Consider the following 48,999-nt stretch of genomic DNA (forward strand, 5'->3'; position numbering starts at 1 on the left):
CCCAAGAAGCTGGCGTGGATGCCATTGTTGCCGAAGGTTTTGAGGCCGGTGGGCATAACGGTCGGGACGAAACGACTACGCTAACGTTAATCCCGATGGTCAAAGAGCAGATTAAGATTCCTTTAATTGCGGCGGGAGGCATTGCAACCGGGCGCGCCATGTTGGCCTGTATGGTTTTAGGAGCAGATGGTGTTCAGATTGGAAGTCGATTTGCCGCCAGTGAAGAAAGTTCGGCGCATGAAGCCTTTAAAAAAGCCATAGTTGATGCCAAGGAAGGGCATACCCAATTGACTTTAAAGGAACTCGCACCTGTGCGATTGATTAAAAATAAGTTTTATCAGGATGTCCAGGAACTGTACAAAAAAAGCCCAAGTGTTGAAGCGTTGAGGGGGCTCCTTGGAAGGGGCCGTGCCAAAAAAGGCATGTTTGAAGGGGATTTGGAGGAAGGCGAATTGGAGATTGGGCAAATATCAGGGATGATACATGATATAAAACCTGTTGAAACTATTATTCGGAATATTTTGAGCGAATTTGAGGAGGCAAGAACTAATCCGGAGCATTTTAAATTTTAAAATAAAAAAGGGAAAATTTAAATTTTCCCTTTTCAAATATCGAAACTCGAGCTCTTATTTTTTAAATCCCTTTTAAAATGAAAGCCAGTAGTTCCTTTATGCTATTAGTTTCTTTGAGACGTTTATTACTAGGGCAAAGGTAATAAAACAAAGGCTTTGTGTGCGACTTTTTAACTAAAATTATTAACATATGTTAATAAGTGTAAATTTCAAAAATGCGCACTACCTAATTCGGTAAAGCCACCCTTAAACTTTATTTTTGCCGAATGCAATTGCAACAGTATACCAAAGAATTCAAATATAACTGGCAACTGGCATCCCCTGTGATGCTTGGTATGCTCGGGCATACCTTTGTTAGTTTTATGGATAATATCATGGTTGGGCAGTTGGGTACAGCCGAATTGGCGGCCGTTTCTTTGGGCAATAGTTTCATGTTCATTGCGATGTCCTTAGGTATAGGGTTTTCAACGGCGATTACTCCTTTAATTGCCGAGGCTGATGCTGAAAACCATTTCGAAAATGGAAAATCATATTTTAAGCACGGTCTTTTTTTATGTACGGTGTTGGGGGTATTACTGTTTCTTATGGTTTTTTTCGCTAAGCCTTTGATGTATTTCATGAAGCAACCGGATGAGGTAGTCGCCCTCGCAATTCCTTATTTAGATTTGGTGGCGTTTTCTTTAATTCCGCTCATTATGTTTCAGGGGTTAAAGCAATTTAGCGATGGGCTCTCCATGACGAAACATCCGATGTACGCCACATTATTGGCCAATATCATCAACATCATTTTGAACTATATTTTGATTTTCGGGAAGTTAGGGATGCCCCAAATGGGTATTGTCGGTGCTGCCTATGGCACGTTGATATCACGTTTTGTGATGGTGGCCTATCTCTGGTTTTTGTTACAGCAAAAGGAGAAATCGAAATATTATGTTTCCAACATAAAGTTTTTGATTTTAGATAAATCCATGGTGAAAAAAATCGTCAACCTCGGCATGCCAAGTGCGATGCAGATGTTTTTTGAGGTGGCTATTTTTACTGCTGCCATCTGGTTAAGTGGCCTTTTGGGAAAGAACCCTCAAGCGGCCAATCAAATTGCACTTAACCTATCATCGATGACTTTTATGGTAGCCATGGGATTGGGTGTGGCCGCCATGATTCGTGTTGGAAATCAAAAAGGTTTAAAGAACTATTTCGAATTACGCCGAATAGCATTTTCTATCCTTTTTTTCGGAATTATTTTGGCCTCGGGGTTTGCTATTTTGTTTTTTGCCTTTCATGGACAATTGCCTAAATTGTATTTGGATTATAACGATGTGGAAAATGCCTTGGACAATAAAGAGGTTATGGAAATCGCATCTAAATTATTATTGGTAGCTGCAGTTTTTCAGATTAGCGATAGTATTCAAGTGATGGTGTTGGGAGCATTGAGAGGGTTGCAGGATGTTAAAATCCCGATGATACTCGTGTTCATTGCCTACTGGGTAGTCGGGTTTCCTATTTGCTGGTTTTTAGGGAAGGCCGAGGCTTTGGGAAGCATGGGGATTTGGATTGGCCTTTTGGCCGGATTGACCGTTGCTGCGATTTTATTGTATCTTCGATTTAATTATTTGACGAAAAAACTAATTTTGTCTAAAGACTAAAGACTAAAGACTAAAGACTAAAGACTATTTAGAAATGACCCTTCCAAAATTCATACTAGGCGATAATTCGGATTATCCTAATGCGATATTCGTTATCCACACCGAATTCCCAAGATTTATCATCAATTTGGAAAATGACGAGGTGGAGTGGTTTGAGGAATTTGATGCCGAAGACCAAAAGGAACTGGAATCCGAAACCGAAAATGCCATCAAACTCGCTAGCGAGTTTTACGATGCCGAAATCGCTAAATACGAAGATTAATCCATAATGATTGACCAGCTAATAGACTACGATAAAGAACTATTCCTATACCTTAATAACCTTGGTTCCGAAACTTGGGATACACTTTGGTTGGTGATCACTAATAAATTGACGTTTATTCCGCTGTATGCCATTCTTTTGTTTTTACTGTACAAAAAGTTTGGGGCAAAGCCCTTGTTGGTCTTTGTGATTGTGGTGGCTTTGATGATTACTTTTACGGATCAAATTACCAATGTATTTAAGCGAGGTTTTGAGCGCCCCAGGCCATGTGGAGCCGAAGGTGTTAAGGATTTGGCGCGAATGGTCGCAGGCTATTGCGGTAAATATGGGTTCTTTTCTGGGCATTCCTCAAACTCGATGGCAGCTGCAGTTTTTGCTGGTCTGGCTTTGCGTTCCCATTATAAAAACCTCATTTTTATTTTATTGTTTTGGAGTGCTATTGTAGCCTATAGTAGGATTTACGTTGGTGTGCATTATCCTTTGGATATCGTTTGTGGGATGACCTTTGGGGCAATATCAGGTTTTTTGTTTTATAAGTTGTCGCAAATACTTTTGAGGCGATTTGAATTGGCATAAATAGGGGGGCTTTGGTTCTGCACCTCCCTTATCCCGATAGCTATCGGGACCTCATTGGTAGTAGGGAAACTGCTGCGTATGAGTGTCCCCTCTAAGTAGAGGGGAGTCAGGGGTGTGTGAAAGAAAGGTGTTGCCTCTTAATTCAATTTCGTTGATAAACCCAAAAGAATAGAGGAAATCATTTTATAAACTTTATACTATGCGCCTCAGCGACTTTGCGCGAAAAATTCCAAAACAACTTCCGCCGCGACAAATGGCGTAGTCTCATTGTTTTCGACTAATATTAGTTGTTCTTTTAAGGCTTTTTTGATTTTGGGTTGATTGAAAAAATCGGATTTTAAGCGCTCCTCTATGGTTTGGATGAGCCAAAATTTGTTTTGTTCGTTGCGTTTGGTGTTGAAATAGCCGTTATTTTGAGTGAGTTCGAAGTACTCGGAAATCAATTTCCAGATATCGGCAATGCCCTCATTATGCAAAGCACTACATAAGGTGACTTTTGGCGTCCAGTTGGATGCTTTTTTAGGATACAGATGTAAAGCCCTGTTAAACTCTACTTTTGCCAATTTCGCCCGTTTTTGGTTGTCCCCATCAGCTTTATTGATGGCAATGGTATCGGCCATTTCGATGATGCCGCGTTTTATGCCTTGCAATTCGTCTCCGGCACCTGCTAATTTCAACAATAAAAAGAAATCTACCATGCTATGCACGGCAGTTTCACTTTGGCCCACACCGACCGTTTCAATTATGATTACATCAAACCCTGCAGCTTCACATAGGATTATGGTTTCACGCGTTTTTCTGGCCACCCCACCCAATGAATTTCCTGAGGCCGATGGACGGATGTATGCATTTCTGTCCTTTACCAATGTTTCCATTCGGGTTTTATCGCCTAAAATACTGCCTTTAGTGAGTGTACTACTGGGGTCAATCACCAAAACGGCTACCCGTTTTCCTAATTTAGTGAGATGCGTCCCAAAGGTTTCGATAAATGTGCTTTTGCCCACACCCGGTACTCCGGTAATGCCGATGCGGACGGAATTGTTGGCCTGGGGAAGGCATTGTTTTATGATGGCATTGGCCTGTTTGGTGTGCTTTTGATTGGCGCTTTCAACAAGCGTAATGGCGCGACTTAAGTCGCTGATATTTTGATTTAAAATACCTTTTACAAGTTTATCTGAATCCAGATTTTTAAGTCGTTTGGATTTGAAATCGGAAATGGAGGCGGTGTTGATGATTTTTGGTTCAGAAACACCTTCTTGTTCTTGTAATGCTGATTTCTTTTTTTTGGACACGGTAAAAGGGATGTGATACCAAGATAATATTTTAATCGATATGCTGTTATCGCAAAGGCACTTTTATCCGAACGTCGTCCCAAGCTAAAGTCATAAAAAGCCTATCGGTTGAATTGTCGAATGCGATGGTGAATTGCTCCACTGTCGTATCTAATGTTTCTACTGGAACTTTATAATTGATAATGTCAAATTGTGCTTCTCGGAGGGGTTTTAAGGTTTGGTGGTCAACACCCCATGGGTATTGTTTGCTATTGAAAATCACTTCCCAAAGGGTATCGTTTGGGATGGTCCAAAGGGTGTATTTGCCTTTGGGCAGGGAATCGTTTCCGATTTTTAGGGCTTGATTGGTTTCAAAGGTGGTGGCTTCGTTAGCTCCGGTGCGCCATACTTCGCCGAAAGGCACCAGGGCTCCAAATACTTCTCGCCCCCGTTTTGACGGCCGATTGTAGAATACTTTTAAGCTTAAATCATCTACTTTGAAGGCTACGGTTTTCTTCGGGCTTTTGCGTTTTTGGAGGCCGTCGTTCATGTAGGAATACACAAAAACGAAGCCGGCGGCCAGTATTAAAATAAAAATAACACGCTTTAAAAAAGTGTTCATGTGAGAGCAATTTTTGGAGCACTAAATATACTCGATAAACGATGATTTATAAAATGGAAACGCTATTTTATTTAGCTTTGTTGTGTATCTGGATTGGTCACGTCCCGATAGCTGGTTGGATCAGGGATTTTGACGGATTTGTTGTACGGGTTTTGGCAAACGCGAAATGTAGTTTGGGTTAGGCAAATGGCTTTGGCGGGTTGGCCCGCGTTAGGGATAGAAGCGGCATCCTTTTTTGCTTTTCGAATTGCCTTTCGACTGCGCTCAAGGTGACATGCAAAAAAAGATATAGCGGATAGCCCGACCCGAAGCGATCCTGCAAGGTTTTACTTGCACTGAGCGGAGTCGAAGTGAAAAACCTTGTAGGTATGAGCGAAGGGTAACGCCCAACTTCTCGATACGATTCCGATTTCCAAAAATCGAAATCACTCGAAGTGACACTAATTTTCAAGAAAAGTAAAGTTTTTTGCAACACTCAACTTTTTCTGTCGTCTTTAGAAATGAACAACTAACTGAGTCCAAAAGCACACCGCATGTTTCAAGTTGACATTATTGAACAATGTAAACAGAACGATCGTAAGGCACAATTGCAGTTGTACAACCAGTACTGCAATGGGATGTACATTGTGGCGAAACGGTTTTTGAAGGATGCGCACGAGGCCGAGGATGTGGTGCAGGAAGCGTTTATAAAGGCGTTTTCGAAACTGCATCAGTACAAAGCTGAGGTGACTTTTGGGGCTTGGTTGAAACGTATTGTCATTAATAAAAGTATCGACGTTCTGAAATCAAAAAAACAACAGTTAGTAGAATTGGACGAGGTGCACCTTAAAGTTGTGGATACGGATGACAAATGGTTAGTAGACGATGCAATTACGGTAAACCATGTGAAGCGGGCGATCAATCAACTGCCCGATAAATATCAATATGTGTTGATGCTGTATTTGATTGAGGGGTACGATCATCAAGAGATTTCGGAGATTTTGAATATCTCGCAGGTGGCGTCCCGCACGCAATTATCCAGAGGCAAAGTGAAATTACAGGAACTTTTAACAACAGAAAAAAATGGCACGGGATATTAGAGATTTATTTAAGGAAGACAACGTTGCACGCGAGACGATGCCCGAAAGCCACGAGGCGCGTTTTTTGGAAAAGCTGGACGTGGCGTTTCCGGAAGATAAGCGGGCTACAAAAACCCATTGGTGGTTTATGGCGGCGAGTGTTGTGGTGCTCATTGGCTTGGGTATTAGGGCTTTGAATTATTTTCAGGCCGAAAAACCGGGGAAGGTTGAATTGGCCGGAGTGAAGACCAAAACCTTGGGGGATGTGTCCCCAGGACTGAAAAAGGTTGAGGATTACTATTTGGCGAGTATCAATTTGGAGCTGTCCAAGATGAAACCTACCCCCGAAACCAAAGCCATTTTTGATGGGTATTTGGAGCAGTTGGAAACCTTAAATCAGGAATATGAGCGTTTATCTGCGGAGTTGACCGAAAACGGACCGACAGAGTTAACGGTAAATGCGCTTATTGATAATTTGAAATTTCGTTTGCACTTGTTGTATCGCTTAAAAGAACAATTGAACACTTTGGATGTTTCGGACGACCTGGTTGAAGAGACATCCCAAACGACTTAAAAATCAAAAAATGAATAGAATAATCATAAGATTACAAATACTGGTGCTGGGACTTTGCTTTGCATCGACGCTTAGCGCACAGGATAAAATGACCAAGGTGTCGCAGTCCATTAATGTGGACAAGGATGTAACCATAGATTTGAATACGAGCTATTGTAATATCGTTATCGACACTTGGAACAAAAACGAGGTGGCCATTGAAGCCTATATTGAAGCTGAAGACCTTTCCAAGGAAGTGATGGAGCAGGCCCTAAAGGGTTGGGCGTTGGATGTTGATGGGTCACAGAATTTGGTGACTATCAACTCCAATAAAGGTGGAAGGCACAATGTTTGGGTGTACAACCACGACGGTCATGACGTTGATGTAAGGGTGATAATGGATGAGCTAAAGCACGATCTGGCTGATATGCCTGAGATTCCTGAAATACCAGAGTTGCCTGAAATGCCCGAAATGGCACCGTTGCCACCGTTACCAGAATTGCCGCCATTGCCTGAGGGTATCCATAAGCTTCAATTTGACTATAAGGCGTACCAAAAGGATGGCGATAAATATTTAGAGGAATGGTCTAAGGAGATTGAGTCGCAGTATGGCGAGGACTATGCCAAGAAAATGGAAGCTTGGGGCGATAAATTCGGAAAGGAATGGGGCGAAAAGTTTGGAAAGCAGATGGAAGAATGGGGCAAGAAGTTTGGTAATGAATGGGAAGCTAAATTTGAAGTGGAGATGGAAGAGTGGGGCGAGGCCTATGCCGAAAAAATGGAAAAACGTGCCGAGCGCATGGAAGACATTCAGGAAAAACGAGCTTTGGTCATGGAGGAAAGAGCCAAGGCCATGGAAAACAGAGCCCAGGCCATGGAAAAACGACATAAAGAGCGTGAGAAGCATGCCGAGAAACGTAGAAAACTTTCTGAGGAACGTCGCGTTTTGGTTGAAGAACTGTTGAATAAAGGCAGTCATTCCAATGTAAAGAAAACCATCATTATAAGAATGCCGAAAAAGGCAAAATTGAAGGTGAACGTAAGGCATGGTGAACTGGAATTTGCTTCGGTGGTGGACGATGTTCAGGCGGATTTGAACTATACCAAGTTTAAAGCACTAGGCATTAATGGAAGCAAAACTTCCATTAGTGCCTCTTATGCCCCGGTGTATGTTTCCGATTGGAATTTAGGCGAGCTTAATTTAAACCATGTGCGGGATGCGCAATTAAAGACCGTAAAGCATGTGGTGCTTAATGCCAATTCCTCCAATGTAAAAATCAATAATGTGGTCAACAGTGCCATTGTGGATAGCAATATTGGCGACGTTAAAATTCTAAACGTCAATGATACCTTTTCCAATTTGAACTTTATTTTGCAGAATAACAAGGCTTATGTGGTATTGCCAAAAGTGAACTATAACTTAAACTACAAGGGAAAAAACGCCGTGGTGATTCACCCTGATAATACCAATGGGAAAAACGCATCTTCATTTTCCATTAGCCACCCCGATAGTAACAAAACTGTTGTTGTAAATGCAAAATACAGCAGGGTGATTCTAGAGTAGATTTCTTAGATTTGGGGAAATCGATCTGGTATGACCCCAAACGAATTTCAAACCTTTCTTAAAAGCATTTGCCCCAAACCGCTTCATGTTTTAGATGTTTCTATTCCCAAGTCGAAATATGTGCATTTGGACCTTTCCGAAAGCAACCTTGAACTCCAAAACGTCAACACTGCTTCTTCTGCAGATTTTTCAAAATATATTGATTCCTGTTTAAAACGACATAACGCTCTTGTGGCCTATGGTGGTTATAATGAGGTGAGAACCATTTATAATCGGAGCCATCATTTTAATACAGGTGAATCCGAAAGGCGAAGTATCCATTTGGGTTTGGATTTATGGTGCGACGCCGGTACTTCAATTTATGCGCCTTTGGATGGGGAAGTGCACAGTTTTAAAAATAACGACAATTTTGGGGATTATGGCCCCACTATCATTTTAGAGCACAGCATTTTTGGCACTCGTTTTTATACGCTTTATGGGCATTTAAGCTTGGAATCCATTGCTGATTTAAGTGCAGGGCAGGTTTTAAAAAAAGGGGAGGTGTTTGCTTCTTTAGGTGATGTCTCCATAAACGGGGATTATCCTCCTCATCTGCATTTTCAAATTATTAGGGATTTGCAGGGGTATTTTGGGGATTACCCCGGGGTGTGTTGTAAAGCGGATTTGGCGTTTTACTTGGGGAATTGCCCTGATCCGGGGTTGGTTTTGGGGTTTTGAGATTAGCCAGTGTTTATATACTTCTTAAGTGGCTTTTATCTCAGTTCTTTGTTGGCAAATCATTTTTTTATTCAACTAATTTGGATTCCTATATTTTCAAACATCTCTTTAGTTTTTATAATATCCGATTCATTTTTCATTTCCATTAAATCTCGAAACTTTCCGTTTTTCAATTTCAGACTGAACCTTTTTCGACCAAAGACTTGCTTTTCGGTAAGCGAGCTGATTTCGGATATATTCAATTTTTCAGATGCTGTTTTTTTAAGAATTTGATATGTAAACAAAACGATTGAAAAATTACCAAGAATTATCCAAATAAAACCCATCCATTCCATTTGTTTTTCGTCCAACACAAATAGAGGAAAAAGAACAGAATTAATAAGCGTAAAAATCAGCGATACATTCATTAATAAATATTGCTTTTTTAATCCGTCTTTTATTTCAATCGTCTTTTCGATTTCATTAAATTTAATTTTCATCGTAATGTTTTTTCAAATGTTTGACAACTTATTTATATGCAGAATTTTCTTCCTTTTGTACGGCTATTTTGCCTGGCTTTGGAGAACTTTAGTTTAAGTTACTTCTTCCGCCTTTGATACCGTCGCTTTTCAATATTCTTAATATAAATATGTTTATATCTGGGGTTGTTGGGCGCATTGCGCTCTTCAATCTCAAATTTTCCAGTGGATTTTATCAAAGGTGTCAGCTTTTGGAAGCCGTAGTTTCTGGAATCAAAATTGGGGCGTTTTTTCTGTATCAAACTTCCCACATCCCCAAGGAATGCCCAACCGTCCTCATCCGAAAGATCGGCAATGGATGAGCGTATCAAATTGATTTCTTTATGGGTAATTTTGTCAACTGAGGGTTTCGATTCCTTTTTGTCATCGCCATTCTCAGCATCCTCTTTTTCTTCGGTTCTGCTTCCTAAAATTTCAATGTAAATGAATTTGTCGCAAGCTACTATAAATGGATTAGGTGTTTTTCGTTCGCCAATGCCAATCACCTGCATACGGGCCTCTCGAAGCCTTAGGGCAAGCCGCGTGAAGTCGCTATCACTAGACACGATACAAAACCCATCTACTTTGCCTGAATATAGAATATCCATCGCATCGATAATCATGGCGGAGTCGGTTGCATTCTTCCCAATGGTGTAGCTGTATTGTTGTACCGGAGTAATGGCATTTTCTAGGAGTACGTTTTTCCATTTGTTTAAATGGGGTTTGGTCCAATCGCCATAAATACGTTTAATGGAAGGGTTGCCGTACTTTGCGATTTCTTCCATCATTTCCTTTACATGGCCAGCTGGTATATTGTCGCCATCAATTAAAACGGCAAGATTGATGTTCATAGTTAAGTTTTAAAATGAGTTGGTAAGTTAAGGTTTCCTTTTTCGTATCACAAACCTAAAACTGTTTTCTTCTAAATTCTGAATATGTTAAAATATTCAATGAAATACGAGATTGTGTTTTAATATTTTCATTCATAAGCTGTTACAGTTAAAAATATGACAATTATCATAGTAATTTACGATAGATTGAAGTAGCTTTAATGTAATAATTTGAACGTTCCAGATGGTAGATTTTGATAACCATTCTGTTGAGGTGTTAACCATTAAAATTAAAAGCATGATACCTAAAAAGAACCCAGAATTAGAGGTAGGCCGGAATAGCAGCCTCTATTTTGCCATAGGACTCAATGTTATGCTGTTTTTATCATGGCAGGCATTGGAGTATAAGACCTATGAACAGGAAGAGATTGTAACGGATATTGTCCAAATGGATGTAGAAATTGAAGAGGAAATTCCTCTGGTTACTATGGACACACCACCACCTCCGCCACCTCCACCAGCGGTAACACAGGAGTCGGTAACCATTGTGGAGGACACCGAGGAAGTGGAGGAAACCGTTTTTGAAAGCACTGAGACCAGTCAGGAGGAAGTAATTCGGGACGTAGTTAGGGTTGAAGATGTGCATGTGGAAGCTGTTGAGGAGTACGTTGAAGTACCTTTTGCCATTATTGAGGATGCTCCGATTTTTCCGGGATGCGAGAATGTTGCGAAACCGGAACGTAAAAACTGCTTTCAGGAAATGATAAATGCCCATGTCTCGAATAATTTTAACTACCCAGAAGTAGCTCTGGAAATGGGTATTAGCGGACGGGTATATGTCATTTTTGTGATTGCGCCCGATGGTAGCATTACCAAAGTAAGAACCCGCGGACCAGATAAAATGCTTGAGAATGAGGCTAAGCGCATCATCAGTAAATTGCCAAAAATGATTCCAGGTAAACAGCGAGGCAAACCTGTGAGCGTACCTTTTAGTCTACCTATCAATTTTGTGATGGCCGAATAATAAAATACATAACTGACTTTTTTGGGTTTAAGCGGTTATTGTGCTTTAAAGGCTGAAGATGTCTTAATTTAAGATATTTTCGGCCTTTTCTTTTTCTTCATTTGATATAAAAACCTACTTAATTACAATTCAGTATGGGTATTTAACAATTCGGTAAGGATAGTTTTAATAACTTCGATTTTGCACTGATATTTGTTTCATCATTAAAAACTATTACAATAATGAACCGCATTTTTAAGACTATTTGTTGCTTAGTTGTTTTCACTTCTTATGCTAGCTCCCAAAACGACATTACCGTTGTTGTTTCAAATTTAGAAAGCAACGCTGGAAAAGTATTTGTCGGGCTCTACAATACCGAGGAAAGTTTCTTGGGAAAGGGCTTTAAGCATGTAAATTCAAAAATTGAAGATAATAGTTGTACGGTTGTGTTTAAAAATGTCCCTAACGGTATTTATGCCATTTCTTTATTTCACGATGAAAACGGAAATGACAAAATGGATACGGGTATGTTTGGCATTCCAAAAGAAGCATACGGATGTTCCAATAATGCCACAGGATTTATGGGGCCTCCAAAATGGGAGGATGCCAAGTTCGAAGTAAAGAATAAATCAGTAACGCAAAATATTAATCTTTAAAATCAATCAGAATGAAACAGTTAATCATCATTGCAACACTTTTAATTTCAACAGTAACCATTGCGCAAAGCAACTATGAAAAAGGTATGAATAAAGCCTTTGAATTGTGGGGCAATGGCAAACCTAGCGAAGCTGTAAACCTCTTTGAACGTATAGCCTCGGCAGAACCCGATAATTGGTTGCCATCCTATTGGGCGGCCCAAATCAATATTGTCACCAGTTTTGGAGAAAAGGACAAAGACAAACTCGCCGCGCAATTGAAAAAAGCACAAGATTTGTTGAACGATGCAACGGCAATTTCCAAAAACAACCCTGAAATTATGGTAATGCAGGCCATGCTGCACACAGCTTGGATTGCATCGGATGGGGCTACTTATGGCATGACATTGTCACCAAAAGTGGTAGAATTATATGCCAAGGCAGAGGCCATAGCTCCGGAAAATCCGAGGGTAGTAGCCTCGAATGCGGAATGGAATATTGGAAGTGCCCAATATTTTGGACAGGATACCACGCCGTTTTGCAAGGATTTGGAAAGAGCAAAGGAACTTTTTGCTAATTTTAAACCAGAGTCGCCATTTCACCCTAATTGGGGTAAGGACCGTGTTGAAATGCTTTTGAAATCTTGCGAAAAATAAGATTTAAGTACCGAATACATTATGAAAGCTTCGATTAAAAAAATCATTATCACCTTTATTATTGGGTGCGTTGTTTATCTCATAGCACAGTTTCTATACGATGGATTTGATTATAAGGATGCCAATGAGTTTTTTATCGAGTTTTCGTTCTACCAGTTATACGCCTTCGTCTTGGGATACTCCAACATGTATTTCTTTGATTACATGGAGCGTTTCAATTGGAACAAAAATAACCCGCTTAAGCGAATTATAGCAGGGGTAATTGGATCGACAGTTCTTACACTTGCTGGATTGTTTTTGCTGAGGGCAGGAACGTATGTGTTTTATCTCGGTTACACCTTTGATGAATTTTTGTCCAACGAAAAGTTTGGTTACTATAAATTTGGAATGTGGATTACCTTGGCTATTGTTGGTGTGTTTCACGTCATTTATTTCTACAATAGGTTCCAACAAAATCGCATTAAGGAACAAAAGGTCATTGCCGGTACGGCCAGCGCAAAGTTCGATGCTCTCAAAAATCAGTTGGATCCCCATTTTCTATTTAATAGTTTGAATGTGCTGACCAGTTTGATTGAGGAAAACCCAAATCAAGCGCAAAAGTTTACCACCTCGCTTTCTAAAGTGTATCGTTATGTTTTGGAACAAAAGAATAAGGAATTGGTAACGGTGGACGAGGAATTGCAATTTGCCAGAACCTACATGTCCCTGCTTAAAATGCGATTTGAGGATAGTATTGTGTTTACCCTACCGGACAGGGCCCAAAATCCTGAAAGTAAGGTGGTGCCATTGTCTTTGCAACTGCTATTGGAAAATGCGGTAAAGCACAATATGGTGATGTCCAGTAAACCGCTTCATATTAAAATTTATGAAGAAGATGGATTTTTGGTAGTTGAAAACAATTTGCAACCCAAACAAATCGTAAAAAAGAGTAGTGGCGTGGGCTTAAGCAACATTATGCAACGTTACAGTTTATTAACACAAAGAAAAATCAATATCGACAAAGGAGCAAATCAGTTTGCCGTAGCCATCCCGATGCTCACCAAACAAATATCGGTTATGAGACCACAATCATCAAATCAATTGGACGACGGTTATCTACGCGCTAAAAAGCATGTAGAGGAGCTTAAAGGGTTTTATTTCAGTTTAATATCCTATGTGTTGGTGATTCCTTTCCTCATCTTTATCAATTACAAAACGTACTGGAATTTCCAATGGTTTTGGTTTCCTGTATTTGGTTGGGGTCTAGGTTTGGCCATTCAGGCTTTTAAGGTTTTTGTAAGTGATAAGGCCATGGGGGGCAATTGGGAGCGTCGCAAAATAGAACAGTTTATGCGAGAGGAGGAACAGGAAAACGGCAGATGGAATTAAATGTATTATTATGAAAAAATTATCAATCGAAAAACAGAATGACAGATTTACACGAGCAAGACTTCGTGTTAAAGAGCTAAAAGGTTTCTACTGCAATATTTTTGCATATTGCCTTGTGATTCCCTTCCTGGCTTTTATCAATTATAAAACCTTTTGGGAAATTAAATGGTTCTTGTTTTCGGCTATAGGATGGGGTATCGGAATTGCATTTCACGCTTACCGTGTATATGCCCGAAACCCAATCTTTGGTCATAAATGGGAACAACGAAAAATAGAACAATTTATACGTGAAGAACGAGAGAATGGATGGAATTAAATTTAACAACAATGGAAAATTACGACATAAAGCCATATGGCGAAAAGAATTATAGTAATGAAGAGGCCTACCTAAGGGCAGAAAAGCGCTTAAAGGAATTGAAGGGGTTTTACTGGCACGCCTTCTGGTACGTGGCGGTTAACATCTTCATCGTTGGAATGATAATTTATAACGGAGGTAGTTTTTTCCATTTTGGCACATGGGCCACCCCTGTGTTTTGGGGCATCGGCCTGGGATTTCACGCCATTGGTGTATTTGGTAGGCGTTTCGCATTTGGCAAAAAATGGGAAGAACGAAAAATCCGTGAGTTTATGGAAAAGGAAGAGCAGGATAGACGTCAATTTGAGTGAAAAATGGGAAACCGAAAAAGCAAAGGAATTTTTGAAAGAAGTTAAAAACTCAGCCACTTTGTGGAAGTAATTCTATTTGGGCGTTACCCACTCCCGATAGCTATCGGGAGGGTCGGGCTTTCTCCCCACCTAACCTCCCCAAAGGGGAGAGACTGACATGCGCCATGTAATTGCGTTTCGGTTACCTCCCCTTTGGGGAGGCTAGGAGGGGATCCCTAACGCAGCGCAGAACGTTAAACAAAATATCGATATATAAATTAGAAGTCTAAGAAACAATCAAGAGTTTTAAAAATGAACGTAATAATTATTGAGGACGAAAAACCATCAGCCAGGCGATTACAACGGATGCTCCAGAGTTTAGATTTAAATGCAGAAGTGCTGTTGCATTCCGTCGAGGAATCGATCAAATGGTTTAAAAACAGCACCCATCCCGATTTAATCTTTTTGGATATTCAGCTAAGCGACGGCTTGTCGTTTGAAATTTTTGAAGCTATAGATATTAAATCTGCCGTTATTTTTACCACGGCATACGACGAATATGCGCTGCAGGCTTTTAAATTAAACAGCATTGACTATTTGTTAAAGCCCATCGATGAAGATGAATTAACAACTGCCGTAAAAAAATACCAAGAACGTCTGCCTAAAAAACAGGCCGTTACTTTGGACTTCAACGATATCAAAAAATTGTTGGTCAACCCAATTGACCGAGAATACAAAAAGCGCTTTTCCGTTAAGGTAGGGCAACATCTAAAGTTGATAAACATTGACGAAATCGAATGCTTTTACAGCGAAAACAAAGGAACTTATTTACATACTGTGGATGGCAGAAATTATTTGATGGACACCACTTTGGAACACCTTCAGGATGAATTGGAACCGCAAACGTTTTTCCGGATCAATCGTAAATTTTTTGTAAATATCAATGCCATCAAGGATATGGTAAGTTATACCAATTCGCGCTTGCAAATAAAGTTAAACTCCTATAACGAACAGCAGGTTATCGTCGCCAGAGAGCGGGTTAAGGACTTCAGGGCTTGGTTGGAGTAAAAATCCTTAATATCGGATATATTTATTTTTAGGTTTAAACGATATTTTGTAACTTTGGGGTGTGTGGGAGGTTGATACAACATATCGGGAAGAGCTGGGTACTACTTTTGAGCGTTTATTTGATAAAACAAGCACTTTAGTAGAGGCAAGGCCTTTGCCCAATATTGCCCTTCAAAAAATTAAGGAAGCTCTGTCTATCGAATGGACTTATAATTCCAACAGTATAGAGGGCAACACTTTAAGTTTGCGGGAAACGCAAATGGTGCTTCAAGAAGGCGTAACGATAAAGGGTAAATCCCTAAGGGAGCATTTCGAGGCTAAAAACCATGAAACGGCCATTGAGTATTTATACACTCTGGTGGATAAAAATCAGATGTTTTCTGCTAAGGACATTTTGTCTTTGCATGGCTTAGTACTTCGTTCTATTGAAGATGATTTTGCCGGTAGGCTGAGAAATGCTGGGGTGCGTATTTCGGGTGCTAATTTTGTGCCTCCAAATGCTAGAAAGGTTTCCGGGTTGTTGGACGACTTGGTTCAATTTGTCGTTGATAATCCTTTGGGGTTGAATGTAATTGAATTGGCTACAGTGTTTCATCATAAATTCGTTTGGATTCATCCGTTTTTTGATGGAAATGGGCGTACGGTGCGTTTGGCCATGAACCTTATTTTGATGAAAGCGGGTTTTCCTCCGGCTATTATCTTAAAAAATGATCGAAAAAAATACTACGATGCCTTAAACCAGGCCAATAACGGCAATTATTCCAAGTTGATGTTGTTAATGTGCCAGTCGCTTGAGCGTACTTTAAATATTTACATCAGTGCTTTGCCCGACAGTACCGATGAGTATCAAATCATTTCAGATATTGTGAAGGAGCCCGATGTGCACTACGGTCAAGAATATATAAGTTTATTGGCTCGACAGGGGAAAATTGATGCCCACAAAGAAGGCAGAAACTGGTACACCACAAAAGAGGCTATAAAAAATTATATTGAGGACCGGAAAAGGCAACGGTAGCTAGCTTGCTGTTTTTTTTATCCAAAAAAAGCTTTTATGGGTTCAAAATAGTGGTCTTTCCAACCTTTTTTATAGTGTTCCCCACTTTCAGGGAGGTTTGTGTGAATCAATATCAATTCAGTTTGCCCGTCTTTTATTTCTTTCAACAGAATTTCTATCTGGGAGTCTTTTTCATAGTCACCAAATTGTGTGGTCCTCCAGGACTGCACAATGCGATGAAAAGGCTCCAACTCCAAATTTTTCCCCCAGATGTAACCGTCCCATGCGGTAAAACGTTCCCCAATATTTTCTGAGCACTCGGCCAATCCACCTGTCATTTTGGAATGTTTTTCACTGTTCAACCAACTGAGATATAGCTCTTTTGCTGTGGTGTTAAATGTTGATTTTAGGGTGAATTTCATGTGGTTTGGTTTTTAACTCAGTTCTTTGTCAAATGCATATATTTTTAATTTTTTTTCTTCCACTTACCAGATAGAAATTCCATTGATACCCTTTTAAATTCCTTTTGAAAATGGGTATTCAGATGTGGTGTATGTCCGCCGTTAGGAACAATCCAAAGCCAACTGTTAGGGATGCCTTTATGCATTTCTATACCAAGTCGCAAAGGAACATAAGGGTCGTTATCTCCCAATACCACTAACCAATTGGCTTTTATGGTATTCAACTTATCCGGAGTAAAGCAGGGATTGTTGTCTGTAACATTTCTATACTCCCAAAAGGCCTTTGCTAAATATTCCTGTTTTTCAGGGCCATGGATTTCTGAAGCACTCAAAAAACTTTTATAGCCTCCAGCACTTGCTATAATTTCTCGAGTCTCTACACTATAGTAAATATGTCCTCCAATTGTGATAACAGAATTAAATCTATCAGGTTGCATTACATTCAGATAATGCAGTGTCGTGCCACCACCACTTGCACCGATGGCATTAACATTGTTTAATTTTAAAAAGTCTAATAAGGCTATAATAATCTTTGCATATGCCTTGTCATTAAAATTTAAATCGTCTTTTTTATAAATGTCAGATCGACCATGTCCCATCATATCCACGGCAATTGTTCTAAATTGCTTTGAATAAACTTCCACATAAGGTCTCCAGTTATCGGCGGTACCAAAGAACTTATGCAACAATAAAAGTGGTTCTCCTTCACCGGTGTCTTCATAATAAATTTTGGTTCCTTGATAATTAAAGTATTTTCCGTTGGGACTGATTTTTATTTGTCCGCTTGAGGTGAGACAAGAAATAAACACCAAAACTAAAATTGTAAATCGTTTCATGATTTCATTTTTTGAAGTTAATGCAACTTTGACTCTAACTAGGGTCTAAGCCCTGGTAGTATTAATATCGTCAGTGGGTATTGCTTTCAACCCTTAGCTAAGATAAAAGAATATGAGTACAAAATCAATATGAAAACTAATCCTTCACGCGGTTTTCGTCAAAAGCAGAGGGTAACAGTTTCGGGATAAATTTCACTACCAAAGGCAATAACAAAGCGCCACCGGGCAACATAAAAATAGCCAAACTTGGGATGGATTTAAAAATATCCAACAGTTGCTCTTGGACTTTTTTTTGTTCGTCTTCGGTTAAATCCCGCAGTGTGGATTGCGTCAAAAGTACCATCAACTCCTTGCTGTCCTTTAGTTCTTGGTACAGCCTTTTGCTGTTTCTAGTAATCAATTTTTTTACCATTTTACTGGAGTTGTTGTAAAAGCTCTGTACCACATTTTTGGAGCTCAACAAGGCAATGTTGTCCTTGTGAATGGTGTAAAATTGGTTGACGGATTTGATGGACTGATGAATTCTGGAAATGCTAAGTTTTAAGTCCATCCCCAGCTTTTCAAGGAAATGTTGCTCATCAATATCGATCGTTTGGTCGCTCCACGTGGCCATGCATGCCAAATCCAAAATATAGTAGCGTTCGTGCATCGACTTTAAATAGGAAACCGACTTTTTGTAATCTAAACTTTGGTTCTCAGTAAATCGTAAAGAGGATTGGAACAGCTTAATCAAACTTAAATCGTAGTCGCTTTTTTCTTCTTTGGAATTCAAAACATCCAACGAAATTGTAATGATGGCACCCTCTAGTTTCTTTATGTAATCCAAGGAAAACGTACCCTGCTCCAAGTAACGTTGATAGGCCAAAACATCAATATAAAGCAGAGCGTTAATTATGAAATAGTTGAAGTTTTTGGTCAGTACATTGGCGTCTATTTGAATGCGCTTGTGAATGATTTTTTCAAGCTGTTCCGGCGACTTTTTTCCTCCGAGCAATTCATTAAAAAAGGAGGTTTTAGTTTCGTTGATTTCAGAATAAAAATTGATGACACTCTCTACAAAAGGCGTACCACTTTTGGAATTACTATGCTTGTAGTAAAAAGCCAAACACAGGTTGATTTTACAGATTTCCTCCTCGGTCAGGTCCTTTTTTTGAACCACTTGCGCCACCACGTCTTGGTTGCTTCCATAAATGAAACCACAGGTTCTTAAAGCGTCATAAAACGTTTCAATATCGAATCCCAAAAAAAGGTCGTTCAACACAATTTCGCTCTCCAGTTTTTTTATCCAACCTGCTGATGATGGGTTCATACTTCCAAATTAATACTTCAAAATTAAACTTTTTGAAGCGAATCCCGAATATTTTTTCATTAACAAAATTTTAACAAAACCGCTCATTTTATTTTTCCGTAGGTATGGGTGAGAGTCTCAAAATAAATATTTAAAAATCACAAAAATCATGAAAAATTTAAAAACAATTTTAGGAGCAGGGGTTTTGGCAGTGGCCAGTTTCTTTGCTATTGCGGCCGATCATATCGATGCTCCGGCGGTACAAAGTGGGTCTAGCGATATCACCGATTTTTATGCCTTTCAAGGCGAAAACACAGATAACTTGGTATTTGTTGCCAACGTTCAGGGCTTGATAAGTCCGGCAAATACTGCTGACGCGACCTTCGATGAGGGTGTCCTGGTGGAGTTTAATATCGACACTTCAGGCGATAACGTGGAGGATTTGGTAATCCAAGCCATACCGAGGGATGGCAAAATGTACTTTTTTGGGCCTGTAGCACCCTCACAAACTGGTTTAAATAGTACCATACAAACGACGGCCACGGCGGGCGGCGTTGTAGATATTACAGCCTATGGTTCAAATGCAATTGTTGGCATCAATGGCGATATGCGCTTTTTTGCGGGTCCGCGAGACGATCCTTTCTTTATGGATTTTGCTCAGTATTCTGAAATTATTGCGGGAAATGCCACAGGATTTAACAATCCTGGCTCTGACACCTTTGCCGGAACTAACGTCATGTCCATCGTGGTTGAGGTGCCCAAATCTATGATTGGCGGTTCCGGAACCATAAATACATGGGTTGAAACCAAAACAAAATAATAACTGATTACTTCATTTTAAGATATACATTATGAAAACTTTAAAGATATTAACTCTAACGATAACACTATCATTTTTAGCATTTAACTGCTCTAATAATGATGATGCGATAATGCCTCCAACCGGACCTGATTTTTCAGGAACCTACAGTCAGGCAGATCAAATGGGAAGACCGGCCGTAAATACCGTATTTGTGTCTTCTTCCAGCAAGGATATGTTTAATACGACTATTCCTTCACAACAAAATGCGGCATTTCAAAGTATGTTTGAAACTAACTTGATGAACCTAAGCCCGGCATTTGATATCTCTACGGATCAAAATGCTTTAGGGCAAGATGCCACTGCATTTACCACGCTTTTGGCTACGGATGTTTTAAACGTGTCCTTAGATGGCACAACCACCTTTTTTGACGGCACAAATGTGTTGACCGGTCGTGCGCTGGCCGATGATGTCATCACTGTAGAATTATTGTTGATTTTTGGTGGCGAGGATTTTATGGAAAATCTAGCACTTTCAAACGACAATGTTGATGCTAATGACAAGGCATTTTTGACCTCATTCCCTTACTTGGCAGCGCCATGGTAAAACCTATTTTTCTGGGTATGCCATCCAAGGTGTGCCCAGATTTCACTTAACAAAAAACCGCAACAATGAAAACATTACATATCGCACTGTTTAGTTTGGCGTTTTGCCTGCTAGGGTGCAATACTAAAGAAACCGATAAGTTAGTGACCCGTGTTGAAGATTACAATTCGTATTTAACTGCAAAAGACAATAAGAGACTGGATGTTGCACATCAAGATTATTTATTTTGGGAAAAAAAGCTAGAAAAAGAGCCAAATCAATTTCCGTATTTGGCAAAAGCTGCAGCATCCCAATCTCTTATATTTTCGCTAACGGGACACATCGAAAATTTAATTGAAGCCGAAAAAAAATTGGTGGAAGCCAATGAAGCCACCAATTATAATTCACCCGGTTATTTGAGGGCCTTCGCCAGAAATTATATTTCGCAACATAAATTCAAAGCCGCTTTGACAGTGCTTGAAAAGGCCGAAAGAAATGGCGAAAAACTAAAGGCTACTCAAAAAATGTTGTTTGATGTGCATTTGGAATTAGGAAACACCGAAAAGGCAAAACAGTACTTAAGCCTTATCGAAAACTATAAGGATTTTGATTTTTTAATCCGGTTATCAAAATGGAGCGATCACGAAGGCAATTTGGATGATGCCATTTTATACCTAAGGAAAGCTACTGAAATGGCCGAGGCTTCAAAAAATAAGGCATTGATGCAATGGACCTATACCAATTTGGGCGATTACTACGGGCATGCTGGCAATATTGAAGCCTCTTACAACCATTATTTAAAAGCATTGAAGTTGGATCCGCATGATGCATACGCCAAAAAGGGGATAGCTTGGATAGTATATTCACATGAAAAAAATGCAGATGAAGCTTTACGTATTTTGGATGCAGTAACACAAGCCCACACGGCTCCAGACTATCATCTTTTAAAAGCTGAAATAGCCGAATTTAAAGGTGATGACATTCGAAAAACTACTGAATTAAAACGCTATTTTGATGCCGTTGCCAAAACGGAATACGGCCATATGTATAACAAATATAATGTGCTATTGTATGCCGAGGATAAAGCCAAAACCGCTAAGGCACTGAAAATTGCCCATAAGGAAATTGAAAACAGGCCAACCGCTCAATCTTATGATTTATTGGCATGGACCTATTTCAATTACGGAGATAATAGAATTGCGTTAGAAATCATGGAGCAACATGTGGTTAACAAAACCTTTGAGCCTGAATCTCTGTATCATTTAGCTGAAATTTATAAGGCCAACGGCAACCAAAAAGAGGCTGAAAAGCTAAAAAAGGAATTACTGGAAAGCAGTTTTGAATTGGGCCCACTGACCACACAAAGCATAAAAAACATATAAAATTTTAAGGACCTGGATTAGGTTTGGTTTTTAGGTTTTTTGTTTGGACGAAAGTCTTCAATCGTTTAAAAGTGATTGGGGGCTTTCATTTTTTTTACCACAACAATTCAGATTCGTTTTCTGAATTCCAAAAAGTACCACTCGTAAAATTGGACTTGATAAATTTAAAAATATTTTCTGCGGATTGTTCGGATGTCAATCTGCCATTTTTTAGGTTAGTTTCTACTATAGAAGTTTTAACCCAGCCAGGATGAATAGCTGCAACTCTAATTTTATCTTTGAGCCTATTTGTCAATATTTTGGTGTACATGTTCAAAGCACTTTTCGACATTCGATAAGCTATTGAATCCGTCAATTTGCAGACATTTATTGAGCCCATTTTTGATGAAATATTTAAAACGATTCCGTTATTGCTTATTAAATCAATTAGTTTCTCAGTGAAGAAAACTGTGCCAGTCATGTTCACGTCAAAAGTCGATTTAAAAGACTCTATTTCTGGACTATGAGTGTATAAGTCGGGGCCAATTCCAGCGTTATTTATTAGAATGTCTATTCGGTCAAACTTTTTTGAAATCTTACGGCAAGCATTCTCAATACTCCTAGGTTTCGACAAATCCAATTTTAAAGAGTAGAAATTGTCGTTTTCTATATCGCTAATTTTCCCAGTTCTACTTGTTCCAATAACAAAGAAGTTTTCGTTTAGCATTTTTTTTGCCAAAGCAAGTCCAATTCCTTTGCTTGCTCCGGTAATCAAAACTATTTTTTTATTCATGTAGTTTGTGCCTCAAGTGCTTGACAATAAATAATAATGCAACGATTACCCTACCACCCCAAGTGTATACAATTGGTCCATTGTTGGGGTTTCGCTACCACCGGCAGGTTCTAGTGTGATACCGAAAGCCTCACTGGCGTTGTTGTTCTCAATCTCGAATATTTTATTCGCATCTGATATAAAATCGTCTATGGTGCCTAGGCTGGTGGGCGTCAACGGGTTTAAGGTCAAAGACCAGATTTGATATACCATACCGGCTGGGGGCTCCGGTAAACCTTCGGCATCCAAAAATATACGGTTGGATGTTTTATCCCAATACACTTTAGCATAGGTATTGGCAAAATTGCCCTGGCCAGCCAATGGGATTCTAGAAATATTGTCGTCCCTTAAAACCGATATCAGCGTATTGGCTTCAGCTAAACTGTTTTTGGAATTTTCTATTTGGGTTTCCAACAAGGATTGCTGGGTTTTGGCTACCTGAATATCGGATTGTAACTGGTTGTTTTGGTAAACAGTCCAAAGCAAACCGCTCGCCAATAAAATGGATGCGGCCCAACCCGTGTAGGTTACCCAATTGTACTTAGATTTCGTTAGCGTAATGATTTTGGCGTCTTCGTCGTCCAGACCCAATTCCTTTTTAACCTCATTAAAAATATGGGCGTTCGTTTTTTGTGAAGTTGCCGCCGTTAATTTTACAACTGCCGCTTCGATTTCCAGAACTTCTTGCAAAATTTCAGGGTGTTGTTGCATCAGATTGTACACTTCCTCGTTTTCTTTTTCAGAAAGTGATCCTGCAACATAAAGTTCCAAAATGCCCGACGCTATGTAATCGTTTATGTCCATATCAGTTTAAAACCATATCCCTTAATTGCTGAATACAATTTCTATTTCGTGTTTTTACAGTGCCAATAGGCATATCCAATGTTTCGGATACTTCGCTATGCGTAAATCCTCTAAAGTAGAGGAGTTCAATGATTTTTTTACATTTTTCAGCTAGTGCATCTACGTATTTTTTTATCCCGATGGCATCAGTTCTGCTATCCAAATTCTCATTGGTTTCAATTATATCTACGAAATAATCAACATCGAGGTTTTGCTTGGAGGTTTTATAAGCTTTGGAGCGAATTTTATCGATGGCCGCGTTTCTGGAGATGTTCAGCAACCAGGTAAAAAACCGTCCTTTTTTAGAAGAATAGCTGTCGGCATTGTTCCAGGCTTTTACGAATACATCTTGCATCACTTCTTCAGCAATAGTATGGTCTCTCACAATATTGTAAATGACCCCATGCATGCTTTCGCTGTACATTTCATAAAGGGTTTCGAAGGCCTTTACGTCTTTTTTTTGAAACTTATCAACTAATGCTTCAATGTCCATTCATAACAATTAGGTGTTCCGAAAGTAACAAATATTAACAACAAAAGCCACCAAAAACTGGTAGCTTTTGAATTTTGATGTTTTAGAATATTATTGAATAATCCCTGCACAGCTTACTCTTGCTCCAGCCGCACCTGAAGGTTGTGAGGTGAAGTCGTCTGCCCCAGCATGTACAATTACTCCTTTACCGACAATATCCTTATTTGGATCGCCACAGCCAATGCACCATTGATCGGTGGTAAACGAAATTGTACCGTTTCCATTTTCATCGGCAATAAAATTGCCTATATCGCCTTTATGATAACCTTCCATGGCGCCCCATTTACCATGAGGTGTATTTGTTGGGTTCCAATGTCCTCCGGCAGATTTTCCGTCAGGGGAGGAGCAATCCGATTTTGCGTGGATATGAATGGCGTGTTCCCCCGGCTCCAAACCGCTGATAATCGCCGTCATCGTTACGCTTCCGTCTTCTTCCTTAAAAACTACATTGCCCGTAGCATTGGTTTCGCTTTTTGCGTTTAGCGCTATTTTTACCTTTTTGGTTTTTACTACTTCTACGGTTTCTTCAACGGTTTCCTCAACTTTTACATCTTCCTTTTTCTTCTTGCATGCTGATAGTGTTACAGCCAATACAAGGCATAAAATGCTTAATTTTTTCATGGTTTTGGTGTTTTTTTATTCAATGGAAAGTTAAGGCATTATTACACAAATTGCAAGAATCCAGCATGACATATATCATGTTTTTTTGAAATGGTTTGGGTTAATTTTGAAGTAGAATTGTTAGGTATGTTAAATTCTTTAGTCAATAAATACAATATTGCTGGGCCTCGCTATACGAGCTATCCAACGGTACCGTATTGGAATAATGAGACATTTTCAACGGAAAAATGGAAATCGTCTCTAGTCCAATCTTTTAATGAAAGTAATGCCAAAGAAGGCATTAGTATTTATATCCATTTGCCGTTTTGCGAAAGCCTGTGTACGTTTTGCGGATGCAACAAACGTATCACCAAACAGCACAGCGTTGAGTCGCCCTACATCGAAGCACTTTTGAAGGAGTGGCGCTTGTATTTGGATTTATTCGATGAAAAGCCAGTAATAAAGGAGTTGCATTTGGGAGGTGGCACACCCACTTTTTTCAGTCCAGAGCATTTGAAGTATCTGATTCTGGAAATTTTGAAGACCTCAGAATTAGCAGTTGGTTATGAGTTCAGTTTTGAGGGGCATCCCAATAATACTACTGAAGCCCATTTGCAGGCATTATACGATGTTGGGTTTAGGCGCGTAAGCTATGGTGTTCAGGATTATAATGAGACCGTTCAAAAGGCTATCCATAGAATTCAACCTTTTGAAAATGTAAAACGAGCTACTGAAGTGGCTCGTAAAATTGGGTACACTTCCGTGGGCCACGATATTATTTTCGGTTTGCCCTTTCAAACTTTGGAGCATGTCACCGAAACGATTTTGCAGACGAAGGAATTATTACCAGACCGACTGGCATTTTATAGCTACGCCCATGTACCTTGGATAAAAGGGAATGGCCAGCGTGGATTTAAGGATTCGGATTTGCCCTCGGCCGAATTGAAGCGTCAGCAGTACGAAACGGGCAAGCAATTATTGGCCGAAGTGGGCTATGAGGAAATAGGCATGGACCATTTTGCGTTAACATCGGATACCTTGTGTCAATCCATGGAAAATGGGAAGTTACATCGAAACTTCATGGGTTATACCGCTTCTAAAACGCAGGCTATGATTGGTTTGGGCGTATCTTCTATAAGCGATAGTTGGTACGGTTTTGCCCAAAATGTAAAGAACATTGAAAGCTATTATAATCTTTTAAAAGACGATAGTATTCCCGTATTTCGAGGTCATATTTTGAATAATGAGGATTTAATTATACGAAGACATATTTTGAACTTAATGTGCCAGTTTGAAACGAATTGGACCAAAAGCCACCTTTATTTTGAGGAACTCCCGGACGTTTTAATCCGTTTAAAGGAAATGGAAAAGGATGGATTGCTTGTAATAGATTCCAGTAGCATGCAGGTTACCGAAAAAGGACGGCCATTTGTACGCAACGTTTGTATGGCATTCGACATGCTATTGCAACGGAAAAAACCAGATACACAGTTGTTTTCAATGACTGTTTAAGAAGTATTTTAACAGGCCTATTAAGTTTAAAAAGCATAATTGTGTGGAAGAGTATTTAAAGAACCCTCCTAATTTCGATGACATCGAAATTTTCCTCCCTTTGGGAAAAGGTAGGAGCCGATATTGAAAAAATTTAGGTTAAAATCGAAAAAATCCTGAATTTTTGATCAAGATTTGCTCTCCTCTTTACAAAAAGAGGAGAATGAATTTCAATTTTTATTGAAAATTGAAAGAAAGAGGAGTTAAGAAATTGGAAAAACCCATTTTTTCATCTTCCCAACTCCTTTATTTAAAAACCTAATAGGTCTATAAAAACTAAAATCATGAAAAAAATTATTGTACCCATCGATTTCTCGGATCATTCCGAATATGCCCTGAAAACAGCTTCAAAATTGGCGAAAAAATATAATGCCGAGGTATTGGCTTTGCACATGTTGGAAATGTCAGATATCATGTTGTCAGCATCGGACGGTCTGCAAAATGAAAAAGCGGTGTTCTTTTTAAAATTGGCCCAGCAAAAGTTTGACAAGTTTTTAGAAAAGGACTATCTGAAGGATATAAAATTAACACCGATAGTTAAGCATTTTAAAGTCTTTAGCGAGGTGAATGATGTAGCTTTGAAGAATAATGCAGACCTGATTGTGATGGGGTCGCATGGTTCCAGTGGTATTGCAGAATTTTTTGTGGGCTCTAATACTGAACGGGTGGTGCGTAATGCAAATGTGCCTGTTTTGGTAGTAAAGGATGACCGTGCCGGAATCAATTTTGATGTGGTGGCCTTTGCTTGTGATTTTTCTGAAGAAGCTATTGAGCCTTACTTAAAAGCGGCTAAAATGTTTAATGTTATGGGGTCGAAATTGTATTTGATTCATGTGAATTTGCCCAATGACCGATTCCAAAGTTCCTTGGAAATTGAGAAAAAAGTAGTCAACTTTTTTGCCAAGGCTGAACGCAACTTGGACAAAATGGCCGATGTACACTACATCAATGATTATTCTGTGGAAGAAGGCGTTTTAAACTGCGCCAGTAAAATAGGGGCCGATTTGATTGTGGTACCCACCCACGGCAGAAAAGGTTTGGCGCACTTCTTTGAAGGCAGTATTGGCGAGGATGTGGCCAATCATTCTACCTTGCCGGTGATGACGTTTAAGATTTAGATAGTCGGCAAGCTGACTTAGTTTTTGAGGAGGTTCGTCTAACGGGTTTGTGTATGTTTCAGTGGCGTAGTTTAAGTAGCAAATAATTACTGAATGGAAAATCCGCCAGGATTTTCCCAAATAGACTATAGGCGAGCAATTGAATATACTCGTCTTAAGTTAGCATTTTATCTAGAATTTTGATAAGATCTCAATTTTCCGTTTTCAAAATATAAATATAATTCATGATAAATCCATTGTTCGTGAACACCCCAAGAACCAACAGTTTTATTTATTCTGTCAGGTTCGCCTAGACTTATTCTAGCCATTTTTTCGGTCATTCCTATCCAATAATATCCATCTAATAATTTCTTTCCTGTTTCATTACCGTATTGAGAAATAATTTTATTTTCATAAATCAACCTCTCCTTCTTTAATTTTTCAGCTTCCTTTTCTTTTATTACAAGTTTTTTGGAATACTCTAACTCAAATTTTTCTTTCTTTTTCAGTTCTATAATAGAATCTATTTTTTTGTTTTCTTCTATTAATTTTCTTTTAAAAACTTCCAAGTCTGAACTTTCGTTAATGTACATTTCGGAAATATATCCGAAATAAGGTCCTTTGTTGATAAGCCAATATCCATCTCTGTAATCCGTTAATTTTATTGTGTCATTTTTTTGCAATCGAGTAATAATTTGGGATAGTGGACTACTTTCTTCTCTCAATTTCCCTTCTCGTTTCAAGGTAGAAAATATCGTCAACTCATTATCATCATTTTTAAATTTCTTAAGTAATTTTTTTTCTTCTAAAATCTTAATTTTTGCATTAAGAAATTTTAGAGAATCTTGTTTTAATATTATTTCATTTTGAATTCTTTTTTGTTGAAATTTAAAATGAGAAATTGAATCATTTAAATTATCTAAAGTTTGGGAATTGATTGCAGGAGTTTTGAAAAAAATTAGAAGTATTATTGAAAGGTTTTTAATCATATCGGTCTTTGTCAATATTCTGAACAACTGGGAGATAAGCTTGCGTTTTAATGAAGTTTATCGAATGTTACCTGCCTTTCGGCAGGCAGGAACTAAAGTAGCGGAAATATTCCACAAAGTCAAGTAACTTTCAAACAGGAAAAATCAAGTGTCTATTCCATTTGAACCTCTGAAAGTGCCAATACATTAAACAGATTCGCCTTGGTCTTAAAGAAATCGTTTTCAATTTCGATGGCTTTTAGTTTGGCATCGATCAATTTGGATTCGCGCGAATTCACCAAAAACAACGAACTTTCACCCAAAAAGAATTTACGCTCCTCAGCAGTGAGCATTGTGGAATAATCTTCAACAATAGTACCTGTGACTTCATTTTGAAGCACATAAGAATCCAATTCCTGGTTGATGGCATCAATTTTATTTTGAAGGCTTACTTTGGTGTTTTGTATGTCGAATCTTGTATCCTGAAGTTTCAATTTGGCCAATTTCAAATCTCCACGTTCCTTTCTTAAAAATAAGGGAAAACTCACGTTTACACCACTTTTATATTGCGAAGTGCTAAAGGACCTCGCCACCTCAGGGGTTTGCGATAAAAAGTTATACTGCAAGTCGATTTGCGGTAACAGGTTGTTCGACATCAGTCGCTTTTCTATGTTCAGGCTTTGGTATTTGTAATCGAGTGAAAGCATTTTTGGATGTTCCTCAATATTAAAATTTTCAATATCCAATCCCGATGTATTTAGGGTTTCGTCGATATTGAAAAACGTATCGATGTCTGGTACGACACCTTCTTGAATTTCAATGGGGGTGTTGTCGTTTAGCCATAAATAATTGGACAGTTCCAAGGTAGCCTTGACAAACTTGATTCTGGATTTCTCTAAATTGAGCCTTCTGTCGTTCAGAGCAATTCGCGCCTCTACTGTGTCAATGGCCGACATGTCCCCGACTTCATAACTTTTTTTAATACCATTAAAACGCATTTCGGCATTGACCAAAAACTCCTCATAAACCTGCTTTTCGTTGTAGCGTCGCAACCAGTTAAAATAGGAAACTGTGGCCTCGTACAGAATATCATTCACCAATAATTGTCTGTCGGCCTGTGCCTGTTTTATGTAAAGTCTGGACTGGCGCAACATGGCCATACGTTTATTTGTTAGTAGGCCTCTAGCAACTGGAACCGAAATTCCCGCACTGTACAGGCCATCTTCAGGAACGAAGGCCTCTGGGCTTAAAAAATCACCGGTATTTTCCTCAAAATTACCTTTGAGTTCAATTCCGAACCAAGTGGGTATTTTGAAGGTGGCGTTCAATCTATCAAAGTATTCCGTGCCCTTAAATTTCTTTCTGTCGTAATCCACTTCAAGCTTAGGGTCAAAGGCGCCACGTGCTTTCATTAATTTGGCTTCACTTTCATTGATAACCAAATTAGCCTGTTTCACGATAGGGTGATACGATTTTACATAGCCCAAGTACTCAGCTAAGGTGATAACGGAGGTTGAGTCTTGAGCGGATACCAAACCGCTGAAGAGCAATAGTAAACTTACTATGAGGATTCTCATTTTTTATCCTTTTTTGAGGCCGTTTTGCTGCCTTCAGGTTGATAATAATTTGGGGGGAAACTGTTGATTTGTCGCCATAGCTCAAACCAAATCGGAACATCTTCCAAAAGGGCAATGGTTTGTGCGCCAGAGCCTACGCGTATGGCTTCGGGCCACTCGTGGTCTGTTTCATCAGGTGCTAATAAAACTCTGTATTTTCCATTATCGCTAATAAAGTTTTCGATGGCTACTACTTTTGCACCATAAGTACCATAGGAAACATTGGGCCAACCGCTAAATACAATGGCTGGCCAACCATCAAACTGCACACGCACCTGCTCACCAATATGTATTAGTGGCAAGTCAATGGGGCGTACAAAGGTTTCAACGGCCAGATCATACTGTTTTGGCATAATGCCTAATAACTCTTCTCCCTCTTTAAAGGTTACGCCAACACCACCTCTTAGTGCTTTATTGATAATGCCATTTAGTGGTGCCGTAACATATAGAAGACTATTTCTACGTTCATAATTGGTTTTGGCATTTTCCAGTTTTGTTACTTGCGCTTTAGTATCAAACTGACTGGATTGTGCCGTAAACATATCACTCTGGGCTTTTGAAATTTTATCGGCAAAAGTCGCTTTGGTTCTAGAGAGCTCGATTTCAGCGTTTATTACATCGTTTTGGCTGGCTAGATATTTATTTTGTTGCGAAATAAGTTTAGCTTGGGTTTCTTGAAGTTTTAGTCGTTTTTCCTCAACATCCTTCATCGCTTTTAAGCCCTCTTGTTGTAACGTAGCAATACGGTTGTATTGGGTTTCTGCAATCTTTAGATTGGTTTTAGCGGCTTCAAGGTCTATACTATCACTTTTTACTTTTAGTTTTGATTGTAAGAGTTTGTTCCTAGTTTGTTCAAGTTTTAAAGTCCGCTCGTTTTGTAGTGCAGAAATTTGTCGGTTTAGGGCGTCAACTTTTCCGCCATAAGCGTCTACCGAAGATGATTTTGCAATAATTTGTTGGTTGGTACGCTCAACCAACTGATCGTCAAAATAATCACTTTTAATCTCAGAAATCCTTAAAATAGTATCACCAGCTTTTACAGTATCGCCTTCTCTTACATACCATTCTTCAATTCGCCCAGGTATTTGCGATTGTATGGTTTGCGGGCGCTGATTTGGTGTTAGTGTAGTAACCAAGCCATCACCGGATATGTTCTGTGTCCAAGGTAAAAACAGTATTATTAGAATAATGATTGCCGCTGCTAACAAAAACCTGTTAAAGTACTTGTAATACCTTTTTTTCATTACCATTTTACCAGACTTATAGGAGTCTAGGTTAAAGGTTTTATTCAATTGGTTATGTGTTATATTTAGCATAACTTATATGTTTAGTTTTTTATACTTCCTTTATCCAGTGTTATTACCTCGCTACATTTGTTTAACCATGCATCGCTACTACTCACAACAATTAATGCCCAAGGTCTGTCTGCATGCGATAAATAGTCTATAATTGAGTTGGTTTCAGACAGGTTGAATCTATCTAAAGCATCTTCTAGTATTAATACTTTTGGTTGTTTTAAGATGGCTCTTGCCAAAACAATTTTTTTGGCTAAAGTGAACGACATTTGTTTGCCATCCGGGTACAGGATGGTATTTAGCCCATTAGCTTGCTCCTTTATATACTTTTTTAAACCTACTATTTCCATTACTTCATAGATTTGTTCGTCCGTAATACTCTCATTGGTGAAGGTTAAGTTGTCTTTTATGGTGCCTTCAAAGGGTGTCTCATCTGATAACGAAAGCCCTAATTGCGAGCGATAAAAGTTGAGCTGAATACTATTTAGAGACATATCGTTAACGTATATATGGCCACTTGTAGGCTCAATAACACCTGCAATTAAACGTAAAAGGGTTGATTTTCCTGCACCGCTTTCACCTCTTACCAGCATACGTGTTTTAGGATTTATTTTTAGTGATATATTCTTTATAATATGCGCCGTTTTATTTGCTACGCCGTAAGATACTTCGTCTAGTTCTATATTGAAACCGTTGTCGTATTGTGGGCGGTCTCCATTCTGGTCTTCTAATTCCTTATCTACTATTTGCCCTAGTTTTTCTAATGAAGTAAGGGTGTCATAGAAAGACTCCAAGCCAAGAATAAGTTTTTCAACAGAAGCTATCACCAATAAAATAATAATTTCTGCAGCTACAAACTGGCCAATGTTCATTTCCTGATTAAGTACCAAAGCACCTCCAATAAGTAGTAAGCTTGCTGTAACAATGACTTTAAAACTTATCATTTGAATAAACTGCAAGATCAAAACCCTAAAGTGGCTTTCTCTCGCTTCTAGGTAGCCTTTGACCAAATCGTCATTTTTATTTAAGCCCAAACTGGTGCTCCCAGAGAGTTTAAAACTAATAACAGTACGCGCAATTTCTTGTATCCAATGGGCTACTTTATATTTTTTCTTAGACTCTACTAAGCTGGTTTCTAAACCCTTAATTGCTGTAAATTTGAATACGACAAAAATAAGCGCCAATAGCAGTAACCCAAAGATGATGAAAAAAGGGTGGTAAAAGGATAGTAATATCAATGCAAAAATTATTTGAAGCACCGCGGTAGGTACATCTATTAAAATTTTGGATAAACTTTTTTGTATGGTTAGAGTATCAAAAAAACGGTTTGCCAGTTCAGGTGGGTAATAGTTACGTAATTCAGACATTTTTATTTTCGGAAAACGATAAGTCAGCTCAAAAGAAGAACGTGTAAAAATGCGCTGCTGAATACTTTCGATAATCCTTAGTTGCATTAACTGTAATACACCAGAGAATGCCACACCAAGCGTTACGAGTATTACCAATATTACCCAAGATGTAGATATTTGTGCACCTTGAATTAGGTTTATTATAGCTTGTATCCCTAAAGGGAGAGATAGTGCAACCACCCCGGTGAAAATAGCATAATATAATATTTGAAGTAAGTCCCTTTTTTCTAATTGTAATAAGCCAACTAAACGTTGCCAAGGGGTCTTTTTAGGCTGTTCCATAGTTAAGATTGTAAAGTTTTTGATACTAAATCTTTATAAAATTGAGTGGGTGTAATATCCAAATCACAATCCGTCATAGATGTGAAATGACTTTTTAAAAAGTGCTGATGTAAACTACCATCTATTATTGTGCTAGCTAAACTGGACGGATATTTATATTCTGGTTTTAATGCAGCAACCATATCGCGTAATCTGTATACAATACGTTTATAGATTACGAAGTAACCTTCTTTATTCTCTAAATCCACCTCTTTGGTTAAAAATGATTTAGAGTTTTCGTTAACCATGATACGATTCAGCACAACTTCGTTAATATGTGAGAAGCTAGAGTCTTCTTTTGTAGACCTAGAAACAACTTCTATGGCCTTTTGTAGTTTATCAAAAGGATTAAGGTTGTGGGTTTCAAGAACCAATTGGTACTCTATCCAGGCCCAATACCAAGAAGACAGATACAACAACAATTTATGCTTACTTTCAAAATAACGATACACGGAGCTCTCATTGGAACCTATTTTGGTACCGAGCTTTTTAAAGGTAAAGCTGTCAAAACCAATTTCATCTATAAGCAGAATGCTGTGCTCCACAATACGTTTGCCCAAGTTGGAGGACTCGGGGTCTTTTACATAGATTTTTTCAGGAACCGCTATCTTTAAGTTTGAAAGTAATGAATCCATAATTAATTAATTTGATTGCAAATATAATAGCAATACTATCATTATTGAAAATAAAACTATTGATTTTGTCAATAATACTTATAAGTATATTTTATGGATTAGGAAGAAAACTTATATAAATGCTTGGAAATTAACGATATGAAAAAACGAAAATTCTAAAAATTCGCTCTAAATTGGATCAAGATACTCGACTAATGACAGCTCATGCCCGACGAAGCCATCTCAAAAACAGGAGCGGGAGAGAGGTAAGGAATTCCTAGCCCCAAACCACGAAGAATAAAAAGAGTACCGATAATAACCACAAACACAGGAATAGCATTTTGGATGCGCTGTCTCGTCTTTCCTTTAAGGAAATTACTTAAGTAAATAGCAGTGGTCATCAAAGGAATGGTGCCTATGCCAAAAACCGCCATGTACATGCTTCCCCGGGCTACAGATCCAACCGCCATTGCACCAAAAACCGCCATATACACTAAACCACAGGGTAAAAACCCATTCAAAAACCCAATAGTTAAAAAAGTGTCCATGGTTTTTTTCTTCAAGGCGGTACCCAAAGCCGATTTCACTTTGGAAATCATTTTATAAATAGGTTTTGAAAAATTATAGCGGTTAAAGGTACTCTGAGGAATCAGTACCACCAAAATCATTAAAATGCCGATGGCTATGGATAGTTGCTGTTGAAACCCAAAAATGTAAAGGCTTTTTCCGATGAAGCCAAAAATCAATCCTATAATACTGTAAGACAACAATCTACCAAAATGATAGATGGCAATTTGGGATACTTTTTTTAGCGAATTGGAGCGGTCCACCGGTAACATAAAGGCTATCGGTCCGCACATCCCCACACAGTGAAAACTGCCCAATAAACCCAATATGAACGCCGACCAAAGCATGTTAATAATTTATCGCCTCTTTAAATAAATAAGATTTTCCCCTATATTGCCAATCAATTTTAATGTTCCAACGGCCATCTACCAAACGGTTGTCAGGTATGAGCAAATAAGGATTAGACAATGAAATAGAAGTTTCAAAGTCTAGTTGTTTGTTAGATGGCCTATATAGGAACACTTTACCTGTGATTTTTTTAAAGTCAATATCGCTCGGAAAATTAATTCTCAAGCCCTCGGACGACTTGCTATAACTAATATTTGTGGTAAGCGTTTTCGCATTCTTAAGCTTATCGATATCTTCCTGATACTTCAATTCCTCCCCATAATAATCCTCGCTCACCAAATCATGGTCGTACCTATCGTCAATATTCATCGACACAATAAAGTACATGATAAACCCAATAAATCCTACAAAGGCCAAAACAATTCCGGTACCCCAATTAATTTTCATACTCTTACTTCCTGCGAAAGCAGGAATCTCTTTTTAGTTAATACTTTTTTGTCATCCTGAACTTGATTCAGGATCTCATTTTATTTTGGGCGTTCCCTCCGTTCCATGCCTACAAAGTTTTTTTGGAAACCTTGCAGGAGTCTCTACGGGTCGGGCCTGCCTGCCGGCAGGCAGGCTTTCCGTTCCAAGTCCTCGCTCCGCCCTAAGGGGCTCCGCTGTGGGCTTTCCTCTGCAATCCCTAACGCGGGCCTCTCCGCCAAAGTCACTTCTCTAACTTCCAACATAAAGCTTCCAGCTTCAAACCCACCCCTGACCCCTCCAAGGAGGGGAAAGCGTACTCTTGAATTAAGCTTGAACGCTTAGAGTACATGAGTAACTACTGTTAACTGCGACTGTGACTGAAAACTGAAATTACCGATAACTCCTCGGCCCCAAGAAATTAGCAGTGGTCGTTTCTATCATTTCATCGCCCTTAAACACGCCAATTTTAATTTTATTTCTATCTCCGGTCAATGCCGAATTGTCAATCTCAATAAACAAAGTCCCTTCTGCAATCCCCTGTTTTGGTACAACAAATTCATCACTTGTGGACACCAATTTCAATTCCCCTTTATGCGATAGCAACTTCAAACTCACATCGGCAATATCCTCCGTAGTTTTGTTTACCAATTTATAGGTAAACACATTGCTGATGATGTTGCCTTCCTTGTGCTCGTAAAGCTGTCCGGGCAATCGTAGCACATTGGCTTCCACATCATTCCGCAAAAACAACATACCAATCAGCACACCTACCATAATAGTCAGTACCCCCATGTAGCCTTTCATTCTGGCGGTCAACTTAAACTTGGCCTTCTTCTCAATATTTTCCTCGCTCGCATAGCGTATCAATCCTTTGGGCAGATTGATGCTTTCCATAATATGGTCGCACTCATCAATACACGCCGTACAGTTGATGCACTCCAATTGCGTACCATTTCTGATGTCAATACCCGTTGGGCAAACATGTACGCATTGCAAACAGTCGATGCAATCACCGTGACCCAAAGCGTGACGGTCTTCATTTTTTCTAAACTTTTTCCGTCCGCTTTCCCCTTCACCACGTTTATGGTCGTAGGCTACAACAATGGATTTGGTGTCCAATAGCACCCCTTGCAATCTCCCATACGGACAAGCAATGACACAAACCTGCTCCCGAAACCAGGCAAACACAAAATAGAACACTCCCGTAAAAATCACCAAAGGAATTAAGGTTCCCATATGAGCTGTTGGCCCATCAATGATGTATCTGAATAATTCGTCACTACCGATTAAATACGCCAAAAATACGTTTGCAATCAAAAAGGAAATCACCAAAAAGATAAACCATTTTAGTATTCGCTTTCTGATTTTTTCAGCATCCCATTTCTGTCTGTCCATTTTGCGTTGCTTGTTTCTATCGCCTTCAATCCAATACTCAATCCTTCGGAATACCATTTCCATAAAAATGGTCTGCGGACAAATCCATCCACAGAAAATCCGTCCGAAGGCCACTGTAAATAAGGTGATAAATACCACCCCAATAATCATCGAAAACACAAACAGATGGAAATCCTGTGGCCAAAACGGAAATCCGAAAATATTGAATCGGCGTTCCATTACATTGAACATCAAAAACTGATTACCGCCAATTTTTATGAATGGTGAAAGAAAAAGGAAAGCCAGTAAAAAGTAGCTCACATACTTTCTGTACTCATAAAATTTCCCGTTAGGTTTTTTGGGGTACACCCAAGCGCGTTTCCCCTGTTCATTAACGGTAGCGATGCTATCTCTAAATATTTCGTTTTCTGGGGTGTCCACTTTTTTTACTTATCCTGCAAGGTTTCCAAAACCTTGTAGTTATATGATTTGAGATTTCTTTTTAAAGACCTCACAGGTTTCACTTGCGCTGAGCGCAGTCGAAGCGAAAACCTGTGAGGTCTGAGTTCAAGTGTTTAGTTTAGTTTGATATGTTGTACTTGAAATCTTTAGTTTTTCACAGTAATTATTGAACTGCATCAGATACCGCTTCAACGGCTTCGGCCGGAGCACTTTCATCTACCCAAATATCACCTTCCGGAGCTTTGGGTTCTGCCGGTGTAGTCCCCTGGAAGGTCAACACATAGCTCGCAACCTGAGCAATCTCAGATGGTTTTAAGTTCTGCTTCCAAGCAATCATCCCTTTTCCATCTCGACCACCTTCGGAAACGGTTCTAAATACATTTTTAATACCGCCACCAAGAATCCAATGCTTATCGGTTAAATTTGGACCGATACCTCCACCACCGTCAGCTTTATGACAAGCCACACAGTTGGTTTCAAAAATGGCCTGACCAGCCTTAAGGTCGGAAGCTTCGGTCAACATAGTAACCGTATTGATATCTACCAAATCCTTAGCAGTCTTTTTGTACTCTTCAATGGCAATTCTAGCTTCGGCCAATTCGGTTTCCAATTCATCAAGTTGCGTATCGCCATCAAAAATGTGATAGCGGACTAGATAAATTCCGGCAAAGATGATGGTAGCATAAAAGCCATACACCCACCAAGGCGGTAAATTGTTGTCCAGCTCTTTGATGCCGTCATAGTTATGGTCTAAAATAATTTCACCTTCTTCCTCAAGAGGCTTTTGCCCTAACAGTTTTATGTAGGTCTCTTTTAACCATTTAAACTCAAACGACTTTTCCTTTTCTGCCAAAAACTTAGCTTTGGCCTCTTCGTCCAATTTGTGGAGCATGACGTTTTCCAACGCCCCTACAATAGCTTCGATGGCAATAAGAATCAACAATACCAGCAAGAGAAACAATAGCACTGCCGGATATTCGATAAAGGCGGGCTTTTCACCGGAATCTACAAAGAATTCTACTGCTCCGAAAATAATCAGGAAAACTACAGGAACGCGAATCCAGGATGGAACTAAATTTTTCATTTGATAGTTGTTTTATTGTTTTTTAATGGACAAATGTAACCTCCTAGGTAAATCGAGTCCAGATTTGAATTTCGAATAGTCGGTTTCATAATATGTCGTTGTTTTGGTTGTCTAAAGGAATATTGCTTACTTTTTTGATATAGTCTTTTTTAGCGGAAACGACCCACCAAAATAAGGCCACAAAAAAGATGAAAAAGATGAGTAGCGAAATGATAGGATAGATTTCTATCCCCGTGATGCTCTCCATATGGTTTTTTACAAATTTTAACATGATGCTCTATTTTGAGGGTTAATTCTGTGCCGTTTCAACTTTAATGTCGGTACCCAATCGCTGTAAATAAGCGATAAGTGCCACAATCTCGCGGTTCTTCATTTCTACGAATGCCTCTCCGTTTTCGGAAGCATATTTTTTATCCGCTTCATAAGTTTTCGCAAAATCAGGGTCGCTATACAGGTTTTGCTCTATTTGAGTGCCCTGCGCTGTCATACTTTGTTGTGCGTTGGCAATCTCTTCATCTGAATACGGTACACCTAACGATACCATAGTTTTCATTTTGGCCTCGGTTTGCGATTTGTCCAATTCGTTCTTTATCAGCCATTGGTAACGCGGCATAATAGAACCAGATGAGGTACTTTGCGGATCGTACATGTGGTTGAAATGCCAGTTATCAGAGTACTTCCCACCCAAACGGTGTAAGTCCGGACCGGTACGTTTACTGCCCCAAAGGAATGGATGGTCGTACACATATTCCCCAGCTTTGGAATATTCGCCATAGCGTTCTACTTCACTTCTAAAAGGACGTATCATTTGCGAGTGACAACCCACACAACCTTCGCGGATGTAAATATCTCTACCCTCTAATTCCAAAGGTGTATAGGGCTTGACGCTTGCAATAGTTGGGATATTGGATTTCACCATAATGGTCGGTACAATCTGAATAATACCACCAATCAAAATCGCCACAGTAGCCAATAAGGTCAATTGAATTGGGCGTCTTTCCAGCCACGTGTGCCAACCTTCACTAGCAGTACGCTTTTTGGTTACACGCTCCAAAGCAGGGGCTTCGGCCAATTCATCTTCAACTTTGCTGCCACTTCTTACAGTAGCAATTACATTGTACACAAGTATCAGCATCCCAACGATGTACAAGGTACCGCCAATAGCACGCATCCAGTACATTGGGATGATTTCAGTTACGGTTTCCAAGAAGTTACCGTAAACTAGTGTCCCATCTGGATTAAACTGCTTCCACATACTAGCTTGTGTAAATCCAGCAACATACATCGGCAAGGCATAAATAATAATACCTAAAGTACCCAACCAGAAATGCAGATTAGCCAGTGGTAAGGAATGCAACTTGGTTTTAAACAAGCGTGGAATCAGGTAATAAATCATACCAAAGGCCATAAAACCGTTCCATGCCAAGGCGCCAACGTGTACGTGGGCAATAATCCAATCAGTAAAGTGGGCAATAGCGTTTACATTTTTAAGCGAAAGGGTAGGCCCTTCAAAAGTAGCCATACCATAGCCTGTTATCGCCACAACCATAAATTTTAATACAGGGTCGGTGCGTACTTTGTCCCAAGCTCCACGTAAGGTCAATAGTCCGTTAATCATACCACCCCACGATGGCATTAATAACATCACTGAGAACGTCACCCCGAGATTTTGCGCCCAATCAGGTAAAGCCGTATATAACAAGTGGTGCGGGCCAGCCCAGATATAGATAAAAATCAAAGACCAAAAGTGGATGATTGACAATCTATAAGAATACACTGGTCTATTCGCCGCCTTCGGAATAAAGTAGTACATCAGTCCCAAGAAAGGAGTAGTCAGGAAGAATGCTACCGCATTATGTCCGTACCACCATTGCACCAGGGCATCCTGCACACCAGCATACACTGAGTAACTTTTCAGTCCACTTACAGGTAATTCTAAACTATTAAAAATATGGAGGACTGCAACGGTAACCACGGTAGCGATGTAGAACCAAATGGCCACATACAAATGGCGTTGGCGACGTTTTAAAATCGTCCAAATCATATTCACCCCAAAAACCACCCAAACCAGAGCAATGGCAATATCAATTGGCCATTCCAGCTCGGCATATTCTTTGGAAGTGGTAATCCCCAAAGGCAGGGTAATTGCTGCCGCGACAATTATCAATTGCCATCCCCAAAAGTTGATGTTGCTCAAAAGGTCGCTCGCCATCCTCGTTTTCAACAGGCGCTGCAGCGAATAATATACCCCCGCAAACATGGCATTCCCCACAAAGGCAAAAATCACCGCATTGGTGTGCAAAGGTCGCAAACGGCCAAAACTCAACCACGAGATGCCATCGGTCAAATTCGGGAATAAAAACATAAAGGCAAGCAGTAAACCTACCACCATTCCTACAACCCCAAAAACAATGGTGGCATAAAGGAACTTAGTAACGATTTTATTATCGTAATGAAATTGTTGCATTTCCATAATTATAGTTATTAATCTTTCTTGGTTAGTATCGTTTTATCGGTTTTATCTTTGATTAATTCGTCCTCGAATAACATGCGGACAGACGGGGTGTAGCTATCGTCAAACTGACCCTTTTTTACGGCAACAACAAATGCCACAAAAAATGCAACAGCCACAATAATGCTTACTGCAAGCAAAACATATATAACACTCATACCTAATTGAAGTTACGGTTCAAAAATACTTTTTAGGTTCTATTCAAAAGATGACAATTGTCATGTTTCATTCCATTTTTTGGGCGTTACCCCGTTCGGTCGCTGAGGCTCTCGAAGCGGGGTCGGGCTTTCACTACTCAATCCCTCCTGCGTCGGGGATTTCAAACATGCCGTTCAATCCCTAACGCGGGCAAATCTGCCATATTCCGTGCCATTTGCCAACCCACGCGTCATTTGCAAAAGTGTTTAACCCTCCGAGTTTTTCTTTTGGAAAAACCCACCTCCCTTTATAAAAGGGAGGAGCCCATCACCTGTTTACATTCTTTTGGTTTTTGAGTTTGAGTTTTCCTCCCCTTCGGGGAGGCTAGGAGGGGCCTTGTACAAACCGTCGTAAACGCCACAATACTTATCGAACTCAAGGGCATTAAAATCGCCGCAACCACAGGAGCTAATTGTCCTGTAACCGCAAAATACAATCCGATAACATTGTAAATAAACGACAGCGCAAAACTCCATTTAATAATAGTGATGGCCGATTTTGAGGCTTTGATAAATCTATACAGCATATTAAATTTGCCTGCATCCAAAATCGCATCACAAGCAGGTGAAAACACATTCACATCCTCCGAAATGGCAATGCCAACATCGCTTTGCGCCAATGCTCCAGCATCGTTCAACCCGTCACCAATCATCAAAACTTTGGCACCTGAATTTTGGTGATGCTTGATATACTCCAATTTATCCTCGGGGGTTTGATTAAAAAACAATTTGGTTTTGGCCGGTAAAAGCTTGGTTAAATTTTCCCGTTCTCCAGCATTGTCGCCCGAAAGAATCACCAAATCATAGTCTTTTTTAAGTCTGTTGAATAATTTAGACAGGCCTTTTCTGTACTTATTATAAAAGGTAAACTTGCCTTTATAGTGGTTGTTGGTACTGACGTGAACGGCTGTGTTTAATGTCACCGCATCCGTTTGGTGGCCCACAAAAGGCGCCGAACCAATTTTAATAAAATCGTCCTTGTGTTTTGCCGTGATTCCCTTCCCGACGTGTTCTTCATAATTATCCAAAGTCAATATATCATTGTCTTCCAAAAGGCTATACAGTGAGCGGCTCAAAGGATGGTTCGAATTTCGCAAGGAACTCTTCAACAAGATTTCTTCAGTATCTGAAAGCGTCTCACCTTCATAGGAAATTGAAGATTCTTTATTGGCAGTAATCGTTCCGGTTTTATCAAATATAATGGTGTCAATCGAAGCTAATTGTTCAATCACCGAAGCATTTTTGGCGTAGAATTTCAACTTGCCAAAAATGCGCAACAAGTTACCAAAGGTAAAAGGGGAGGCCAATGCAATAGCGCAAGGACATGCAATAATCAACACCGCGGTAAACACATTTAAGGCTTTGGATGAGTCCACAAGAAGCCAATAACTCGTTGCAATTATGGCAATACTGAGTACGGCCAGTGTAAAATGTTTGCTGATTCTATTGGTGAGATTCGTAAAGCTGTCCTCTTTGTTTTTATTGAACACATCGTTGCTCCACAATTGGGTCAGATAACTTTGCTCTACGGTTTTTAAAACATCCACTTCAATACTGCCTTCGGTTTGTTTGCCACCTGCAAATAATTTATCCCCGGATTGTTTTGAAACCGCATCCGATTCCCCGGTCACAAAACTGTAATCAATACGGGCATTCCCATTAATCAAAATACAATCTACGGGAATTAATTCTTCATTTCGAATCAATAACCTATCGCCTTTTTTAATGTCGTAAACCTGAATGGATTCCTCGGAACCGTCATTCAAAATCTTCGTAATTCCGATAGGAAAATAGGACTTATAATCCCGTTCAAACGATAAGAAATTATAGGTTTTCTGTTGGAAGAATTTACCAAGTAATAAAAAGAATACCAAACCAGATAAGCTGTCAAAAAAGCCCGTCCCGATATCAAAAACGATTTCAGCAGTACTTCGTAAAAACAACACGGTTATCCCCAAAGCAATGGGCACATCAATATTTAAAAGTTTGGATGTTAAGCCTTTGTAGGCAGAAATAAAATAGTCCTGCGAGCAATAAAACACCACCGGAAGCGAAAAGGTAAACATCAACCACCTGAAGGTGTGTTTAAATTGTTCCAACCAATACTCGCCCACTTCAAAATACTCGGGAAAGGACAAAAACATGATGTTGCCAAAGGCGAACCCAGCAATGCCCAATTTGTAAATCAAGGAACGGTCCACATTCTTTTTGCCGACACTGTAATCGTCCAAACTTATAAAGGGTTCGTAGCCAATGCTACTTAACAATCGCACTAAATCTTTTAGTGAAAAGTCTTCGGTGTTATAATTAACTCGAACGGTTTTCTTTCCAAAATTCACGATGGATGAACTCACCGACGGATTCAACTTGTTCAAATTTTCTAAAATCCAAATACAGGAACTGCAATGGACATGTGGAATATAAAGGGTTACGATTTGCGTTTTGTCGTCATTAAACTCCAACAAACTTTCTACAATCTTCTCGTTGTCCAAAAAGTTGTATTTACCCTCAATTTCTTTTGGAGTTGCACCCGGAGCGTTCTCTAAATCGTAATAGCAGGTTAAATCGTTTGCAGAAAATATCTCGTACACGGTTTTACAGCCGTTGCAACAAAATGATTTGTCGTCGAATACAATTTTGGAAGATGTGGCGTCCAGACCACAGTGGAAACATGTAGAATGTTCCATATTATTTGCTCATTTACCTGTGTGCAAAGGTTACAAGTTAGCCAAAAAATAAATATGATATCTGTCATGTTTTATTTATTTTTACACATCAAACAAATTGATAGGTATGAGCAAATGCGAACAATGCATTATTAAACAATTTAATGCGCTCAAATCGCTGACTAAGGATGAGTTAGTGAGAATTTCGGCGTGTAAAACTTCAAAAATTATAAAAAAAGGCGAAGTCATTTTTGAGGAAGGTGATACGATAAATGGTGTGTATTGCGTCAAGGATGGTATCTGTAAATTGTCTAAATTAAGCGAAAACGGCAAGGACCAAATCGTTAAAATGGTGGTGAAAGGCCAATTGATTGGGCAACGCTCTTTGGTGAGCAATCAAAGTGCAAATCTTCAGGCAACGGCGCTTAACGATATGGAAGTTTGTTTTATTCCGCGGAGCGAAATTATTTCTGACCTTCAAAAAAACCCAAAGTTTTCGTTTGATATGCTAAAGGATATGGCCAATGATTTACGTGAGGCAGATGATATTATCGTCAATATGGCTCAAAAATCGGTACGTCAGCGTTTGGCAGAAACATTAATCTATATCCACGAAAGTTTTGGGGTAAATCCCGATGGTACTTTAAGCATTTTGTTGTCACGTGAAGATTATGCCAATATTGTAGGCACTGCTACCGAGTCTGCTATTAGGGTGCTTTCACAATTTAAAAAAGAGGGCATGATTTCTACCATTGGAAAATTTATCAAGATAGAGGACATCAATGCGCTTAGAAGAGTGGAATAGTGCCTATTCAATTTTCTTGTTAAAGAATAGATAAATCTAATTAAGAGATCATTCGTGTTCTATAAAAATGTAGTATTTTTATGGAGCTATGAATACATCCCGTGTTTTAAGAACCGGCTTCGTTTTTAAGACTTACGAAGCGCCCTATCAATCTCCATTTGAAAAGCTTTTCGATATTTTCAAGGAATTGATAACGTACACCTCAGGTGATTTTGACGAGGCCATTGATTGGTTGCGAGAATTAGATAAGGAATACAAACTCACCACACCGGATTATACCATTGAAGATTTTATAGAAGACCTAAAAAAGAAAGGCTATTTGCGCGAAGAAATAGACCCAGATGGTAACGGAAGTGGTTTGACGATAACGGCCAAAACCGAACGCGCCATCCGTCAACAAGCGTTGGATCATATTTTCGGGAAGATTAAAAGAAGCGGACAGGGCAATCATAAAAGTAAAAGCCCGGGAATAGGGGATGAGCACACAGGTGATTTTAGGGCCTATCAATTTGGCGATGCATTGGATAAGGTTTCAATGACAGAAAGCTTAAAAAATGCCCAGGTCAATCATGGGATTTCGGATTTTACCCTATCGGAAGATGATTTGGTAGTTGAAGAAACTTTGCACAAGTCCCAAATGAGTACGGTGCTGATGATTGATATCAGCCATAGTATGATTTTGTATGGTGAAGACCGCATCACACCTGCCAAAAAAGTGGCCATGGCTTTGGCGGAGTTGATCACCACCCGATACCCGAAAGACACATTGGATATCATCGTTTTTGGAAATGATGCGTGGCGAATAGAAATTAAGGACTTGCCCTATTTAAAGGTCGGGCCGTACCATACTAATACTGTTGCAGGCTTGCAATTGGCCATGGATTTGCTAAGACGAAAGAGAAATACAAACAAACAAATCTTTATGATAACCGATGGCAAACCCAGTTGTTTGCGCTTGCCTGACGGACAGTATTATAAAAATAGCATGGGGCTGGACTCTCACATTATCAATAAATGCTATATGATGGCGCAACAAGCAAGACGATTGCATATTCCCATCACCACATTTATGATTGCAAAGGATAGCTATCTGATGCAATTTGTACGGGAGTTTACCTATGCCAATCAAGGCAAAGCATTTTATACCGGATTGAAAGGTTTAGGAGAAATGATTTTTGAGGATTATGAAACGAATCGGAAAAAGAGAATTAGGGGATGAAAAGCCCCTCCTAACCTCCCCATTGGGGAGGAATACTCAACAGGAGAAAAAAATTAGTAATAAAGCGCTGAGTAAGCACGCAACAGTGGTTCCTCCCTTTTAAAAAGGGAGGTGGGTTCCGATTCCATAAGAATCGGAATTCGGAGGGTTAAAAATTTAGAATAAGATGAAGCAAAAAATACACACATTAAAACATTTAAAAGAGAAACGTGCAGAATTAAGAAAATCCTTAACACCTGCAGAAGCATATTTATGGAAACATTTGAAAGCAAGACAGTTTAATGGAAGACGATTCAATAGGCAACACAGCATTAAGAATTATATTGTCGACTTTTATTGTGCCAAGGAAAAGTTAATAATAGAATTGGATGGCGAAGTCCATAATAATGCTTTAGCTCAAGAAAATGATGAGAAAAGAACAAAGGATTTAGAGGAATTGGGGTATACTGTAATTAGATTTGAAAACAAATTGGTATTTGAGAATTTGGCTTCAGTTTTTATGGAAATTCAAAGTAATTTTAAATAAAACTCCTCTTTCTTCTGATTTTCTTTTGGAAAATCAGAATTCATTCTCCTCTTAAATTTAAGAGGAGAGCCTGTGGATAACAAATAAATTGATAGGATATTCAAATCAGCAAAAATATAATTATATCAAGTTCTTCCCTTTTTGAAAGGGAGGTGGATTCCAATTCCTTGAGAATTGGAATTCGGAGGGTTATAAAAATCCCTAAGAATAAAACAAAAGATTAGAAAAGTCAATGAAAAACATAAAAACACTAGGTGAACTAAAGAATACTGGATACCAATCCAAATCCATTAAAGATGAATTAAGGGACAATCTCATTTATAAAATTAAGAACAAGGAAACCACTTTTGAAGGCGTACATGGATACGAAAACACTGTGATTCCTGAATTGGAACGTGCCATTTTATCCCGACATAACATTAACCTTTTGGGATTACGAGGACAGGCCAAAACACGCTTAGCGCGTTTGATGTTGAATTTATTGGACGAATTCATTCCTGTGATTGAAGGTTCAGAAATTAATGATGATCCATTCAATCCGATTTCGAGATATGCCATTGAAATGATTAAAGAAAGGGGTGATGATACCCCAATTTCGTGGTTACACAGAAGTGAACGGTTTGCAGAAAAATTAGCAACGCCTGATGTTACGGTTGCTGACATTATAGGCGATGTGGATCCCATCAAGGCGGCCAACTTGAAATTGAGCTATGCAGATGACCGTGTCATTCATTACGGCATGATTCCACGGGCCAATCGCTGTATTTTTGTGATTAACGAATTACCAGATTTACAGGCTAGGATTCAAGTAGCACTATTTAATATTTTGCAGGAAGGGGATATTCAAATTCGTGGGTTTAAAGTGAGGTTGCCTTTGGATATTCAGTTTTTGTTTACGGCAAATCCCGAAGATTATACCAATAGAGGTAGTATTGTCACCCCCTTAAAAGATAGAATTGGGTCTCAAATTTTAACGCATTATCCTGAAGATATCGAAACTGCCCGAACTATCACTGCTCAAGAAGCCAAAGTGGTGGAAAGTCAAAAGGAACATATTTTAGTGCCAAGTTTGGCAAAAGACCTATTGGAGCAAATCGTTTTTGAGGCCAGGGAAAGCGAATACATAGATGCGAAAAGTGGAGTAAGTGCCCGTTTAAGTATTACGGCATACGAGAATTTATTGAGCACTGCCGAGCGCAGGGTATTGTTGGCCGGAGATAATAATACCATGGTCCGTTTAAGTGATTTTATGGGAGTAATTCCCTCTATCACAGGAAAAGTTGAACTGGTGTATGAAGGAGAGCAGGAGGGTGCGGCCGTGGTTGCATATAATTTAATTGGAGAGGCGGTAAAGAGTCTTTTCGAAGAGTTTTTCCCTAAAATTGAAAAACTTAAAAAGCAGGATGAGGAAACACCCTATGACGATATTGTATCCTGGTTTTTTAATCAAAAGGATGGCTTCGAACTTTTAGATGATTTGAGGGATAAGGAATACCAATCCTTGTTGGACGGTGTTTCGCCTTTGGATGATTTATTAGGGGCTTACCAGCCAAACTTGCGAAAAGAAGAAAGTTACTTCGTAAAGGAATTTGTGTTATGGGCTCTAGCAGAATACAAACAACTGAGCAAAAACCGCTTTAAGCAAGGTATCCAGTTCAAGGATCCATACGGCAGTTTTATAAGCGGTATTTAATAGTTTATCCTAAAAAAAACATGTAGTTTATCGAAAAGTAATAGTAGTGATGGTCTTCATAAGTATTGGGTGTCGTATATTAGGAAAATAAAACGCAAGTCATGATAAAATTTCCTACTTTATTGTTTCTACTATTTTTAACTACACGCTTTTGTATTGCGCAAATATCCAATGTCGATTTCTTAAATAGAGATTACCCTTATGGCATAAAGCCTACAAATGTTCAGTCAAATGATGTCTATAATGTATATGTTTCATGGCGTAATACATTTGCAACCACTTGTGTCGATGACAGATATAGAATAAAATTTGATACTCCTTCTGAAACCGTATCCGAAGGTGTTGCTTATGGGATGCTACTATCTGCTTATGCAAACGATAAGGAACTTTTTGATGGTTTATGGTTGTATTATAAAGACTTTTCTAATGCAAACGGCGTAATGAACTGGAAAATTAATGGATGTACAACTGTAATTGGGCAAAACGGTGCTTCGGATGCAGAGTTAGATGCCGCATTGGCGCTCATGATAGCTGATAAAAAATGGGGAAATACAGGTGCTATAAACTACAAAAGTGATGCTGAAGTATTAATAAGTAAAATAAAGGCTCACGAGGTAGAATCTGGAACAAATGTGTTAAAGCCAGGTGATGCCTGGGGAGGAAGTAATAATACTAATCCATCTTATTTTGCTACTGGATATTTTAGGGCTTTTGGAGAGTATACCAATGATGAAACATTCTGGACTGCAGTAGCAAATAAAAGTTATGATATTATTAATGCAAATCTTAGTAAAAATAACGCAGTTTATAATTTGGTTTCGGATTGGTGTGAAGCAGATGGAGACTATTCTACTCAAGTGGATTGGGCGCATAACAAAGGAAAATCATATTATTATGATGCCGCAAGAACACCTTGGCGAATAGCGGTAGATTACATTTGGTATGGAAATACTAAAGCTCTAGATTATTTGAATTTGTGCAATGGTTTTGTAAATAATCAAGGCGGTTTTAATCAAATTTATCCAGGATACAGTCAATTGGGTGTTCCAGAAAATACAGGTTATAAAGACCCTACCTTTACAGGTGCATATGCAACGGCTGCGATGTCATCAACAGATCAAAGTTTTGTCAATAATGGGTATACAGAAACAAAAAATCAATCTACATCTGCATATTTTGGAGCCACACTAAGAGCTATTTATATGTTTATAATGTCAGGAAATGGTTATAACCCTATAACTGAAAGCGTATTAAGTGTTGAAAAAGTAATTGAAGATGATATCACATTTTTTCCCAATCCCACTTCTGATTTTCTACATCTAAATTTTAAAACTCACGAAGAAAAAAGTATTAAAATATATGCTCTCAATGGAGTTAATTTGTGGTCTAAAACTATCAGTTCCAAATCAGAGGTAGTAGATACGAGAACTTTTAAAAGTGGTATTTATATCATAAACATTAATAATTCAAAACCCGTTGTGCATTTTAAATAATGCTAGTTTTAATATTGTTGATATTTCTATCAAAGACAAACC

50 protein-coding genes (1 of these 50 cut by a window edge) are annotated in these 48,999 nt (G+C 39.1%); 26 read left to right on the top strand and 24 right to left on the bottom strand.

Features of this window, described 5'->3' with window-relative positions:
- The 4 genes from ACFSR8_RS11215 to ACFSR8_RS11230 form a co-directional block, all read left to right on the top strand.
- Positions 1 to 572: the 3' portion of an NAD(P)H-dependent flavin oxidoreductase gene (locus ACFSR8_RS11215; RefSeq protein WP_380292048.1), read on the top strand. Its footprint begins 376 nt before the window's first position; the window shows 572 of its 948 coding nt (coding positions 377–948); its start codon lies beyond the left edge, outside the window; its stop codon occupies positions 570 to 572.
- 266 nt (positions 573 to 838) lie between these two features.
- The gene (locus ACFSR8_RS11220) at positions 839 to 2,215 is read left to right on the top strand and encodes an MATE family efflux transporter (protein WP_380292050.1); all 1,377 of its coding nucleotides are present in this window, start codon (positions 839 to 841) and stop codon (positions 2,213 to 2,215) included.
- Positions 2,216 to 2,249: 34 nt separating this feature from the next.
- Positions 2,250 to 2,477: a hypothetical protein gene (locus ACFSR8_RS11225; protein WP_380292052.1), complete on the top strand. Its 228-nt coding sequence runs from the start codon at positions 2,250 to 2,252 to the stop codon at positions 2,475 to 2,477.
- 6 nt (positions 2,478 to 2,483) lie between these two features.
- Positions 2,484 to 3,053, top strand: a complete 570-nt coding sequence (locus tag ACFSR8_RS11230; protein ID WP_380292054.1) for a phosphatase PAP2 family protein — start codon at positions 2,484 to 2,486, stop codon at positions 3,051 to 3,053.
- Positions 3,054 to 3,259: 206 nt separating this feature from the next.
- Here the strand turns inward: ACFSR8_RS11230 and meaB are convergent, their stop codons facing one another.
- Both meaB and ACFSR8_RS11240 read right to left on the bottom strand, forming a co-directional pair.
- Positions 3,260 to 4,345, bottom strand: coding sequence for a methylmalonyl Co-A mutase-associated GTPase MeaB (gene meaB / locus ACFSR8_RS11235; protein WP_380292056.1), 1,086 nt, complete (start codon positions 4,343 to 4,345; stop codon positions 3,260 to 3,262).
- A 46-nt stretch (positions 4,346 to 4,391) separates the two neighbouring features.
- Positions 4,392 to 4,946 carry a DUF2911 domain-containing protein gene (locus ACFSR8_RS11240; RefSeq protein ID WP_380292058.1) on the bottom strand — a complete coding sequence of 185 codons (555 nt, stop codon included), beginning with the start codon at positions 4,944 to 4,946 and terminating at the stop codon, positions 4,392 to 4,394.
- A gap of 533 nt (positions 4,947 to 5,479) precedes the next feature.
- Here ACFSR8_RS11240 and ACFSR8_RS11245 point away from each other — a divergent pair.
- Genes ACFSR8_RS11245 through ACFSR8_RS11260 form a run of 4 tightly spaced genes read left to right on the top strand, consistent with a single transcriptional unit; the run spans position 5,480 to position 8,838 of the window.
- Positions 5,480 to 6,025: an RNA polymerase sigma factor gene (locus tag ACFSR8_RS11245; protein WP_380292060.1), complete on the top strand. Its 546-nt coding sequence runs from the start codon at positions 5,480 to 5,482 to the stop codon at positions 6,023 to 6,025.
- Positions 6,009 to 6,578: a hypothetical protein gene (locus tag ACFSR8_RS11250; RefSeq protein ID WP_380292062.1), complete on the top strand. Its 570-nt coding sequence runs from the start codon at positions 6,009 to 6,011 to the stop codon at positions 6,576 to 6,578. The genes ACFSR8_RS11245 and ACFSR8_RS11250 overlap by 17 nt, the downstream gene beginning before the upstream one ends.
- A 10-nt stretch (positions 6,579 to 6,588) precedes the next feature.
- The gene (locus tag ACFSR8_RS11255; RefSeq protein WP_380292064.1) at positions 6,589 to 8,121 is read left to right on the top strand and encodes a hypothetical protein; all 1,533 of its coding nucleotides are present in this window, start codon (positions 6,589 to 6,591) and stop codon (positions 8,119 to 8,121) included.
- 30 nt (positions 8,122 to 8,151) lie between these two features.
- Positions 8,152 to 8,838, top strand: coding sequence for a peptidoglycan DD-metalloendopeptidase family protein (locus ACFSR8_RS11260; protein WP_380292066.1), 687 nt, complete (start codon positions 8,152 to 8,154; stop codon positions 8,836 to 8,838).
- A 71-nt stretch (positions 8,839 to 8,909) separates the two neighbouring features.
- Here the strand turns inward: ACFSR8_RS11260 and ACFSR8_RS11265 are convergent, their stop codons facing one another.
- The gene (locus ACFSR8_RS11265) at positions 8,910 to 9,317 is read right to left on the bottom strand and encodes a hypothetical protein (RefSeq protein WP_380292068.1); all 408 of its coding nucleotides are present in this window, start codon (positions 9,315 to 9,317) and stop codon (positions 8,910 to 8,912) included.
- Between the two features lie 98 nt (positions 9,318 to 9,415).
- Positions 9,416 to 10,186 carry an NYN domain-containing protein gene (locus ACFSR8_RS11270; RefSeq protein WP_380292070.1) on the bottom strand — a complete coding sequence of 257 codons (771 nt, stop codon included), beginning with the start codon at positions 10,184 to 10,186 and terminating at the stop codon, positions 9,416 to 9,418.
- 277 nt (positions 10,187 to 10,463) lie between these two features.
- Here ACFSR8_RS11270 and ACFSR8_RS11275 point away from each other — a divergent pair, with 277 nt between their 5' ends.
- The 8 genes from ACFSR8_RS11275 (at position 10,464) to ACFSR8_RS11310 (ending at position 16,555) form a co-directional block, all read left to right on the top strand.
- On the top strand, positions 10,464 to 11,189 hold the full coding sequence (locus ACFSR8_RS11275; RefSeq protein ID WP_380292072.1) for an energy transducer TonB: 726 nt from the start codon (positions 10,464 to 10,466) through the stop codon (positions 11,187 to 11,189).
- Between the two features lie 221 nt (positions 11,190 to 11,410).
- Positions 11,411 to 11,824: a DUF2141 domain-containing protein gene (locus ACFSR8_RS11280; protein WP_380292074.1), complete on the top strand. Its 414-nt coding sequence runs from the start codon at positions 11,411 to 11,413 to the stop codon at positions 11,822 to 11,824.
- Positions 11,825 to 11,835: 11 nt separating this feature from the next.
- On the top strand, positions 11,836 to 12,459 hold the full coding sequence (locus ACFSR8_RS11285) for a 2-hydroxyacyl-CoA dehydratase family protein (RefSeq protein ID WP_380292076.1): 624 nt from the start codon (positions 11,836 to 11,838) through the stop codon (positions 12,457 to 12,459).
- A gap of 21 nt (positions 12,460 to 12,480) precedes the next feature.
- A complete protein-coding gene (locus tag ACFSR8_RS11290; protein ID WP_380292078.1) occupies positions 12,481 to 13,827 on the top strand; it encodes a histidine kinase in 1,347 nt (448 codons plus the stop codon).
- A 10-nt stretch (positions 13,828 to 13,837) separates the two neighbouring features.
- A complete protein-coding gene (locus tag ACFSR8_RS11295) occupies positions 13,838 to 14,143 on the top strand; it encodes a 2TM domain-containing protein (protein ID WP_380292080.1) in 306 nt (101 codons plus the stop codon).
- Positions 14,144 to 14,154: 11 nt separating this feature from the next.
- Positions 14,155 to 14,493, top strand: a complete 339-nt coding sequence (locus tag ACFSR8_RS11300) for a 2TM domain-containing protein (RefSeq protein WP_380292082.1) — start codon at positions 14,155 to 14,157, stop codon at positions 14,491 to 14,493.
- A gap of 291 nt (positions 14,494 to 14,784) precedes the next feature.
- Positions 14,785 to 15,540 (top strand): LytR/AlgR family response regulator transcription factor, encoded by a 756-nt coding sequence (locus tag ACFSR8_RS11305; RefSeq protein ID WP_380292084.1) that lies wholly within the window; start codon positions 14,785 to 14,787, stop codon positions 15,538 to 15,540.
- 61 nt (positions 15,541 to 15,601) lie between these two features.
- Positions 15,602 to 16,555, top strand: a complete 954-nt coding sequence (locus tag ACFSR8_RS11310; protein ID WP_380292086.1) for a Fic family protein — start codon at positions 15,602 to 15,604, stop codon at positions 16,553 to 16,555.
- 17 nt (positions 16,556 to 16,572) lie between these two features.
- On the opposite strand, the gene ACFSR8_RS11315 is transcribed toward ACFSR8_RS11310, so the two are convergent.
- The 3 genes from ACFSR8_RS11315 to ACFSR8_RS11325 all read right to left on the bottom strand — a co-directional run bounded on the left by ACFSR8_RS11315 (position 16,573) and on the right by ACFSR8_RS11325 (position 19,140).
- Positions 16,573 to 16,956, bottom strand: a complete 384-nt coding sequence (locus ACFSR8_RS11315) for an SRPBCC domain-containing protein (protein ID WP_380292088.1) — start codon at positions 16,954 to 16,956, stop codon at positions 16,573 to 16,575.
- A gap of 44 nt (positions 16,957 to 17,000) precedes the next feature.
- Positions 17,001 to 17,831, bottom strand: a complete 831-nt coding sequence (locus ACFSR8_RS11320) for an alpha/beta fold hydrolase (protein ID WP_380292090.1) — start codon at positions 17,829 to 17,831, stop codon at positions 17,001 to 17,003.
- A gap of 136 nt (positions 17,832 to 17,967) precedes the next feature.
- Positions 17,968 to 19,140: an LETM1-related biofilm-associated protein gene (locus ACFSR8_RS11325; RefSeq protein ID WP_380292092.1), complete on the bottom strand. Its 1,173-nt coding sequence runs from the start codon at positions 19,138 to 19,140 to the stop codon at positions 17,968 to 17,970.
- Between the two features lie 148 nt (positions 19,141 to 19,288).
- Here ACFSR8_RS11325 and ACFSR8_RS11330 point away from each other — a divergent pair, with 148 nt between their 5' ends.
- From ACFSR8_RS11330 to ACFSR8_RS11340, 3 genes are all read left to right on the top strand, one after another.
- Entirely contained in the window at positions 19,289 to 19,939 is a 651-nt protein-coding gene (locus tag ACFSR8_RS11330; protein ID WP_380292094.1) for a DUF4331 family protein, read from the top strand.
- Between the two features lie 31 nt (positions 19,940 to 19,970).
- Positions 19,971 to 20,525, top strand: coding sequence for a DUF4331 family protein (locus ACFSR8_RS11335; protein ID WP_380292096.1), 555 nt, complete (start codon positions 19,971 to 19,973; stop codon positions 20,523 to 20,525).
- Between the two features lie 65 nt (positions 20,526 to 20,590).
- Positions 20,591 to 21,886 (top strand): tetratricopeptide repeat protein, encoded by a 1,296-nt coding sequence (locus ACFSR8_RS11340; RefSeq protein WP_380292098.1) that lies wholly within the window; start codon positions 20,591 to 20,593, stop codon positions 21,884 to 21,886.
- Positions 21,887 to 21,980: 94 nt separating this feature from the next.
- Here ACFSR8_RS11340 and ACFSR8_RS11345 read toward each other — a convergent pair whose 3' ends face one another.
- The 4 genes from ACFSR8_RS11345 to ACFSR8_RS11360 all read right to left on the bottom strand — a co-directional run bounded on the left by ACFSR8_RS11345 (position 21,981) and on the right by ACFSR8_RS11360 (position 24,693).
- The gene (locus ACFSR8_RS11345; protein WP_380292100.1) at positions 21,981 to 22,658 is read right to left on the bottom strand and encodes an SDR family NAD(P)-dependent oxidoreductase; all 678 of its coding nucleotides are present in this window, start codon (positions 22,656 to 22,658) and stop codon (positions 21,981 to 21,983) included.
- A gap of 45 nt (positions 22,659 to 22,703) precedes the next feature.
- Positions 22,704 to 23,501: an anti-sigma factor gene (locus ACFSR8_RS11350; RefSeq protein ID WP_380292102.1), complete on the bottom strand. Its 798-nt coding sequence runs from the start codon at positions 23,499 to 23,501 to the stop codon at positions 22,704 to 22,706.
- 1 nt (position 23,502) lies between these two features.
- On the bottom strand, positions 23,503 to 24,033 hold the full coding sequence (locus ACFSR8_RS11355) for an RNA polymerase sigma factor (RefSeq protein ID WP_380292104.1): 531 nt from the start codon (positions 24,031 to 24,033) through the stop codon (positions 23,503 to 23,505).
- Between the two features lie 90 nt (positions 24,034 to 24,123).
- Positions 24,124 to 24,693, bottom strand: coding sequence for a superoxide dismutase family protein (locus ACFSR8_RS11360; RefSeq protein WP_380292106.1), 570 nt, complete (start codon positions 24,691 to 24,693; stop codon positions 24,124 to 24,126).
- A 126-nt stretch (positions 24,694 to 24,819) separates the two neighbouring features.
- Here ACFSR8_RS11360 and hemN point away from each other — a divergent pair, with 126 nt between their 5' ends.
- Both hemN and ACFSR8_RS11370 read left to right on the top strand, forming a co-directional pair.
- Complete coding sequence (gene hemN / locus ACFSR8_RS11365) at positions 24,820 to 26,184, top strand: oxygen-independent coproporphyrinogen III oxidase (RefSeq protein ID WP_380292107.1); 1,365 nt, start codon at positions 24,820 to 24,822, stop codon at positions 26,182 to 26,184.
- Positions 26,185 to 26,507: 323 nt separating this feature from the next.
- Complete coding sequence (locus ACFSR8_RS11370) at positions 26,508 to 27,341, top strand: universal stress protein (protein WP_380292109.1); 834 nt, start codon at positions 26,508 to 26,510, stop codon at positions 27,339 to 27,341.
- Between the two features lie 167 nt (positions 27,342 to 27,508).
- On the opposite strand, the gene ACFSR8_RS11375 is transcribed toward ACFSR8_RS11370, so the two are convergent.
- The 13 genes from ACFSR8_RS11375 to ACFSR8_RS11435 form a co-directional block, all read right to left on the bottom strand.
- Positions 27,509 to 28,309, bottom strand: coding sequence for an SH3 domain-containing protein (locus tag ACFSR8_RS11375; RefSeq protein WP_380292111.1), 801 nt, complete (start codon positions 28,307 to 28,309; stop codon positions 27,509 to 27,511).
- A gap of 152 nt (positions 28,310 to 28,461) precedes the next feature.
- Positions 28,462 to 29,865 (bottom strand): TolC family protein, encoded by a 1,404-nt coding sequence (locus ACFSR8_RS11380; RefSeq protein ID WP_380292113.1) that lies wholly within the window; start codon positions 29,863 to 29,865, stop codon positions 28,462 to 28,464.
- Positions 29,862 to 31,220, bottom strand: coding sequence for an HlyD family secretion protein (locus ACFSR8_RS11385; protein ID WP_380292115.1), 1,359 nt, complete (start codon positions 31,218 to 31,220; stop codon positions 29,862 to 29,864). Before ACFSR8_RS11385 ends, ACFSR8_RS11380 begins: the two co-directional genes overlap by 4 nt.
- 11 nt (positions 31,221 to 31,231) lie before the next feature.
- On the bottom strand, positions 31,232 to 32,890 hold the full coding sequence (locus ACFSR8_RS11390; RefSeq protein WP_380292117.1) for a peptidase domain-containing ABC transporter: 1,659 nt from the start codon (positions 32,888 to 32,890) through the stop codon (positions 31,232 to 31,234).
- Between the two features lie 2 nt (positions 32,891 to 32,892).
- Positions 32,893 to 33,564 (bottom strand): TetR/AcrR family transcriptional regulator, encoded by a 672-nt coding sequence (locus tag ACFSR8_RS11395; protein WP_380292119.1) that lies wholly within the window; start codon positions 33,562 to 33,564, stop codon positions 32,893 to 32,895.
- A gap of 191 nt (positions 33,565 to 33,755) precedes the next feature.
- A complete protein-coding gene (locus ACFSR8_RS11400; RefSeq protein ID WP_380292121.1) occupies positions 33,756 to 34,457 on the bottom strand; it encodes a sulfite exporter TauE/SafE family protein in 702 nt (233 codons plus the stop codon).
- Between the two features lies 1 nt (position 34,458).
- Positions 34,459 to 34,905 (bottom strand): FixH family protein, encoded by a 447-nt coding sequence (locus tag ACFSR8_RS11405; protein ID WP_380292123.1) that lies wholly within the window; start codon positions 34,903 to 34,905, stop codon positions 34,459 to 34,461.
- Between the two features lie 411 nt (positions 34,906 to 35,316).
- Complete coding sequence (gene ccoG / locus ACFSR8_RS11410) at positions 35,317 to 36,741, bottom strand: cytochrome c oxidase accessory protein CcoG (protein ID WP_380292125.1); 1,425 nt, start codon at positions 36,739 to 36,741, stop codon at positions 35,317 to 35,319.
- Positions 36,742 to 36,925: 184 nt separating this feature from the next.
- Entirely contained in the window at positions 36,926 to 37,846 is a 921-nt protein-coding gene (locus ACFSR8_RS11415) for a cbb3-type cytochrome c oxidase N-terminal domain-containing protein (protein WP_380292127.1), read from the bottom strand.
- Between the two features lie 85 nt (positions 37,847 to 37,931).
- Positions 37,932 to 38,117: a CcoQ/FixQ family Cbb3-type cytochrome c oxidase assembly chaperone gene (locus ACFSR8_RS11420; RefSeq protein ID WP_186563153.1), complete on the bottom strand. Its 186-nt coding sequence runs from the start codon at positions 38,115 to 38,117 to the stop codon at positions 37,932 to 37,934.
- A gap of 18 nt (positions 38,118 to 38,135) precedes the next feature.
- The gene (ccoN, locus tag ACFSR8_RS11425; protein ID WP_380292130.1) at positions 38,136 to 40,319 is read right to left on the bottom strand and encodes a cytochrome-c oxidase, cbb3-type subunit I; all 2,184 of its coding nucleotides are present in this window, start codon (positions 40,317 to 40,319) and stop codon (positions 38,136 to 38,138) included.
- Positions 40,320 to 40,330: 11 nt separating this feature from the next.
- A complete protein-coding gene (ccoS, locus tag ACFSR8_RS11430) occupies positions 40,331 to 40,516 on the bottom strand; it encodes a cbb3-type cytochrome oxidase assembly protein CcoS (protein ID WP_186563149.1) in 186 nt (61 codons plus the stop codon).
- Positions 40,517 to 40,803: 287 nt separating this feature from the next.
- On the bottom strand, positions 40,804 to 43,242 hold the full coding sequence (locus ACFSR8_RS11435; RefSeq protein ID WP_380292132.1) for a heavy metal translocating P-type ATPase: 2,439 nt from the start codon (positions 43,240 to 43,242) through the stop codon (positions 40,804 to 40,806).
- Positions 43,243 to 43,348: 106 nt separating this feature from the next.
- Here ACFSR8_RS11435 and ACFSR8_RS11440 point away from each other — a divergent pair, with 106 nt between their 5' ends.
- The 5 genes from ACFSR8_RS11440 (at position 43,349) to ACFSR8_RS11460 (ending at position 48,957) form a co-directional block, all read left to right on the top strand.
- Positions 43,349 to 44,026, top strand: a complete 678-nt coding sequence (locus ACFSR8_RS11440) for a Crp/Fnr family transcriptional regulator (protein ID WP_380292134.1) — start codon at positions 43,349 to 43,351, stop codon at positions 44,024 to 44,026.
- Positions 44,027 to 44,114: 88 nt separating this feature from the next.
- Positions 44,115 to 45,245, top strand: a complete 1,131-nt coding sequence (locus ACFSR8_RS11445) for a vWA domain-containing protein (RefSeq protein ID WP_380292136.1) — start codon at positions 44,115 to 44,117, stop codon at positions 45,243 to 45,245.
- Between the two features lie 166 nt (positions 45,246 to 45,411).
- Positions 45,412 to 45,771, top strand: coding sequence for an endonuclease domain-containing protein (locus tag ACFSR8_RS11450; protein ID WP_380292138.1), 360 nt, complete (start codon positions 45,412 to 45,414; stop codon positions 45,769 to 45,771).
- Between the two features lie 232 nt (positions 45,772 to 46,003).
- On the top strand, positions 46,004 to 47,464 hold the full coding sequence (locus ACFSR8_RS11455; protein ID WP_380292140.1) for a magnesium chelatase: 1,461 nt from the start codon (positions 46,004 to 46,006) through the stop codon (positions 47,462 to 47,464).
- A gap of 101 nt (positions 47,465 to 47,565) precedes the next feature.
- Positions 47,566 to 48,957, top strand: a complete 1,392-nt coding sequence (locus tag ACFSR8_RS11460) for a glycosyl hydrolase family 8 (RefSeq protein WP_380292142.1) — start codon at positions 47,566 to 47,568, stop codon at positions 48,955 to 48,957.
- Positions 48,958 to 48,999: the final 42 nt, after the last annotated feature.

Origin of the sequence: Hyunsoonleella rubra, assembly GCF_042684665.1 — a bacterium.
GTDB lineage: Bacteria > Bacteroidota > Bacteroidia > Flavobacteriales > Flavobacteriaceae > Jejuia > Jejuia rubra.

What these genes read in the sequence shown, in the direction of transcription:
- ACFSR8_RS11350 (WP_380292102.1), bottom strand. Translation starts at nt 23,501, where the DNA reads ATGGACATAAACGATTACATAGCGTCGGGCATTTTGGAACTTTATGTT.
- ACFSR8_RS11325 (WP_380292092.1), bottom strand. Translation starts at nt 19,140, where the DNA reads ATGAACCCATCATCAGCAGGTTGGATAAAAAAACTGGAGAGCGAAATT.
- ACFSR8_RS11240 (WP_380292058.1), bottom strand. Translation starts at nt 4,946, where the DNA reads ATGAACACTTTTTTAAAGCGTGTTATTTTTATTTTAATACTGGCCGCC.
- ACFSR8_RS11455 (WP_380292140.1), top strand. Translation starts at nt 46,004, where the DNA reads ATGAAAAACATAAAAACACTAGGTGAACTAAAGAATACTGGATACCAA.
- ACFSR8_RS11460 (WP_380292142.1), top strand. Translation starts at nt 47,566, where the DNA reads ATGATAAAATTTCCTACTTTATTGTTTCTACTATTTTTAACTACACGC.
- ACFSR8_RS11345 (WP_380292100.1), bottom strand. Translation starts at nt 22,658, where the DNA reads ATGAATAAAAAAATAGTTTTGATTACCGGAGCAAGCAAAGGAATTGGA.
- ACFSR8_RS11400 (WP_380292121.1), bottom strand. Translation starts at nt 34,457, where the DNA reads ATGCTTTGGTCGGCGTTCATATTGGGTTTATTGGGCAGTTTTCACTGT.
- ACFSR8_RS11395 (WP_380292119.1), bottom strand. Translation starts at nt 33,564, where the DNA reads ATGGATTCATTACTTTCAAACTTAAAGATAGCGGTTCCTGAAAAAATC.
- ACFSR8_RS11415 (WP_380292127.1), bottom strand. Translation starts at nt 37,846, where the DNA reads ATGAAAAATTTAGTTCCATCCTGGATTCGCGTTCCTGTAGTTTTCCTG.
- ACFSR8_RS11385 (WP_380292115.1), bottom strand. Translation starts at nt 31,220, where the DNA reads ATGCTAAATATAACACATAACCAATTGAATAAAACCTTTAACCTAGAC.
- ACFSR8_RS11375 (WP_380292111.1), bottom strand. Translation starts at nt 28,309, where the DNA reads ATGATTAAAAACCTTTCAATAATACTTCTAATTTTTTTCAAAACTCCT.
- ACFSR8_RS11265 (WP_380292068.1), bottom strand. Translation starts at nt 9,317, where the DNA reads ATGAAAATTAAATTTAATGAAATCGAAAAGACGATTGAAATAAAAGAC.
- ACFSR8_RS11380 (WP_380292113.1), bottom strand. Translation starts at nt 29,865, where the DNA reads ATGAGAATCCTCATAGTAAGTTTACTATTGCTCTTCAGCGGTTTGGTA.
- ACFSR8_RS11300 (WP_380292082.1), top strand. Translation starts at nt 14,155, where the DNA reads ATGGAAAATTACGACATAAAGCCATATGGCGAAAAGAATTATAGTAAT.
- ACFSR8_RS11250 (WP_380292062.1), top strand. Translation starts at nt 6,009, where the DNA reads ATGGCACGGGATATTAGAGATTTATTTAAGGAAGACAACGTTGCACGC.
- ACFSR8_RS11225 (WP_380292052.1), top strand. Translation starts at nt 2,250, where the DNA reads ATGACCCTTCCAAAATTCATACTAGGCGATAATTCGGATTATCCTAAT.
- ACFSR8_RS11405 (WP_380292123.1), bottom strand. Translation starts at nt 34,905, where the DNA reads ATGAAAATTAATTGGGGTACCGGAATTGTTTTGGCCTTTGTAGGATTT.
- ACFSR8_RS11295 (WP_380292080.1), top strand. Translation starts at nt 13,838, where the DNA reads ATGAAAAAATTATCAATCGAAAAACAGAATGACAGATTTACACGAGCA.
- ACFSR8_RS11340 (WP_380292098.1), top strand. Translation starts at nt 20,591, where the DNA reads ATGAAAACATTACATATCGCACTGTTTAGTTTGGCGTTTTGCCTGCTA.
- ACFSR8_RS11305 (WP_380292084.1), top strand. Translation starts at nt 14,785, where the DNA reads ATGAACGTAATAATTATTGAGGACGAAAAACCATCAGCCAGGCGATTA.
- ACFSR8_RS11360 (WP_380292106.1), bottom strand. Translation starts at nt 24,693, where the DNA reads ATGAAAAAATTAAGCATTTTATGCCTTGTATTGGCTGTAACACTATCA.
- ACFSR8_RS11255 (WP_380292064.1), top strand. Translation starts at nt 6,589, where the DNA reads ATGAATAGAATAATCATAAGATTACAAATACTGGTGCTGGGACTTTGC.
- ACFSR8_RS11335 (WP_380292096.1), top strand. Translation starts at nt 19,971, where the DNA reads ATGAAAACTTTAAAGATATTAACTCTAACGATAACACTATCATTTTTA.
- hemN (WP_380292107.1), top strand. Translation starts at nt 24,820, where the DNA reads ATGTTAAATTCTTTAGTCAATAAATACAATATTGCTGGGCCTCGCTAT.
- ACFSR8_RS11245 (WP_380292060.1), top strand. Translation starts at nt 5,480, where the DNA reads ATGTTTCAAGTTGACATTATTGAACAATGTAAACAGAACGATCGTAAG.
- ccoS (WP_186563149.1), bottom strand. Translation starts at nt 40,516, where the DNA reads ATGAGTGTTATATATGTTTTGCTTGCAGTAAGCATTATTGTGGCTGTT.
- ACFSR8_RS11315 (WP_380292088.1), bottom strand. Translation starts at nt 16,956, where the DNA reads ATGAAATTCACCCTAAAATCAACATTTAACACCACAGCAAAAGAGCTA.
- ACFSR8_RS11330 (WP_380292094.1), top strand. Translation starts at nt 19,289, where the DNA reads ATGAAAAATTTAAAAACAATTTTAGGAGCAGGGGTTTTGGCAGTGGCC.
- ACFSR8_RS11285 (WP_380292076.1), top strand. Translation starts at nt 11,836, where the DNA reads ATGAAACAGTTAATCATCATTGCAACACTTTTAATTTCAACAGTAACC.
- ACFSR8_RS11220 (WP_380292050.1), top strand. Translation starts at nt 839, where the DNA reads ATGCAATTGCAACAGTATACCAAAGAATTCAAATATAACTGGCAACTG.
- ACFSR8_RS11290 (WP_380292078.1), top strand. Translation starts at nt 12,481, where the DNA reads ATGAAAGCTTCGATTAAAAAAATCATTATCACCTTTATTATTGGGTGC.
- ACFSR8_RS11420 (WP_186563153.1), bottom strand. Translation starts at nt 38,117, where the DNA reads ATGTTAAAATTTGTAAAAAACCATATGGAGAGCATCACGGGGATAGAA.
- ACFSR8_RS11230 (WP_380292054.1), top strand. Translation starts at nt 2,484, where the DNA reads ATGATTGACCAGCTAATAGACTACGATAAAGAACTATTCCTATACCTT.
- ACFSR8_RS11390 (WP_380292117.1), bottom strand. Translation starts at nt 32,890, where the DNA reads ATGGAACAGCCTAAAAAGACCCCTTGGCAACGTTTAGTTGGCTTATTA.
- ACFSR8_RS11270 (WP_380292070.1), bottom strand. Translation starts at nt 10,186, where the DNA reads ATGAACATCAATCTTGCCGTTTTAATTGATGGCGACAATATACCAGCT.
- ACFSR8_RS11260 (WP_380292066.1), top strand. Translation starts at nt 8,152, where the DNA reads ATGACCCCAAACGAATTTCAAACCTTTCTTAAAAGCATTTGCCCCAAA.
- ACFSR8_RS11435 (WP_380292132.1), bottom strand. Translation starts at nt 43,242, where the DNA reads ATGGAACATTCTACATGTTTCCACTGTGGTCTGGACGCCACATCTTCC.
- ACFSR8_RS11445 (WP_380292136.1), top strand. Translation starts at nt 44,115, where the DNA reads ATGAATACATCCCGTGTTTTAAGAACCGGCTTCGTTTTTAAGACTTAC.
- ccoN (WP_380292130.1), bottom strand. Translation starts at nt 40,319, where the DNA reads ATGGAAATGCAACAATTTCATTACGATAATAAAATCGTTACTAAGTTC.
- ACFSR8_RS11440 (WP_380292134.1), top strand. Translation starts at nt 43,349, where the DNA reads ATGAGCAAATGCGAACAATGCATTATTAAACAATTTAATGCGCTCAAA.
- ACFSR8_RS11370 (WP_380292109.1), top strand. Translation starts at nt 26,508, where the DNA reads ATGAAAAAAATTATTGTACCCATCGATTTCTCGGATCATTCCGAATAT.
- ACFSR8_RS11450 (WP_380292138.1), top strand. Translation starts at nt 45,412, where the DNA reads ATGAAGCAAAAAATACACACATTAAAACATTTAAAAGAGAAACGTGCA.
- ACFSR8_RS11320 (WP_380292090.1), bottom strand. Translation starts at nt 17,831, where the DNA reads ATGAAACGATTTACAATTTTAGTTTTGGTGTTTATTTCTTGTCTCACC.
- ACFSR8_RS11280 (WP_380292074.1), top strand. Translation starts at nt 11,411, where the DNA reads ATGAACCGCATTTTTAAGACTATTTGTTGCTTAGTTGTTTTCACTTCT.
- ACFSR8_RS11275 (WP_380292072.1), top strand. Translation starts at nt 10,464, where the DNA reads ATGATACCTAAAAAGAACCCAGAATTAGAGGTAGGCCGGAATAGCAGC.
- ACFSR8_RS11355 (WP_380292104.1), bottom strand. Translation starts at nt 24,033, where the DNA reads ATGGACATTGAAGCATTAGTTGATAAGTTTCAAAAAAAAGACGTAAAG.